The organism is Psychrobacter sp. 1Y4, assembly GCF_051847555.1.
The window spans coordinates 288,358-341,758 of sequence record NZ_JBPYDE010000001.1 but is presented as its reverse complement, the minus strand read 5'-3'; the positions used below and the strand labels follow the sequence as shown (position 1 = coordinate 341,758).

General features: G+C 42.4%; 47 protein-coding genes and 4 tRNA genes (1 of these 51 cut by a window edge). 24 read left to right on the top strand and 27 right to left on the bottom strand.

The genetic code is table 11. The features are described 5' to 3' along the window. The 9 genes from ACS8FC_RS01455 to ACS8FC_RS01415 form a co-directional block, all read right to left on the bottom strand. The coding region (locus ACS8FC_RS01455; protein WP_439295652.1) for a GTP-binding protein at window positions 1-335 on the bottom strand (335 nt) is incomplete at its 3' end. Window positions 336-741: 406 nt separating this feature from the next. Further along, window positions 742-816: transfer RNA gene (locus ACS8FC_RS01450), tRNA-Thr, on the bottom strand. A 106-nt stretch (window positions 817-922) separates the two neighbouring features. Beyond that, window positions 923-996: transfer RNA gene (locus ACS8FC_RS01445), tRNA-Gly, on the bottom strand. Between the two features lie 113 nt (window positions 997-1,109). After that, window positions 1,110-1,193 (bottom strand) — tRNA-Tyr (locus ACS8FC_RS01440). Window positions 1,194-1,259: 66 nt separating this feature from the next. Next, a tRNA-Thr gene (locus ACS8FC_RS01435) sits at window positions 1,260-1,335 on the bottom strand. A 256-nt stretch (window positions 1,336-1,591) separates the two neighbouring features. Further along, complete coding sequence (locus tag ACS8FC_RS01430) at window positions 1,592-3,088, bottom strand: anthranilate synthase component I family protein (protein ID WP_439262631.1); 1,497 nt, start codon at window positions 3,086-3,088, stop codon at window positions 1,592-1,594. 278 nt (window positions 3,089-3,366) lie between these two features. Then, window positions 3,367-4,365 carry an FHA domain-containing protein gene (locus tag ACS8FC_RS01425; RefSeq protein WP_439262632.1) on the bottom strand — a complete coding sequence of 333 codons (999 nt, stop codon included), beginning with the start codon at window positions 4,363-4,365 and terminating at the stop codon, window positions 3,367-3,369. Window positions 4,366-4,448: 83 nt separating this feature from the next. After that, a complete protein-coding gene (locus ACS8FC_RS01420) occupies window positions 4,449-5,303 on the bottom strand; it encodes an RsiV family protein (protein ID WP_439262634.1) in 855 nt (284 codons plus the stop codon). A gap of 203 nt (window positions 5,304-5,506) precedes the next feature. Beyond that, window positions 5,507-7,129: a peptide chain release factor 3 gene (locus ACS8FC_RS01415; protein ID WP_439295651.1), complete on the bottom strand. Its 1,623-nt coding sequence runs from the start codon at window positions 7,127-7,129 to the stop codon at window positions 5,507-5,509. A 318-nt stretch (window positions 7,130-7,447) separates the two neighbouring features. Between ACS8FC_RS01415 and ACS8FC_RS01410 the strand changes: the two genes are divergently transcribed. Further along, a complete protein-coding gene (locus ACS8FC_RS01410; protein WP_439295650.1) occupies window positions 7,448-8,800 on the top strand; it encodes an MBL fold metallo-hydrolase in 1,353 nt (450 codons plus the stop codon). Window positions 8,801-8,852: 52 nt separating this feature from the next. On the opposite strand, the gene ACS8FC_RS01405 is transcribed toward ACS8FC_RS01410, so the two are convergent. Further along, complete coding sequence (locus ACS8FC_RS01405) at window positions 8,853-9,773, bottom strand: hypothetical protein (RefSeq protein WP_439295649.1); 921 nt, start codon at window positions 9,771-9,773, stop codon at window positions 8,853-8,855. A 299-nt stretch (window positions 9,774-10,072) separates the two neighbouring features. Here ACS8FC_RS01405 and ACS8FC_RS01400 point away from each other — a divergent pair, with 299 nt between their 5' ends. Together ACS8FC_RS01400 and polA are read left to right on the top strand one after the other, a co-directional pair. Next, window positions 10,073-10,489, top strand: a complete 417-nt coding sequence (locus ACS8FC_RS01400) for an organic hydroperoxide resistance protein (RefSeq protein ID WP_439262639.1) — start codon at window positions 10,073-10,075, stop codon at window positions 10,487-10,489. A 198-nt stretch (window positions 10,490-10,687) separates the two neighbouring features. After that, window positions 10,688-13,642 (top strand): DNA polymerase I, encoded by a 2,955-nt coding sequence (gene polA / locus ACS8FC_RS01395; protein WP_439295648.1) that lies wholly within the window; start codon window positions 10,688-10,690, stop codon window positions 13,640-13,642. Window positions 13,643-13,784: 142 nt separating this feature from the next. Here polA and ACS8FC_RS01390 read toward each other — a convergent pair whose 3' ends face one another. Then, entirely contained in the window at window positions 13,785-14,237 is a 453-nt protein-coding gene (locus tag ACS8FC_RS01390; protein WP_439295647.1) for a hypothetical protein, read from the bottom strand. A gap of 224 nt (window positions 14,238-14,461) precedes the next feature. On the opposite strand from ACS8FC_RS01390, the gene ACS8FC_RS01385 reads away from it, so the two are divergent. The 3 genes from ACS8FC_RS01385 to ACS8FC_RS01375 all read left to right on the top strand — a co-directional run bounded on the left by ACS8FC_RS01385 (window position 14,462) and on the right by ACS8FC_RS01375 (window position 16,706). Next, window positions 14,462-14,899, top strand: a complete 438-nt coding sequence (locus ACS8FC_RS01385; protein WP_439295646.1) for a MarR family winged helix-turn-helix transcriptional regulator — start codon at window positions 14,462-14,464, stop codon at window positions 14,897-14,899. 285 nt (window positions 14,900-15,184) lie between these two features. Continuing rightward, window positions 15,185-15,715 (top strand): hypothetical protein, encoded by a 531-nt coding sequence (locus ACS8FC_RS01380; RefSeq protein WP_439295645.1) that lies wholly within the window; start codon window positions 15,185-15,187, stop codon window positions 15,713-15,715. Between the two features lie 202 nt (window positions 15,716-15,917). After that, window positions 15,918-16,706: an SDR family NAD(P)-dependent oxidoreductase gene (locus ACS8FC_RS01375; RefSeq protein WP_439295644.1), complete on the top strand. Its 789-nt coding sequence runs from the start codon at window positions 15,918-15,920 to the stop codon at window positions 16,704-16,706. Window positions 16,707-16,749: 43 nt separating this feature from the next. Here ACS8FC_RS01375 and ACS8FC_RS01370 read toward each other — a convergent pair whose 3' ends face one another. Continuing rightward, window positions 16,750-18,042 (bottom strand): right-handed parallel beta-helix repeat-containing protein, encoded by a 1,293-nt coding sequence (locus tag ACS8FC_RS01370; RefSeq protein WP_439295643.1) that lies wholly within the window; start codon window positions 18,040-18,042, stop codon window positions 16,750-16,752. A 131-nt stretch (window positions 18,043-18,173) separates the two neighbouring features. Here ACS8FC_RS01370 and ACS8FC_RS01365 point away from each other — a divergent pair, with 131 nt between their 5' ends. Next, window positions 18,174-18,491 carry a hypothetical protein gene (locus tag ACS8FC_RS01365; RefSeq protein WP_439262653.1) on the top strand — a complete coding sequence of 106 codons (318 nt, stop codon included), beginning with the start codon at window positions 18,174-18,176 and terminating at the stop codon, window positions 18,489-18,491. 77 nt (window positions 18,492-18,568) lie between these two features. On the opposite strand, the gene hemH is transcribed toward ACS8FC_RS01365, so the two are convergent. Further along, the gene (hemH, locus tag ACS8FC_RS01360; protein ID WP_439262655.1) at window positions 18,569-19,588 is read right to left on the bottom strand and encodes a ferrochelatase; all 1,020 of its coding nucleotides are present in this window, start codon (window positions 19,586-19,588) and stop codon (window positions 18,569-18,571) included. 344 nt (window positions 19,589-19,932) lie between these two features. Between hemH and metX the strand changes: the two genes are divergently transcribed. From metX to ACS8FC_RS01345, 3 genes are all read left to right on the top strand, one after another. After that, on the top strand, window positions 19,933-21,249 hold the full coding sequence (gene metX / locus ACS8FC_RS01355; RefSeq protein ID WP_439295661.1) for a homoserine O-acetyltransferase MetX: 1,317 nt from the start codon (window positions 19,933-19,935) through the stop codon (window positions 21,247-21,249). Then, window positions 21,246-21,863, top strand: a complete 618-nt coding sequence (gene metW, locus ACS8FC_RS01350) for a methionine biosynthesis protein MetW (RefSeq protein WP_439295642.1) — start codon at window positions 21,246-21,248, stop codon at window positions 21,861-21,863. Before metX ends, metW begins: the two co-directional genes overlap by 4 nt. A gap of 386 nt (window positions 21,864-22,249) precedes the next feature. Next, window positions 22,250-22,831, top strand: a complete 582-nt coding sequence (locus tag ACS8FC_RS01345) for a tetratricopeptide repeat protein (RefSeq protein ID WP_299185536.1) — start codon at window positions 22,250-22,252, stop codon at window positions 22,829-22,831. 99 nt (window positions 22,832-22,930) lie between these two features. On the opposite strand, the gene ACS8FC_RS01340 is transcribed toward ACS8FC_RS01345, so the two are convergent. Continuing rightward, window positions 22,931-23,551, bottom strand: a complete 621-nt coding sequence (locus ACS8FC_RS01340; protein ID WP_439295641.1) for a peroxidase-related enzyme — start codon at window positions 23,549-23,551, stop codon at window positions 22,931-22,933. Window positions 23,552-23,810: 259 nt separating this feature from the next. Here ACS8FC_RS01340 and trhO point away from each other — a divergent pair, with 259 nt between their 5' ends. Further along, window positions 23,811-24,899 (top strand): oxygen-dependent tRNA uridine(34) hydroxylase TrhO, encoded by a 1,089-nt coding sequence (trhO, locus tag ACS8FC_RS01335; RefSeq protein WP_439295640.1) that lies wholly within the window; start codon window positions 23,811-23,813, stop codon window positions 24,897-24,899. Window positions 24,900-24,972: 73 nt separating this feature from the next. Here trhO and uraH read toward each other — a convergent pair whose 3' ends face one another. Together uraH and serA are read right to left on the bottom strand one after the other, a co-directional pair. Next, window positions 24,973-25,398, bottom strand: a complete 426-nt coding sequence (gene uraH / locus ACS8FC_RS01330; protein WP_439262661.1) for a hydroxyisourate hydrolase — start codon at window positions 25,396-25,398, stop codon at window positions 24,973-24,975. Between the two features lie 295 nt (window positions 25,399-25,693). Beyond that, window positions 25,694-26,920, bottom strand: coding sequence for a phosphoglycerate dehydrogenase (gene serA / locus ACS8FC_RS01325; protein ID WP_439295639.1), 1,227 nt, complete (start codon window positions 26,918-26,920; stop codon window positions 25,694-25,696). Between the two features lie 342 nt (window positions 26,921-27,262). Between serA and ACS8FC_RS01320 the strand changes: the two genes are divergently transcribed. Continuing rightward, entirely contained in the window at window positions 27,263-28,705 is a 1,443-nt protein-coding gene (locus tag ACS8FC_RS01320; protein ID WP_439262665.1) for an FAD-binding oxidoreductase, read from the top strand. 134 nt (window positions 28,706-28,839) lie between these two features. On the opposite strand, the gene ACS8FC_RS01315 is transcribed toward ACS8FC_RS01320, so the two are convergent. Then, window positions 28,840-29,469 (bottom strand): BLUF domain-containing protein, encoded by a 630-nt coding sequence (locus ACS8FC_RS01315; RefSeq protein WP_439262667.1) that lies wholly within the window; start codon window positions 29,467-29,469, stop codon window positions 28,840-28,842. A gap of 370 nt (window positions 29,470-29,839) precedes the next feature. Here ACS8FC_RS01315 and ACS8FC_RS01310 point away from each other — a divergent pair, with 370 nt between their 5' ends. Together ACS8FC_RS01310 and ACS8FC_RS01305 are read left to right on the top strand one after the other, a co-directional pair. Continuing rightward, a complete protein-coding gene (locus tag ACS8FC_RS01310; RefSeq protein WP_439262668.1) occupies window positions 29,840-31,480 on the top strand; it encodes a carbon-nitrogen hydrolase family protein in 1,641 nt (546 codons plus the stop codon). A 171-nt stretch (window positions 31,481-31,651) separates the two neighbouring features. After that, complete coding sequence (locus ACS8FC_RS01305; protein WP_439295638.1) at window positions 31,652-32,203, top strand: protein disulfide oxidoreductase; 552 nt, start codon at window positions 31,652-31,654, stop codon at window positions 32,201-32,203. A gap of 89 nt (window positions 32,204-32,292) precedes the next feature. On the opposite strand, the gene ACS8FC_RS01300 is transcribed toward ACS8FC_RS01305, so the two are convergent. From ACS8FC_RS01300 to ACS8FC_RS01285, 4 genes are all read right to left on the bottom strand, one after another. Next, complete coding sequence (locus ACS8FC_RS01300) at window positions 32,293-32,886, bottom strand: glutathione S-transferase family protein (RefSeq protein ID WP_439262672.1); 594 nt, start codon at window positions 32,884-32,886, stop codon at window positions 32,293-32,295. 169 nt (window positions 32,887-33,055) lie between these two features. Next, window positions 33,056-34,171, bottom strand: a complete 1,116-nt coding sequence (gene ald, locus ACS8FC_RS01295) for an alanine dehydrogenase (protein WP_439295637.1) — start codon at window positions 34,169-34,171, stop codon at window positions 33,056-33,058. 214 nt (window positions 34,172-34,385) lie between these two features. After that, the gene (locus tag ACS8FC_RS01290) at window positions 34,386-35,744 is read right to left on the bottom strand and encodes an NCS1 family transporter (RefSeq protein ID WP_439295636.1); all 1,359 of its coding nucleotides are present in this window, start codon (window positions 35,742-35,744) and stop codon (window positions 34,386-34,388) included. 61 nt (window positions 35,745-35,805) lie between these two features. Continuing rightward, window positions 35,806-36,504 (bottom strand): aspartate/glutamate racemase family protein, encoded by a 699-nt coding sequence (locus ACS8FC_RS01285; RefSeq protein WP_439295635.1) that lies wholly within the window; start codon window positions 36,502-36,504, stop codon window positions 35,806-35,808. A 185-nt stretch (window positions 36,505-36,689) separates the two neighbouring features. Between ACS8FC_RS01285 and ACS8FC_RS01280 the strand changes: the two genes are divergently transcribed. From ACS8FC_RS01280 to lspA, 3 genes are all read left to right on the top strand, one after another. Then, complete coding sequence (locus ACS8FC_RS01280) at window positions 36,690-37,406, top strand: GntR family transcriptional regulator (RefSeq protein WP_439295634.1); 717 nt, start codon at window positions 36,690-36,692, stop codon at window positions 37,404-37,406. A 399-nt stretch (window positions 37,407-37,805) separates the two neighbouring features. Further along, window positions 37,806-40,625, top strand: a complete 2,820-nt coding sequence (ileS, locus tag ACS8FC_RS01275) for an isoleucine--tRNA ligase (protein WP_439295633.1) — start codon at window positions 37,806-37,808, stop codon at window positions 40,623-40,625. Then, a complete protein-coding gene (lspA, locus tag ACS8FC_RS01270; RefSeq protein WP_439262683.1) occupies window positions 40,618-41,244 on the top strand; it encodes a signal peptidase II in 627 nt (208 codons plus the stop codon). The genes ileS and lspA overlap by 8 nt, the downstream gene beginning before the upstream one ends. A gap of 127 nt (window positions 41,245-41,371) precedes the next feature. Here lspA and ACS8FC_RS01265 read toward each other — a convergent pair whose 3' ends face one another. Continuing rightward, entirely contained in the window at window positions 41,372-41,983 is a 612-nt protein-coding gene (locus ACS8FC_RS01265; protein ID WP_439295632.1) for a glutathione S-transferase family protein, read from the bottom strand. A gap of 177 nt (window positions 41,984-42,160) precedes the next feature. Between ACS8FC_RS01265 and ACS8FC_RS01260 the strand changes: the two genes are divergently transcribed. After that, window positions 42,161-42,766, top strand: a complete 606-nt coding sequence (locus tag ACS8FC_RS01260) for an O-acetyl-ADP-ribose deacetylase (protein WP_439295631.1) — start codon at window positions 42,161-42,163, stop codon at window positions 42,764-42,766. Between the two features lie 9 nt (window positions 42,767-42,775). On the opposite strand, the gene ACS8FC_RS01255 is transcribed toward ACS8FC_RS01260, so the two are convergent. Next, window positions 42,776-43,435, bottom strand: a complete 660-nt coding sequence (locus ACS8FC_RS01255) for a DUF1294 domain-containing protein (protein ID WP_439295630.1) — start codon at window positions 43,433-43,435, stop codon at window positions 42,776-42,778. A 151-nt stretch (window positions 43,436-43,586) separates the two neighbouring features. Between ACS8FC_RS01255 and fkpB the strand changes: the two genes are divergently transcribed. Together fkpB and ACS8FC_RS01245 are read left to right on the top strand one after the other, a co-directional pair. After that, entirely contained in the window at window positions 43,587-44,084 is a 498-nt protein-coding gene (gene fkpB, locus ACS8FC_RS01250; protein WP_439262691.1) for an FKBP-type peptidyl-prolyl cis-trans isomerase, read from the top strand. Window positions 44,085-44,134: 50 nt separating this feature from the next. Further along, on the top strand, window positions 44,135-45,175 hold the full coding sequence (locus ACS8FC_RS01245; RefSeq protein ID WP_439295629.1) for an aldo/keto reductase: 1,041 nt from the start codon (window positions 44,135-44,137) through the stop codon (window positions 45,173-45,175). A gap of 135 nt (window positions 45,176-45,310) precedes the next feature. Here ACS8FC_RS01245 and ACS8FC_RS01240 read toward each other — a convergent pair whose 3' ends face one another. Next, on the bottom strand, window positions 45,311-46,111 hold the full coding sequence (locus ACS8FC_RS01240) for a lysophospholipid acyltransferase family protein (RefSeq protein ID WP_439262694.1): 801 nt from the start codon (window positions 46,109-46,111) through the stop codon (window positions 45,311-45,313). A 461-nt stretch (window positions 46,112-46,572) separates the two neighbouring features. Between ACS8FC_RS01240 and hflX the strand changes: the two genes are divergently transcribed. From hflX to ACS8FC_RS01220, 4 genes are all read left to right on the top strand, one after another. Further along, the gene (gene hflX, locus ACS8FC_RS01235; protein WP_439295628.1) at window positions 46,573-48,021 is read left to right on the top strand and encodes a ribosome rescue GTPase HflX; all 1,449 of its coding nucleotides are present in this window, start codon (window positions 46,573-46,575) and stop codon (window positions 48,019-48,021) included. A gap of 332 nt (window positions 48,022-48,353) precedes the next feature. Further along, complete coding sequence (locus ACS8FC_RS01230) at window positions 48,354-48,785, top strand: CidA/LrgA family protein (protein ID WP_439295627.1); 432 nt, start codon at window positions 48,354-48,356, stop codon at window positions 48,783-48,785. 19 nt (window positions 48,786-48,804) lie between these two features. Then, a complete protein-coding gene (locus ACS8FC_RS01225; protein WP_439295626.1) occupies window positions 48,805-49,494 on the top strand; it encodes an LrgB family protein in 690 nt (229 codons plus the stop codon). Between the two features lie 490 nt (window positions 49,495-49,984). Continuing rightward, window positions 49,985-50,800 (top strand): lytic transglycosylase domain-containing protein, encoded by an 816-nt coding sequence (locus ACS8FC_RS01220; RefSeq protein ID WP_439262700.1) that lies wholly within the window; start codon window positions 49,985-49,987, stop codon window positions 50,798-50,800. Between the two features lie 169 nt (window positions 50,801-50,969). Here the strand turns inward: ACS8FC_RS01220 and tsf are convergent, their stop codons facing one another. From tsf to ACS8FC_RS01205, 3 genes are all read right to left on the bottom strand, one after another. Further along, complete coding sequence (gene tsf, locus ACS8FC_RS01215) at window positions 50,970-51,851, bottom strand: translation elongation factor Ts (RefSeq protein ID WP_299218101.1); 882 nt, start codon at window positions 51,849-51,851, stop codon at window positions 50,970-50,972. A gap of 255 nt (window positions 51,852-52,106) precedes the next feature. Further along, window positions 52,107-52,916: a 30S ribosomal protein S2 gene (gene rpsB, locus ACS8FC_RS01210; protein ID WP_439262702.1), complete on the bottom strand. Its 810-nt coding sequence runs from the start codon at window positions 52,914-52,916 to the stop codon at window positions 52,107-52,109. A gap of 392 nt (window positions 52,917-53,308) precedes the next feature. Beyond that, window positions 53,309-53,401, bottom strand: partial view of a chemotaxis protein CheX gene (locus ACS8FC_RS01205; RefSeq protein ID WP_439295625.1) — the 3' portion only. 357 nt of this gene lie beyond the right edge of the window; the window shows 93 of its 450 coding nt (coding positions 358-450); its start codon lies off the right edge, out of view; its stop codon occupies window positions 53,309-53,311.

The following is a 53,401-nucleotide window of genomic DNA, read 5'->3' as shown; positions in this document are numbered from 1 at the left end:
GGGCCATCAGTTGCTGATACGACTAGGATTGCGCCGTCCATTTGAGCGGCACCAGTGATCATGTTTTTAACATAGTCGGCGTGACCTGGGCAATCAACGTGCGCGTAGTGACGAGTGTCGGTGTCATATTCTACGTGTGAGGTGTTGATGGTGATGCCACGTGCTTTTTCTTCTGGTGCGCTATCGATAGACGCGTAGTCTTTGGCTTCGCCGCCAGAGGTGATTGCTGCTACGGTTGCGATTGCGGCAGTCAATGTGGTTTTGCCATGGTCAACGTGTCCGATGGTGCCGACGTTGACGTGGGGCTTGTTGCGTTCAAACTTGGCCTTTGCCATGGGTAGTTCCTCTTTATTGATGAATCTTTATGCTTAAAAAATATTAAACAGTAAGATCGGTAAATAGCTATTTGACGGTTTATGACAGAGTTAAAACCATCAAACCGTTGACGCTAGGATAAATCTAACAAACTTTTACTATCAGTATAGAGATACGATTCGAACACTATACTAACATTTTCAGTCTACTCAGTACATATGATCGGTTTATGTTGAATAACTGATGTATTCACAATGTACTGACAGCACTAAAAGGCAACACCTCAGTGTCACCTTTAAATCTTAATCCGCCACACTAACTTTAGAATTTTCGACAGTCTATTAATTTTCAACATTCTGTATGGTTGATATCGACGTAACATTATTTAAAAGTAGCGAAGCAAACACAAAAAGCATAATCAATAAATGGAGCTCATATCGAGAATTGAACTCGAGACCTCTCCCTTACCAAGGGAGTGCTCTACCGCTGAGCTATATGAGCATATCTTAGCCAGCCTATAAGCTGTACTAAAAAAAATATCACGATACAGTAATAATATACTGATTGTCGTGATGATTTATTGGTAATTTTTGCGTTGGTGTATATATGGAGCGGGTGGCGGGAATCGAACCCGCGTCATTAGCTTGGAAGGCTAAGGTGTTACCATTATACCACACCCGCAATGACTCTTATGCAAAGTGACTCTTATAGTATGAATACAAAACAGTATTATAAATATAAAGAGTAATTATGTATAACGAGTATGCTTGGCGTTATGACAAACTACAGAAATATGGTGGTGGGAGAAGGATTCGAACCTTCGAAGCTTTCGCGACAGATTTACAGTCTGTTGGGTTTGACCGCTCCCCAATCCCACCTTAGGTTGCTTTGAATAAACAGACTTTAATATAAAGCAAATTTATAAAAAGCTACTTTGAAAGAGATGGTGCCGACTGCCGGGATCGAACTGGCGACCTACTGATTACAAGTCAGTTGCTCTACCAACTGAGCTAAGTCGGCTTGTTCTCTCAAAGTGGTGGCTATTCTATCAAATATTTTGACAGACGCAAGCCCTTTTTTATTTTTTTTACACTTATTTTAATAAAAATTTTCAAGCACTTGATTGCATTGGATTTTTTTATAAAAATACTGGTTACGATTTATGCCGCACTTTCATTGTAGCCACAACACATCACGTCTTTTTTCATTAAGCTAAGTATGAATCAAATAACATAGGTTTAATAATACCAGACCGCTAGTCTTTAACCAAGTCGTACTAATGAATACGTAACCCATCACAAGCCATCTTTACCGCCTTGACCAATGCTAGTGCTTTTTTATTGGTTTCGTCCCACTCTGCTTCTGGCACTGAATCAGCAACTACCCCTGCCCCCGCTTGAATATGTATCTTACCGCGGCGCATCACCGCCGTACGTATGGCAATCGCAGTATCCATATTGCCATGCCAACCCAGATAACCTACTGAGCCGCCAAACACAGTTCGACGTACTGGTTCGACCTCGTCAATCACTTGCATGGCACGAATTTTGGGTGCACCTGATAGTGTACCTGCTGGAAAAGTCGCACAGAATACATCCAGCGCGTCTTTGTCAGCTAGTATTCTACCTTCGACGTTAGAGGCAATGTGCATCACTTGCGAATAGCGCTCTACAAACATCTTCTCGGTAACTTTGACACTGCCATACTCGCAGACACGGCCGATATCATTACGACCAAGATCAATTAGCATCAAGTGCTCAGCGATTTCTTTTTTATCAGCCAGTAGCTCTATTTCAAGTGCTAGATCTTCTGCTTCATCTTGACCGCGTTTACGTGTGCCTGCCAGTGGACGCACTGTCACTGTCCCATCTTCGATACGTGATAGAATCTCAGGAGAGGCACCAATAATGTCAAAACGTTTGTGGTCATCAAGCGTATAGCCATGTACTAAAAACAGATAAGGTGACGGATTTAAAAATCTTAACGCTCGATACACTGCCAGCGAGTCTCCTTTATAGTCCGCAGTTAAACGCTGAGCGGGAACGACCTGCATAACGTCCCCTTCTAATATATAATTTTTTATCTTATTGACATCATTGCAATACTTCTCTTGTCCAGTTTGCGATTCAAATTTTGGTGTGGGCATGATGGGCGTACTCAAGTCTGGCATCTCAGCCAGCTTATCTTCGATTTTCTCAAGCTCTCGAATCGCTGCACCATAGCCATCCTTATCATTACAATCTGCATAAACGATGATGGACAAAGTGTTTTCTAAATTATCAAAGACGATGACACTCATCGAGAGCATTAACCACATATCAGGTAGCGACATGGGGTTTGGCGCATCAGACAATCCAACGCTTGGTTCAATAACGCGTATCATGTCATAACCGAAGTAGCCCACCAGCCCGCCACTAAAGCTTGGTAGTGCTTCGATCTCATTTGGTGTGGGCATTTTATACTGCGCCATAAGCTTTCTAATATAATCAAATGGATCATCGACTGCGTCACTATCAATCTGATCGTCTCTTTTGATGGTCATATAACCGTCTGTGTACTGTAAGATTAAATCGCTACCCAGACCAATCATAGAATAACGCGCCCAGCGCTCACCGCCTACGACTGACTCAAACAAATAAGCTGAACCGCTTAAATCACGTACTCTAGAAAACACAGAAACTGGTGTTTGAGCATCCATTAAGCGTTTTTTGACAAGGGGGGCGTGACTATAACCTTGTGTTTTAAATGCGTTATATTCTTCAAAGGTCATCATAGTAAAAAGTCTCTTAACACCAAATAGGCAAAAGATAAAAATAGCAGTAGCAAAAAGACAGTACATGCTCGGCGTTGAAATAAATAGAGCATAAACCTGTCAAGAAATGAGGATGGACCAAATTTAGCTACAGTATAGCCAGCCAGTATAACAAAACTGGCCAGCGTTAGTATTATTTAGCACTACTGTACTGTTCGGCTCATCTCTTTAGTTATAAGGCATCTTCTATAACTGATTGGTGCCAGCTAGCAAACTGTATAAACGATCAAAATAAGCGATTAAACGCCGCCCATGTTAAATAACCATAGAGCAATTCCGATGATAATAATGACGATAAATACCCATATGAACCAACTACCGCTTGGTTTTTTCTCTGGATGTCCTGTATTAGCAGGATTGTTGACAGCTTGATCCATTGCATTATTGCCTTCAGTTCCTAGATCGCGACCTTGACCTAGATTGGCAGTACCAGAAAACTGCGCTGAGGCAGCTTGTTTGGCGCGTAGTACATCTGGATCTGACTCTTCTTGTAAAGTGGTTTTAGTCGTCTTATCGTGCTCTGGAGCATCATCTGGCTCTTGATGCGCAGTTGGCTGTTTTGCTATTGGCTCGTTAACTGTTGGCTCATGGTTTAGCGTCTCTTTAGACTTATCATTAGACATCACTGTCTCCTTAGCTGTGGCCGTACTCGGTGCTGAAGTAGATTGAGAAGTAGTTTCTGTTGCCGTATTAGTTAGTGTTTCTACGGATTCACTAGTGGTAGATGAGAGGACTTCTGTGACTATGGTATCTTTGACCACTGGCTCATTGACAGCTGTCTCATCTACTACGCTTTCAGTCAGCACGCTATCTTTGTCTGTCGCCGTGCTTTGCTTGGTCGCAGGTTCAACTGGCGCGGCTGCTACTGGTGTGACCGGATCAGTATCTACCTGCGGGGCAGCAACCTTAAAGACAAAACTTGCAAAACCAACCGTATCATTTGTATTAAGATGAGTAGACTTATTGCCCTCAATGCGCTCATCATTGATAAATGTCCCGTTTGATGAGTCCAAATCTTTAATATATAAATCTCCGTTTAAGACACTAAGTAACGCATGATTGCGTGATACTGCCTTACTACCAAGTACGACATCGTTGTCGTTACCGCGTCCGATGGACAAACTGTCATCAACCGTCAGTGTTAAATCACCCAACGCTTCAGTCATTGCGTTAAGCTGCCAAGTCGTTGTCTCTTCTTTAGTCTTTAGCAGGTTGTTGTCATCTAAGTTATTCGTCATCTTGCGACTCCTTATTATAAATTTTTGAAAATATGACCAAATACCATCTTTGGTCATACCGGAAGTTGTTGTTTGTCTTTATTTTACTGTGGCATGAAATAAGGCTTGATAATGGTGTTTAGCTTATCATACGGGATACTTAGCACTGGCATACCGTAGGCATAAGGACCGATAGAGTAATGCTGGTAACGAATATCGATGCCTTTATCCGTTAAAGTTATGTTGTCACTGAACACGAAAGGCCAGCTTTGCTCATAATCATGAGTGTCGCTGGCAACTGTACCGACCCACTTCTTATAAGCATCGTACGCCAATGCCTCAAAGTCTGACTTTTTGCCCTTTTGCAACATGTCTACCAGCTGCACCTGTTGCTTCGTTGTGGAATCAAATACGAGATATTCGCTATACGGCATTCCATGGGCACCGCCTGTAAATATATAGGAATGTATCTCAAATAACTCAAAGTTATCTACATGTCCTAGATATTTAGGCTCTATCGTTAAACGATAAGTAAAAACGCTATCTGCAGGCAAATCAGAAAATTGTGAGGCTGCAAAGTCATCAATAGCTGCTCTAACATCGGCGTGACTATTTTTATTGTTGATAGGTGCCGACTCAGACATTTTACTGTTTACAACTAGATCGTTAATACGTCCATTAACAACCCCGTTTAGCCAGTCATGATTGGTTTTAAGATATTTGATGTCAATTTTTGGACAGTTTTCACGTTTAATACAGCGTTCTTGTAAATGTTTTGGTAAATTATAATCAAGATAGTCTGTTGCACTGATCAAAGTAGTCGCATTGGTAGATAAACTAAAAGCACTCAATAAGATGGCAACGCCAAAAGTAGCAATCGGCTTTATACCTTTGATTGTATTTATATTTTTATTAAATTGTGAATGCTTTATCACATGATAATAAGTAGCTATTGACATATATCCTCTTTAATTAATAGACGACATTTATAGATATTCTACCGTAATCAAAATCTATTATTGTAGGAACACTGTTTTAGCGATCAGTTTTTAATAACATGGCCTAATACTTTCAATGAATCATACAAACAAAAAAGACACGGCCAGCGTGTCTTTTAAGAATATATTATAGGACTAAATAATAACCTCTAGCATCATTGATTTTAGTGCTCGCGAGTATTGCTAAAAGTCACTTCTGGATAGCGATCTTGCATCAGTTGCAAGTTAACACGCGATGGCGCCAAATATGTTAAGTAGCCACCGCCATCTATCGACAACTGATCATGCGCTTTTTTCTTAAATTTTGCCAGCGCTACTTCATCGTCACAATGAATCCAGCGTACTGTAGCGATGGAGACGGGTTCAAAAGTACACTGCACCTTATATTCTTCTTTTAGTCGATGCGCGACCACTTCAAACTGGAGCACACCCACTGCGCCTAGAATTAAATCGTTATTAATCTGCGGCATAAAGACCTGAGTAGCTCCTTCCTCACTAAGCTGCTGTAAACCTTTTTGCAATGCTTTAGATTTTAATGGGTCTTTTAGTACTACACGGCGAAACAGTTCGGGCGCAAAATGTGGAATACCGGTAAAGTTCAACTCCTCGCCTTCGGTAAAGCTGTCGCCGATAGAGATCGTACCGTGATTGTGTAAGCCAATAATATCACCTGGATAGGCTTCTTCTAATGCTTCACGGTCACCTGCAAGAAAAGTCAGGGCATCAGCAATCCGTACGTCTTTGCCCAGACGCACATGCTTCATTTTCATACCTTTCTCGTACTTGCCTGAGCAAACCCTTAAAAACGCAATGCGGTCACGGTGACGCGGATCCATATTGGCCTGAATTTTAAAAACAAAGCCGCTGAATTCAGTTTCAGTCGCTGCCACTTCGCGCTCATGAGTCGGATGCGCTTTGGGCGATGGGGCATATTTGACTAGAGTATCCAGCACCATATTGACCCCAAAATTACCTAGCGCTGTACCGAACAGTACTGGTGTCATCTCGCCTGTTAAAAACTCCTCAACACTAAAGTCTTCTAGCGCCATTTGTACCAGCTCAAGCGACTCTTCAAAAGCATTAAACATCAGCTCACCCAGACGCTCGCGTATATCAGGATAGTCATAACCGTCCCGCGTTTCAGCGACGCTCATATCACCACCATGACCTTTTTCATAAAGATAGGTCTTGTTTTCGGTTAAGTGATATACCCCAACGAAATCTTGACCCATACCAATAGGCCACGTCATAGGCACGCATTTGATTTTTAGTACACTCTCAATTTCACTAAGCAGCTCAAGCGGTTCGCGAATCTGACGATCCAGCTTATTGACGAACGAGATGATTGGTGTATCACGCATCCGGCAAACTTCCATCAGTTTGATGGTACGCTCCTCCACCCCTTTTGCGCCATCGACCATCATCAGTGCGCTATCAACGGCGGTCAAGGTACGATAAGTATCTTCACTAAAATCAGCGTGACCGGGGGTATCTAGTAGATTGACCATATGATCTTTATAAGGGAACTGCATGACTGAGGTCGTAATAGAGATACCGCGCTCTTGTTCCATACTCATCCAATCAGAGGTTGCATGACGATCGGTTTTGCGGCCTTTGACTTCACCAACCACTTGGATCGCTTGACCCCATAACAGTAGCTTTTCGGTCATAGTAGTCTTACCCGCATCAGGATGCGAAATAATGGCAAAGGTGCGGCGTTTGGCGACTTCGCGAGCAAGCTTGGCAGGAGGTAACTTAGTGGCTGAAGGTTTAGAATCTGCGCTCATAATGAATAACTTATCGTTAAATTTTGGAAAGGAAAAACAGAAGGTAATACAGATAGAGGTGAAAATTTAGTGCGCTTATTGTAGCCGATTTATGGTTTGGATGCTATTTTTGCTTAAGGTACTGATACGCTGAAACAATACACCTACTTATAATATATAGCTTGATACTGTGCCAGTACTATTTATTTGCTACTCTTTTAAAAAGACGAAATTTAATATAGATGTTAAATCTAGATATTGAATACAATTATTAAACACAGCTATTGAATACAGTTACTTCAATGATATTTAGCCACCAATATTTATAAGGGAATAATTATGCTACTTGAGAAAATAAAGACACCCGGACTCGCTCACTTGTCCTATCTGGTAGGCTCAGGTGGAAAAGCAGCAGTCATTGACCCACGCCGCGACTGTAACATTTATGTCGAAAAAGCACGTGCTGCTGGGCTGAAAATTACCCATATCTTCGAAACTCACCGTAATGAAGACTTGGTTTCTGGTGCGCCAATTCTAGCAGAATTGACTGGTGCAGTAGTACTACATGGGCCAAATCCTGAAAAGCCTATCACTTATGCTCAAACAACTCATGAGAATGACTGCTTTGCCATCGGTCAGCTTGAGATTCGCGTACTAGAGACACCTGGTCACACTGATGATCATATTAGCTTTGTGTTATTTGATAGCGCCTATCCAGAACAAGCTGTCGGGGTTTTCACAGGGGATGCGCTATTCGTGGGCGATGTTGGGCGTACGGACTTTTATCCCAATCGACGTAAGGAAGTGGCAGGTCTGCTCTATGACTCATTACAAAAAATTTTAGCGCTTGGCGATCAAGCCCTTATTTATCCTGCCCATGGGGCTGGGTCAGTGTGCGGCTCAGGTATGGCTGCGCGTGAGTTTTCAAGTGTCGGCCATGAAAGACTGAATAATCCGCGCCTGCAGATTGAGAGTCGTGACGTATTTATCGATGTCAAAATCAACGAAAACCATTATCAACCCCCTTATTTTCGCTTGATGGAGCGCCTCAATATGGAAGGCGGTGACGCCGCGCCGCGCATTATGCGTCCGCGTCATCTATCGCTTGATGAGCTTAAAACCTGTGACGCGGATCATCTCATCGATATTCGAGAACCGATGGCTTATGCTGCCGGTCATCTGCCTGGTGCTATGAGCCTGCCGGTGGGGATGATCTCCGCTTTTGCTGGTTGGTTTATCTCTGATGGCGAAAGCATAGCACTGATTGCCGCCAATGAAGAGCAGCTTGCTACCGCCATGGAGCATTTGGTACGCATCGCCCTTGATAATATCGTCGGTGGCTATGTCGGTGTGGTGCCTGCTGCCGCGCAAGGTCAAAAGATACAATCAACACCTATGATCGATACTGCTGAGGTTGAAGAAAGGCTCAACGTTAATAAAGACGACTGGACCCTGCTTGACGTCCGCGACGCTGATGAAAGAGCTTCTGCTGCAATTAAAGGATCTGAACATATCTATGTCGGTCATCTTAACGAACGTTGGCATAAACTTGATAAAAACCAGCACTATACGTTGATGTGTGGTAGTGGCGCACGGGCGACAGTTGCAGCAGGATGGCTTGCAAGCCAAGGGTTTAAAAATCTCGATATCTATCTTGGCTCAATGAGTGCATGGCAGGCTGCACATAACTGATGTCATCGTCGATAGTACATAATCAACGTTTGTGCAAATGCCAAAACAGCTATTAATAGTAGCGTCTAATTTGGTCTTCTAAGAAGTCAGCCGCTACCTCATTAACTAAAGTGCAATCAACCACCCCGCGTCTACTGTTTTCGTTGGGGCGCGGTGCATTACTGTCAATGTAATCGGCTTCATAGATACGGTCGTCATAATCAACGGCTCTGAATATATATTCTGGTTCATTGTCAAAAGCAAAATACCTGATCTGCGCAGTTTTTAGTTGATTGTTGATACCGGTATTTGAGCGAGTGGTACTGAAATTTCGATTATCGCTAAAACGATTTTCAGTCATATCGACCCAATCATCAAGATCGTCGTAACGGGTTCTGTCCTTATCATTGAAAACAAAAAACGAGCGGTCACTGGTCGTCACAGGGATATAACAAACAGAACCTGTTGGAAACTCTATATTTGGCGGAATGTTTGGATAATTATTCAAATCAGTGAGAATCCCTCGGCTACTAGTCAGACTATTGCCAAGACTATAACTACCAGCGCTGACTCCAGACAGATCTAGTTTTCTATAGCTCGTTTCGTAATTAAATTTATTACTACTATTTGTCTCATAAATTGGCTGTCTGACGTTTCGCCCATTGACTTCGATATAGCGATCTTCAAGTGTGCCCTCAAAATTGTCTGATAGCACAATTGATCGTTCTAAATCATTAATGTTTTGCGCATTAAAGCTTCCTATAATGTTGGTTACATCAATATCACGCTCACCATCGCTATATTCGGTATCAATACGCGCCACAGCTTCCCTTCCAGTCTGGCGATCGATACCTTTATCAAAACTTGCCAGCGTCAGCTCATTGTTACTGCTTGAACCAAAAATGCCATTGTCTTCCTCGTCACACCCAACAAGCCCAATCGCTAATAAAGAAATAGCAAGCGGTGCAAGAAGTTGTTTATGCGCTTTTTTCATCGCCAGATATCCTTATTTGTCGATAATGGAGCGTTATTAAATACTCTTTCACTAAATATATAGTGAGTGGCTATCGCCTAATCTCTTCTCATTTGACGGCTACTATTAGCTTACACTAATCGTTAAGCTACCTCCACATGTGGCCAGTATTTCATTTACTAAACCAAAAGACTTGCTTACAAATTCATAGTATAGGGTTACCACTGTTATATAGAGTCGCACCAAAGATTTGCTATGCTAAATGAGTTGTATGGCTAATACGATGCATCTACCATAAAAACCAAGGAAAAAGGACAATTATGAAAACTCTATATTCTACCAAAGCAACTACTACTGGCGGCCGTGCAGGTTCAGCCAGCTTAGCTGATAGTGATCTCAGCATCAATATGGTAGCGCCAGGTTCTGGAAAAGAAGGTAATAACCCAGAGCAGCTATTCGCCATGGGCTATAGCGCCTGTTTCGATAGCGCACTTGGTGCAGTCAAACAAATGGAAAAAGCCAAATTTGATTCGACTACTCAAATAGAAGTAGATTTGCTACAAGGTGAAGGGCATGACTACAAGTTAGCAGCAAAAATTCATGTGACTGGCGAAAATACCGACCTGTCTGCTGATGAGTTCCAAAAACTCGTTGAAAAGGCTCATCAAGTCTGCCCGTACTCAAAGGCGACACGTGGTAATATTGATGTTGAAGTGACTTCAGAAGTAAAAAGCTAAGCTGTATCATGAGTTGATAAACAGAACTGTTGTTAGCAAAGCCCAGCAAGTCTGGGCTTTGTTGTTTTTAACCTTTATAGTTAAATAACGCTTATAGTCATATACATTTTAACTTTTGAGCCATTCGGCACGCGCTGATTTTATCGTTATAATGGTTGATATTTTTTGATTTTATCCAATAGCTGATAAGTGACCTCTATGACCGATAATGACCACAATTCGCACTCACCTATTAATCCTAATACGCTACCAAATTTCGACAATATGCCCAATGTGGCGACCATGGATACTAGCCATGTAGATAAAGACCAGCCGCCATTTATCTTAGTAGATGGCTCGTACTATCTGTTTCGTACCTATCACGCACTGCCAAAGACCATGCAAAACTCGCAAGGCCTGATAACCAATGCCATACGCGGCACACTAAACGCTTTGTTGAAGCTTATGCGACGCTATCATCCAACGCATATGGCCGTTTGCTTTGATACCAAATCTCCGACCTTTCGCCATGCTATGTCTGCTGAATATAAGGCGGCACGCCCGCCCATTGATATTGAGTTGGTTGAGCAAATTCCTTATATTCATCATCTGGTAGCGGCGCTTGGGATTCCTTTATTGCGTATAGAAGGCGCAGAAGCCGATGATATTATTGGCACCCTTGCCTATCGCGCGGTTGAGCAAGGCCATCACGTGGTCATCTCGACTGGTGACAAGGATATGATGCAGTTGATCAATGATTGTGTGATATTGGAAGATAGCTTTACAGGCAAAATCACTGATAGTGCAGGCGTGATAGAGAAGTTCGGGATTGAGCCTCATCAGATGATTGACTTTTTGACCTTGATGGGCGACTCATCAGACGGCATCAAAGGCGTGCCTGGTATCGGTAAAAAAACGGCCAAAGACTTGCTTAATAAATACGGCAATATCGATACAATGCTCAAAAACGTTGCTGAAATTAAAGGTCGCGCTGGTAAAAATTTGGTCGAATATGCCGATGATATTCCGTTCAATGCAAAGCTTGCGACCATTGTGACCGACTTGGCCATCGGACAAGATTGGACAGACCTTATAATAAATACTGACCCCTGCGCCCATATTGATGAGCTACGCAAGCTGTATAGTGAGCTTGAATTTAAAAATGAGTTGGCCTCTCTTGATCACCCAAACCATCCTGCCAATGGTAGCGCAAGCATCGCTGACAGTCAGGCCGATGCTGAGTCGCAAGCGCAAGTCGCTAAATCCTTGCAATCTAATATGATTGATAATATTAAAGACAGTAAAAGCCATGAAAAAGCGTGGCATACCGTGCTTGATATGCCCGCTTTTGAGAGCCTACTTGAGCAGCTTACAAACGCAGCGCATTTCGTTATCGATACCGAGACGACTAGTATTTATTGGCGACAAGCCGAAATTGTCGGCTTATCTTTTGCCGTGCAGGCCCATGAGGCTTATTATGTACCGCTCACGCATCGCTTAGAAGGTGATGAGCTGATCGAAAAGCAGCTTGATCGCGATACAGTGCTGTCGCGACTTAAACCCATTTTAGAAAATCCAAACATTGGCAAGATTGGTCAACATCTAAAATACGACGCGCATATCATGAGTCATTACGATATTGATCTGGTCGGTGCGTTACATGAGTCACCCAATAATTGGGCGATGGATACTATGCTCGCAAGCTACGTTATCAATGCTGCGGTTACTCGTCATGGTATGGATGATCTTGCACGTCACTATTTGCAAACACAAACCATCAGTTATGAATATGTCGCTGGCAAAGGCGCTAAGCAAGTTAGCTTTGATCAAGTGGCTATCGATATTGCCAGCGATTATGCTTGTGAAGATGCCGACATTACTTATCAGCTCTTTGATCTATTTCATAAGCAACTTGCTGAGGATGACAACAACGCCAAACTACTGCACGAGCTAGAGATTCCAACAGCCCAAATTCTTTGTCAAATGGAAGCGCATGGTATTTTGATTAAGCGCTCTTTCCTCAATGAGCTGTCTAAACGCTTTGATGAAGAGATCATAGCACTTGAAAAACGTGCCTATGAAATCGCTGGCGAAGAATTTAACTTAGGCTCACCAAAGCAGCTCGGTGAGATGCTATTTGATAAGCTTGGCGTCCCTGGTGGTAAAAAAACCAAGTCAGGACAGTACTCTACTGGTGAAGCTATATTGTCCAAGATTGATCACCCATTAGTAGAAATCGTACTAGAATACCGCGGCTTATCTAAGCTTAAAAGCACCTATACCGATGCACTTGATGCCGTAGCCGATAACGAGACTGATCGTGTGCATACTAGCTACCATCAAGCATTGACCAGTACCGGACGTCTATCGTCAACTGATCCTAATTTACAAAACATACCAATTCGTACAGTGACAGGTCGCTTGATTCGCCAGGCTTTTATTGCCCCAAAAGGACGCGTTATTTTGGCAGCGGATTACTCACAGGTTGAGCTGCGCCTCATGGCACACTTCTCAGAAGACGCCAACTTAACTCACGCTTTTAAAGAAGGGCTGGATATTCACGCCGCGACTGCTGCGGAGGTACTTGGCAAAGATGTTGAAGCAGTCACTGCCACTGAGCGCCGCAATGCCAAAGCCATTAACTTTGGTCTACTCTATGGTATGAGCGCCTTTGGGCTGGCAAAACAACTCCAAATGAGCCGCGGTGAGGCACAAGATTATATCGATATGTACTTTGATCGCTATCCGGGGGTTAAGCAATATATGGTTGATACACGTGCCAGTGCTGTCAATCGTGGTTATGTCGAGACTATACTGGGTCGTAAGCTCTATACGCCTGATATCAATCATAGCAACCGCATGGTCAAACAAGGCGCCGAACGTGCTGCGATTAACGCACCACTCCAAGGCTCAGCTGCTGATTTGATTAAACTTGCCATGATTGCTGTCGATAAAGTACTGCCTAAAGAGCAGGCGAAAATGTTACTACAAGTCCACGATGAACTGGTGTTTGAAGTAGATAGCGATAAGGTAGAAGAGATTAGCCAACTCATTACTGATGCCATGCAAGATGTCTTAACGGCCACTGCGGTTGAAAAGGGTTGGCATGTAGACTTTGCTGTGCCGTTATTAGTTGAGACTGATAGTGGTCAGAATTGGGATGAGGCGCATTAGAGTTTAATGTTGGTAGAGGATCAGTTGGTTTGTTCAGTGCTCGTAGAAAAAGCTGAACAAACCACTCCATTTACTCTACTCGTAGATACATTTAAAACTTTAGAATGTATATTCTAAAGGCCACTTCACTAAATAGACAGACTTACATCGCTCCTTTTCTTCTACGAATACCAAGCCCGTCACGGATATTAAGCCCCATAAGCGTCAAGTTTGCGGCTCCTACTATCAGCTCGACACCCTGTACGATATAAAACGTGCTACCAAAGCGGCCCAAGCTTGCCAAATAGCTTAAATAAAATGCCGACGGTAATAGTATAATCAGTCCATTCATAACAATAAATGGCATGCGTTTTTTCTTAGCCAATACATTGGGGTGTTTCACTTTGACGCTAAGCTTGCTACCCGACATGCCTGCAATTATCATAGTTGGAATAAAAAAGATGAAAGCGTAGAGAATGCTTTGCTTCACCATAGCAATGGTTTCATAAGACATAAATAGCTCACTGATAAGCGTACTTAACCAAAAGCTTAGAATAAAGAAAAACCCTAAAAAACCAGTGGTAGCATGAATTTTGACTAAATATCGACGATCCATTGTTATTCTCCAGCAGTGCTTTTAGTAGCATGGCGTTAGCGATAAACTATTTACCAAATAGCGTTAACAACACTTTAAAAGCTCTAAACTTTTAGACGCAAACTTAATCTAATCGCTTCATACTTGAATATTAACATAGCATGCTATATAAATACATAGCAAGCTATATTTATATCATATTAGAAAATATCTTGTTCAAAATATACTTATATAGAGAATAGATCATGACCTTTAAAACTGAATCTACAGGGTATCTTGCTAATCATCTTGCTAGGTTGTACGCCATTTTGCTCAATGAACAGATAAAACCGTTAGGCATTAGTACAGCTCACTTCCCCATTCTGCTTGAGCTATGGCAACAAGATGGTATAACGCAAAATGACTTGGTACAGCTAGGTAATTTATCACAGGCGACAATTGCCAATACTCTCAATAGAATGGAACGCGATGGATTGATCACGCGTGTAGCGGATAAAAAAGATGCACGGGTCAAACACATCTTGCTGACGAAAAAAGCTAGAACGCTTGAAACCAAAGCCATTAATTGCGCCAGACAGGTCAACCAACAGTCGCTGTCAGTCTTGACTGAGGAAGAACAAAAACAGTTTAATATGTTGATGCAACGGGTAATTATTAGACAGCGGGAACTGGTAGCAGAATAACACTTTACGCGAAAGTACCAGCTTACATCGAAACTAACATCACTACCTGTAGATAAAGGCCATTATTTTTCTACTCTTTTAAGCATCAAGCTTTTGCTCTAGTGAAAGTCGATTTTTAATAAGATGAGTCCTAAAATGACTGGTGACCAGTTAGTTATATTTTGAAATGCTGTTTTGTATTAGCTGGACGTATAATATACTTCACCTACGTTTTTATAACTGATGATCTAAAGTGAGCCCTTGGGTTCACTTTTTTATTTTTTGCAAAACCAGGAGCCCTTTATTTTGGCTACAGATGGCATCATCGAAATACCCGGTCTTATACTTATTATTGTCTGCTTGCTACGCTGTGCCCAGTATGTAGTACAAAGTCATAGCAAGCAAAGTCGTTATTTTTGGCTCGCATCAGTGCTCGTATTTTTTGCTGTGCTTCGCCGAGAGTTAAACTACTTACCAGAACTGCTTATTTCAAGCGAATTTTCGCTACTTGGTCGTTCTTATGACTGGTGGGAAGATGGTGTGCTGACCGTTGTCTATATTGTCATCATTGGATTGCTCGTTTATTCATGGCGTTATCTTGAAGCCGTCTTAAAAGGTGTCGATGTAGCATTATATGTCCTCGTAGTCATACTGGCGATAATACAGTATATGGGCGAGAATGCGATTGTGTTCCCTTATGCCGTTGGCGGCATCATTGAAGAGTTAGCAGAAACTGCTATTTATGGTACTGCTTTGTTTTATGTATGGAAATTTAAGTTAGCTGATTTTGAAACTCAGACAGTAGAAAACCTAAATTTAAAAACCGCAAGACGATAGCAAGTAGAGTTGACTATGATATGTACCTTAGCGATTAACTTTGCTTATTAATTTGCTATACTCAATATAAGCTCGAGGGACAATAGCAGTGTTTATAACAGTGCCGACTTTATTGATACCTATACTAAGGGTGTTGCTAAATATCGTGACTTAGCGTTGTACCTTGATTTACTCATTATTGCTCATTATTAAGTTACTCATTATGAATATATTAATCACTGGTGCATCGCGTGGTATTGGTTTGGCCACTGCCAAAAAGCTGGCGGCAAAGGGTCATAGCGTTGGTCTATTTGCAACCAATACTGATACGCTTGAAGACGCAACTAAAGATAAAGCTTTTAAAAAAGCGATCAAACAAAAACGTATCATAACTGGTCAGCTTGACGTAACCCAGCCTGACTCATGGGAAGACGCTATCAGTCAAATGATTGATAATTTTGGCAGTATTGACGCGTTAATCAACAATGCAGGTGTGCTAGTCAGTGGTGCTTTGCCCGCGACTGATTTACAGCAGCAGCTGTCTTTAATCGATGTCAATTGCAAAGGCGTACTCATTGGCTGTCATAAGCTTGCGCCTTATTTGGCTGATAGCAATAATGGTAAAATCGTTAATGTGTCCTCAGCGTCTGCTATTTATGGTCAGCCTGAAGTTGCCAATTATGCAGCCAGTAAGTTTTTTGTCCGCGGTCTCACCGAAGGCCTTAATATTGAATATCAAAAGCTCGGTATCAAAGTCATAGACGTCATGCCGCTTTGGGTTAAGTCTGATATGACAAAAGATATTGAGGTGACAAGCATTGATCGCTTGGGTATCAATCTAAACGTCAATGACGTGGCAAAAACGTTGTGCAAATTGTCCACCAGTCCTAATCGTAAAATAAAAGGTACGCATTATGCTGTTGGCTTGCCAGCCAAAGTCTTTCAGACGCTCTCACAAGTCACGCCCGACCCAATCATACGTTGGGTAAATACCAAAGTGGGTGCCAAATAAAGCGCAGACCATTTACCAACAGCTTATCGTATTATCTTGACGGCTACTCAATCTGAGCGGCCGTTTTACTTGCCGCTCGAATATCAATCGCTTGCTCGATGGTTTTGTCGGTGAAGGTATTGTTTTTAATAAGCGTGTTTTTGATTGGCCCTGCTGCGCTGTCTTCGCGAACTTTTGAGCCAATATTAATAGGCAAAGTAACGTCAGCGGCGAATTGATTACTACTAATAAGCGTGCCATCATCCTCCACAACAACGCCCTGCTCGACTTGTTCAAAACGATTATTGATAATCTGATTGTTTTTAGCACTGTCTAAGTGATAGCTGGCAAAAGGCGTCTCTTTAATCAAATATGCACCGCACGCAAAACCTTTTAAATTGCGTGACTGTCTTGATGCCACCCATACGCCCACTGGCTCATCTTGAAAAACATTACCGCGAATAATATTGTCACGGCTCGATTCTGTACGTTTAAAATGATTACCCCGCGTTGGATCATCAGTATGCTCAAAGCAATTGCGATACAGCAATATACTGCCTGCGCCATTATGGATAAATCGATTATTCTCGATGCGATTACTGCTTGAAGAATCCACCGCTATCGCCTCTCGATTGGGCTTAAACGTGCGAAAACCATTACCGATAAACACAGAATTTTTAATCACATTATCGCGGCTACCAAATTCTAAATATAACCCCACGGTGCCTGCATTTTGAATATGTATTTTATTAAAAGTGACATCATGCACATGATCGCCGACGAACATACCACTGTTAATACTGTTGCGACTAGTAACGTTGATTACGCGAATATTTCTTGGAGCAAGCCTCCGATTGGCAGCAGAATCGATAAAGCCGCGAATGTAGCGCTGATTTGGTTGGCTATATTGACGAATATGTAGCGCATGACCATAGCCATCTACATGACAATTGGCAACGGCAATATCTTCGATAGCATTATCCGTCTTAGGTTTAATCGTAATTGCACTGGCCGTTGATTGATCATCGGCCATTGTACTAAGCGCAGCTCCCTGACAGTCAAGTGAGCTGTCTGATTGACTAAGGACGAAACGTACTGATTTTTCTGTTAGATCACAGCTTTGGTTTAAAGCACTATGGTCTTTTACATGGACGGTTTGCTTGGGTGTCAATTGCGCGCAATCTATAATAGTGGTCGCGGCAGGTAGCTTGGTATCAATCACGATTGACTGCTTTGCAAACTCGTCAGTATCGTCTACAGCTGCTATATTGCTAGTAGGCAGGCTATCGCAAGCGGCCAAACTGACGCTGGCACTTATCAACGCTACTATTATTGGTCGCTTATTGTTTTTCATCATGACGATCTCATCAGTCGGCTTATCTTACATTTTTTGAACATGCTGTGACACCTTACTACTGGCAGTAAACCTCTTAAAGCTGCACAATATTGACAACATCCAACCTATCATAAAAAATTAAGGAATGACTTATGGATAATTCAAAAACCCCACTTCCAGACGCACAAGATCGCATTGATGGTGACAGTAATCAGCAAGTAGATATGGACAATCCCATGCTGCATACCTTTGACGACGACGATGTGATTGATAACGATGCAGGCTTTAGTAATACTGAAGTAGGCAGCGCGGCAACTGAAGGACTTACTCCGATACATCGTCAAAACGTTGATGAAGCCACTATTGATAATGTCCTTGTACAAGACAATCTAGATGATGGTGACTATCCGGATATTGTCGATATCGCTGATAAAGATGCTGCTGAGCACAGCAATAGTGATGATCTATAACGAGCAAACCCCAGTTAAAAAATACCGAACAGTATCAATGTCCGGTATTTTTTTGTCTTTGTATTGGGATATTTAGGTTATACCCAGCCATCAAGCGTACCCGCCCAGCCTTTAACTAGAGGTGCGCTCATGGCTTCTAATAAGTCGATGTGCGCCTCATCTATGTTTAGCGCTGGAATATAATGGTACTCTTGTCCGCCTGCATTAAGAAAGTTATCACGGTTTTCAATCGCCAACTCCTCTAAGGTTTCAAGGCAATCAGCTGAAAATGCGGGACTTAAAATCTGTACCGATTTGACCCCTGACTTCGCCCACTCATCAAGTACCACATCGGTATACGGCTTCACCCATTCCTGCTTACCAAAACGTGATTGAAAGCTTATAATCCATTCATCATCGGCAAGACCCAACGCCTGCACCACCTGCGCGGCGGTGCATTTACATCGGCTTGGATAGGGATCGCCTTTATCAGCATAAGGCTGCGGAATACCATGAAAGCTAAACATCAGTTTTTCGGGTTTGCCATGTGTCGCCTGAAAACGACGAATGCTATCGGCTAAGGCTTTAATATATAAAGGATGAGCAAAGTAGTCTTTGACAATCGTGATATTGGGCAAATTGCGCTGCTTTTGTGTCCATTTTGTGATGGCATCATAGACTGCACCTGTTGAAGTTGCTGAATACTGTGGAAATAGCGGCAACATCACAAAATGGTCGACACCATCAGCGCGCAATTTGTCCATGACATCAGGCAGTCCTGGATTGCCGTAGCTCATCGCTGGATGCACAGATACGCGATACGGCGCCGCGTCTTTCGCCAAGCGCGGCTCAAGCTTAGCGACTTGTTCATTTAAGATGTTGCGCATAGGCGAGTCGCCATCCCAAATACTGGCATAAGCTTCTGCCACGCGCTTAGGACGACTGGGCAAGACAAACAAGTTGAGAATGATAACCCACAAAAACTTAGGAATCTCAATGACGCGAGGGTCAGATAAAAACTGTTTGAGGTAACGACGGACAGCAGGCGCTGTCGGCTCATCAGGTGTCCCAAGGTTGACTAATAAGACGGCGATACGTGGCGGCAGTTTAGGTTTCATAAAGGCTGTATGTTATTCATAAGTAATAAAGGAGGATTGTTAAGACGATATTTATTTAATATCTGATTAGTGTAGCATTTTATCGTAAAAAAACGCATAGCAAAGGCGGCCTTTATACAATTTGCTACGCGCGTCAAATAAAGACGGCGCATGGAGGTTGTACTCCTACGCGCATCGCCATACAATAGGCAAGCTCATTTTAAAAACAGTATAGAAAAATAGTCTTCATCTTGTCTTTTTTTTATTGATGATCGTTGTCTTGCGAGGTAGCTTTGAACGCACGCCCTGATAGTACCAGTGACCAACTTCCAAAAGATACATTCGATTCGAATCGCTCAGTCGACATGGTTGGCTCAGTAGGAATCGTCACACCCGAAAAATTCCATTTTGCCGAACCGCTTACTTTAGAATGCAATCGTACCCTGCCGTCTTTTGACTTAATGGTCGAGACCTATGGCACACTTAATAAGGATAAATCAAATGCCATTTTGATTTGTCATGCCCTATCAGGCAGTCACCATGCAGCGGGCTATTATAGTGTTGACGACAAAAAATCGGGCTGGTGGGACAATATGATTGGCCCTAATAAAGCCATTGATACCAACCAGTTTTTTGTGGTGTGTGTCAATAACATCGGTAGCTGTTTTGGCTCCACGGGCCCAACGACCATCAACCCTGATACCCTTGATCAAGCCGATGGCAGTGAGCCACAAGTCTATGGCCCTGACTTTCCACTAATCACTATCAAAGACTGGGTAAAAACTCAAGCAATGCTCTCTGACCGCTTAGGCATCAATGTTTGGCACGCTATCGTCGGTGGTTCTATGGGCGGGATGCAGGCGCTACAATGGTCAGTTGATTATCCAGACAGACTAAAACGCTGCGTCGTTATTGCTAGTACACCAAAGCTATCTGCGCAAAATATTGCTTTTAATGAAGTCGCTCGTCAGTCCATCCTCTCTGACCCTGATTTTAACGACGGCCGTTATATACAAGCAGGCACCTATCCTCGTCGCGGGCTTATCCTTGCGCGAATGGTGGGTCATATTACTTATCTGACTGAAGATGCAATGAAAGCCAAGTTTGGCCGCGACCTAAAATCAGGCAAATTTATGTACGGCTATGATGTCGAGTTTCAAGTCGAGAGCTATCTGCGTTATCAAGGTGAACGCTTTAGCAAAAACTTCGATGCCAATACCTATTTGCTGATGACCAAAGCCTTAGATTATTTTGATCCAACGCGCGACTATCCATCAACACAAACGCTAGATTCGGCAGCATCAGTGCAGCTTGAAGACTCGATTGCTGCATCAATCAACGCCCCTGAGAGCACACTTGAAGACAACCTTGTGACTCAAGATGATAGCGAGAACGACAATCATCAAGAACTGACCGCGCTCAAAGCAGCATTTGCTCATACCAAATGTCAGTACTTAGTCGTATCATTTACTACCGATTGGCGCTTTGCTCCCGAGCGCTCGCAAGAAATCGTAGATGCACTCATGGCCACGGGCAAACCAGTCAGTTATATCGATGTTGATGCGCCGCACGGTCATGATTCGTTTTTATTTAATATTCCACGTTACATGGGCGCGGTCAAAGGCTTTTTAACGGCACCCTTTATGACGAGCAACTCAATAACCCAAGGAGAGCGCTCATGAGAATGGATCATCAGCTGGCCGAGCGCTGGATTGCGCCGCAATCGCACGTATTGGATTTGGGTTGTGGTAATGGCGATCTGCTCGCACATTTACAGCAAAAACTGGACGTAACAGGTTATGGGCTTGAAATCGATGAAGACAAAATCAACGAAGCCATCGGTAAAGGTTTATCTATCGTCGAGCAAGACCTCAATGATGGGCTGGCACGTTTCGCTGACAACAGCTTTGACACCGTCGTCATGGCGCGCGCCCTACAGGCGGTCAAAGCCCCTGACTTACTGCTACTTGATATGCTGCGTGTTGCTCGCGAAGCCGTCATCACCTTTCCGAACTTTGCCCATTGGCAAAACCGTATTCATCTAGGGTTTAAAGGTCTGATGCCAGTATCAGAAGCCCTACCTTATGAATGGTACGATACACCAAACATTCATCTATGCACGTTCAAAGATTTTGAGCAGTTATGTGCCAAACACGATATTCATATTCTTAGTCGTTTTGCTGTCAGTGACTCTGATAAAGGGCCCTCTCCTTTACTATCAACTTTAATAAGACAAGCACCCAACTTATTAGCGGACGTTGCTATCTATAGAGTAACCAAACAAAAATCCATTTGAGTTCATTATATTCAGTAGCTGTCTAAGTATTGTGTTTTGTATATTCATTCTTACGGTTTAATAACTGTATGATTTTGTTACATACTACGATGTTTAAAACGACGTTAAAACGAGTAATTAGTATTTGAGTTTCGTAACTTTGGGTGGTAAGCTAGCAAAATAGTGTCGATGACACCCTCATTACAATTACTTATCTGTTGAGTTAGCGTAAACGAAGAGACTTATGTTCATAAGTTTGCTATTCATTCATAGTTAATATGATGTTGCTAATAACTAGGTAAGTTCATACTGCAAAGTGTAATGTCTGCGATAGTGTCGCTTGATGATATAAATTTTGGCGGCAAACTTTATCCATTGCTTATCAACTGCCTAATTTTGGAGCTGCTATGAAACTACTAAAAGCCGCCTTGTTTACTGCTTTATTCTCCTGTGCTGGACTGGCTAACGCTGAGTTAATCTCAAACGTACCACTTGATACGTCGCGTTTTGAGCTGATGCCTGTTAGCGAGCTGTCTAATCGTGCCGCCCAAGGTAACGATCATGCTCAGTTTTACCTAGCCAAGCGCTTGCAAAAAGGGGAAGGCGTTGCTCAAAACACCCAGCAAGCTATCCAGTGGTACACTAGAGCGGCTCAGCAAGGCGTTGCCCCTGCTCAGTTGAACTTAGCTATCATGTATTTGCGCGGTGAAGGCGTGAAGCCTAACCTCCAACAAGCTCGCGTTTGGTTAGAAAAAGCGGCGATGCGTGGTGATAATCGTGCCAGTTATACGCTTGCATTGTTAGATGAGAAGCAAAAAAACCTGGTTGATGCTTATAAATGGTATGACTTAGCTGCTCGTGATGGCATGCTGGATGAAAAAGTACGTAATAAAGCACGTGGTAAAATCGGCCAATTAGCATTGAACTTATCAAGCTCAGATATCGCAAGCGCTCGTAACCAAGCGGATCGTTGGTTCCAGAGTAAGTAAGATTTAAGCTTTTAGTCCATAAAAAATCCAGCTTATAGGCTGGATTTTTTGTGTCTGTATTCTGTATAACGATAAATGATTAAATAAATTAGATAGCTGCTACTCTTTTGGCTCGCGTGCCATCGTATAGAACTCCGTATTTGACTGCATGTTCATTACAATTGCCATTCTATTCGACAAGCCAAAAAACGCGGTAATACCTGTGATATCTAAAATATCCTCGTCATCATAGCCATGCTCTTTAAGTGCTGCATAATCCGAATCTTGGATGAGCTCTGGTGTACAACAGAGCTTGACTGAAAACGCCAGCATGGCTTTTTGTTTAGGGCTGATGGGTGCATGTAAATAGTTGATTGCTATTTGATCTGCCAGTAGTGGTTCTTTAGAAAACACACGCAGTAACGCACCGTGAGCGATGACACAATATTGGCAGCCATTGGCGGCACTCGTCGCAACCACGATCATCTCTTTTTCAGCTGGGCTTAGCGTACTACCTTCTCGCTCCATAATCGCATCGTAATAGGCAAAAAAAGCTCTGAACTCTGCTGGGCGGTACGCTAACACTAAAAACACATTAGGAATGAATTTGGCCTTTTCTTGTACCGCAAGAATACGTTTTAGAATATCATCAGGCAAGCTATCTAAAGATGGTACAGGGTATCGGCTAATAGGCGCGCTCGTGGAAGGATTGTTAGCAGAATTAATAGACAGATTACTCATGTGTCATCTCCATTGACATTAATTGATGGTTATACCTAATTAGTCTACCTTTATAAATGAGTAATAAGTAGTTAAAAAGGTGCTTAATTTATATCGTTTGCCTTTATAAAACGTTCAAAATACGCACCAAATTTGCTACACTACGCGCGCACTAGTCAATTCCACAATCATGTTAGTGTGATTAGCTTTACTTATTAGATCTACCAAACACCTCAAACCCAATGCACTAGGTTTGCGACCTAGCCAGCAGGAGAAAACCATGAGTACCACTCAAGATAGCAATACCAAACACAGTACTATCCAAGACACTACTACAGACAACAATAAGTCAGCGCCCGCCTACGATAGCGTGACTAACAATATCGTCGTAGCTGCTCTTTATAAGTTCACACGCTTTGATGACTTTGAGCAACACCGTGAGCCAATTCTAAATACCATGCTTAACAACGACGTCAAAGGCACACTATTGCTCGCAAGTGAAGGCATTAACGGTACGATTTCTGGCAGCCGCCAAGGTATTGATACTGTCCTAGACTATCTGCGTAGTATCGAAGCAATCGGCACTTTTACTTTTAAAGAGTCTTATACCAATACGCAGCCTTTTTACCGCACCAAGGTCAAGCTAAAAAAAGAGATCGTTACGATGGGCGTAGAAAATATCGATCCATTACAGTCAGTTGGACGCTATGTAAAACCAAGTGAATGGAATGAGTTAATCTCGGACCCTGATGTCATCCTTATCGATACCCGTAACGACTATGAAGTACAAATCGGTACTTTTCAAAATGCAATCAATCCAAACACCGAGACTTTCCGAGAGTTTCCGGAATACGTAGCAAAAGAGCTCGACCCAGCCAAACACAAAAAAGTGGCGATGTTTTGTACTGGCGGTATTCGCTGCGAAAAATCCACCGCTTATATGCGTGAGCAAGGGTTTGAAGAGGTCTATCATCTAGAAGGTGGTATTTTGAAATATCTTGAAGAAGTACCCGCCAGCGATTCTATGTGGAAGGGTGACTGCTTTGTCTTTGACAACCGCGTCTCAGTCAATCATAACCTAGAAAAAGGCGAATATGAGCAATGCTTTGCTTGCCGTATGCCTATTACTCAAGATGATATGCAAAGCATCGCCTATATCAAAGGTGAATCATGTCCGCACTGTATTGAGAAAGCGACCGATGAGCAAAGAGCACGTTTTCGTGAGCGTGAGCATCAGATGCAGTTAGCGAAACAACGCGGTGAAGCTCATATTGGTAGTGATGTCATTGAGGTGATTGAAAAACGTAAAGTGGCTAAGACTGAAGCGCGTCATTCACCAGACTCTACTGATTCAGACAAGTTAGGTTAAATGCTCTGTCAGTAAAGCTCATAACAAAAAAAAGAGGCTCAATTGGCCTCTTTTTTTATTGTCAGTATTTTTATTAGCTACCACGATAAGTGCTGTAACCATAGGCCGATAGCGTGATTGGCACATGGTAATGGTTATTGTCTTCAATATTAAAATTGACTTCAACATAAGGATAGAAAGTCTCTAAACCTTGGTTCATAAAGTAAGGTTTAGTTTCAAAAAGCAGTTTATACGTCCCTTTATGATCAGCATTACCTGCGTTAGGCAAGAAATTACCAATACGACCATTATTATCCGTTTTTTGCTCACTGAGCACTTTCCACTTACCATCATTTTGCGTCATCAATTTTACATTAACGTTTGGCGCAGGCTTGCCAGTGCTGATATCAAGTATGTGACTTGATAATTGGTAATCATCTTGACTAGCTGCTTGTCCAGCAGTTGCTGTCATGGCTAATACGCCACCTAGTGCAGCTGCTTTTATTATGTTCATTTTCATAAAAACCCTTGCTGTTATTGTTTAAGATTAAACAATGAGCTGTACTAACTCAAAATTGAGTTCAATTGCTAACTCTGTTATACAGTATAAATTATCAGTCAATCCCTACAACAAAGAAAAGGTTAACTTATACGCTAGTATGTATGGCGGATGTAGTTTCACCAACATTAAACCCACCAAAAAGACAAAAAAAATAGCAAACAACTCCAAGAGAATTATCTGCTATTTATTATAAGGTTAGATAAGAGATTAGCTTTTTCAAGAGGCAAAGTCTTGTATCTAAAAGATGCCAATATTAAAATAAGATCCGAATACGAATAGTCTCTTCTACATCCTTTAATTGATCAAGAGCAGCATCAGAATCAGTGTAATCAACATCCATCACTAAGTAGCCTACATCACCTTCAGTCATCAGGCTTTGCGCCAAGATGTTGATGTGTGCCTCTGCAAATAGACGGTTAATTTGCGATAGGACACCTGGCACGTTTTTGTGAATATGTAGCAAACGATGCGTGCCTTCTTTAAAGGGAATAGAAACCTCTGGGAAGTTTACAGCCGTGATGGTATCGCCTTGATCAGAATATCGTACAAACTTTTCTGCCACTTCTAGACCAATATTGGCTTGTGCTTCTTGCGTTGATCCGCCGATATGCGGTGTCAAAATGACATTATCGAATTTACGCAGTGGTGACTCGAATTCTTGATCGGCAGACTTTGGCTCTTTCGGAAATACGTCGATGGCAGCGCCCAAGACTCTACCCGACTCAAGTGCCGCAGCAAGATCGTCAATCTCAACGCAGGTACCACGTGCCGCATTGATAAAGTAACTGCCTTCTTTCATCTGTGCAAACTGCTCAGCTTTCATCATATAGCGTGTGCTTGGCTCATCAGGCACATGCAACGTCACGATATCAGCAGTAGATAGTAGCTCATTTAGGCTACCTACTTGATGGGCGTTGCCCAGCGGTAATTTGGTCACCACGTCATGATAGATAACTTTCATACCGAAGCTTTCAGCCAGTACAGATAGCTGTGAGCCGATAGAGCCATAACCGACGATACCGATAGTCTTCCCACGTACTTCATGTGAGTTGGTAGCAGACTTGCCCCAGCCGCCGCGATGGACAGTGGCGTTTTTTTCGGGGATGCCGCGATATAGCATGATGGCTTCTGCCAATACCAATTCAGCTACTGAGCGAGTATTCGAGTATGGCGCATTAAATACTGGAATACCAAACTCACGAGCCGCATCAAGATCGACTTGATTGGTACCGATACAAAAGCAACCAATACCGATAAGCTTATCCGCGTGCTCAAGGACTTCACGAGTCAGCTGCGTGCGCGAACGAATACCAATGAAGTGCGCGTCTTTGATTTTCTCAATCAGCTCATCTTGATCTAGGGCGTGACTAAGATAGTCAATATTTTTATAACCAGCGTTGTCTAAAACCTTTAAGGCGTTCTCGTGTACACCTTCGAGTAATAAAAACCGGATTTTGTCTTTTTGTAATGATAATGCCATATGAGGACTGTCCTATGGTTGTCTTATTAAAAATAATCTATGCTAGGGTAAACGAAAACAGTCCGGTTATCTTACACAAAATTTAACGGTGATGTTAGCAGATTAGATGAATTATTGCTTATCAAGCCTGAAAACTTTTTATGCTATAGTGAGCTTTGTTATCTAAACATTGTTTAAACTGCTTTATTCACTATTTACAGCCTTTAAGCGTTCATAATATTACCTATCTCGTCCTAACTGATTTATCTAAAGCAGCTACTCGCTAGCCCTAACTTTAGTTAAAATTTTTTGGTTAAGAGAAGCCGTTAGGTGTAGCGCTAATGTTTATACAGAGACTCAATCATGACGCCATTTGCACCTCAGACTACAACTGTTACCGATACTAATAAGCTCGAGATCATCTTTGATACCTTGGTAAATGAGCACAATTTCGATAATACACAAATTAAAACCGATAGCGAAAGCTTAGAGCATTGGGGCAAAGACTGGACCAAGCATTTTGCGCCCGCGCCCACGGCTATTGTCTTTCCAAAAACGACGGAACAAGTACAAGCTATAGTGCTACTTGCTAATGAGTACAACATAGTGCTAACACCTAGTGGCGGTCGTACGGGTTTATCGGCTGGCGCGGTCGCTGCCAATGGCGAGATTGTCGTTAGTATGGATAAAATGAATCATATCGGACAATTCTACCCTGCTGATCGTTTGGTCGAAATCGAAGCAGGCGTGATAACTCAGCAGCTACAGCAATTCGCGGAGTCCAAAGATTTGTACTATCCCGTTGACTTTGCTTCAGCAGGCTCTAGTCAAATGGGTGGTAATATCGGCACCAATGCTGGCGGTATCAAGGTTATTCGTTACGGTATGACCCGTCAATGGATTATGGGTTTGACCGTGGTCACAGGTAAAGGCGATATCTTACAATTGAACCGTGGTATGGTCAAAAACGCCACTGGCTATGATTTGCGCCAGCTGTTTATCGGTAGTGAAGGTACGCTAGGCTTAGTCACTCATGCACAGATCAAACTTGAGCGTCTGCCACAAGAGTTGAACGTCATGGTACTTGGCATGGACAGCTTTAACGATGTGATGAATGTGTTGTCTGCTTTTCAAGCGAAGATTGATCTAACTGCCTTTGAGTTTTTTGATGATGTGGCAGTCGATAAATTAATGGCGCATGGTCAGGTCCAAGAGCCGTTTGAGTCGCGCACCAAGTTTTATACGCTGCTTGAGTTTGAAGCGCCTTATGAGCCTATTATGGATAAAGCCATGGCAATATTTGAGCATTGCATGGAACAGGGCTGGGTCGTTGATGGCGTCATGAGTCAGAGTCTAGCGCAAGCCGAGGAGCTCTGGAAACTACGTGAGTATATCTCTGAGACCATTTCCGTATTCACACCATATAAAAATGATGTATCGGTATTAATCAGTCATGTACCTGATTTTATCGCTGAGATTGATCATATTGTCAGCAGCAATTATCCTGACTTTGAAGTGTGTTGGTTCGGTCATATTGGCGATGGCAATTTGCATCTCAATATCCTCAAACCTGAGAATATGACCAAAGATGACTTCTTTAATGAATGTCAGATTGTTAATAAATATGTGTTTGAGACCGTACAAAAATATGGTGGTTCGGTATCTGCTGAACATGGGGTCGGCATGACCAAAAAACCTTATCTTCACTATAGTCGCAGCGAGATTGAGATTGACTACTTAAGACAGATCAAAAAAGTGTTCGATCCAAACAATATTATGAATCGGGGTAAGATTTTCGATATGTAGCGACACGTTTTTTAGTTGGTATGACAAGACAGTGACGCTAGGTACCATTCGTCACTGCTCCATCACTATTTTTTTAATCGCTACGAATAACTAATAAGCTGGACTTTAGCCGGGCTGTCTATAAATATGGCAGTCTACAAATACAAGAGTAATAACGCTGCAACGACCAATATGCATAAGAAGCTTTGGACAACTAAAAACGCTTGATGAGGTGCTGCAATATGCTGAACCATATTGCCCAATGCATTGTAAGTAATACCCGCCGCTTTGATATGAGGCGGGGTAACAAAGTTTCTGATAATTTGTAAGAATTGCTCTGTGCGCTTGGGAGACCAACCATGCGGACTAAAAGGCAGATATGGTGCTAACAGCGCAGCTTGTTGTTTGGTTGCGGGCGACCATAGCCAGCGCTCCAAAAACAATAAGCGCATACGCCAATCCATAAAGCTACGTTTATCAATAGCTTGAACTAAGAGGACTTTAACGTTTTTATGCCGCAAGTCTGCAAAAATACGGGCTTGTAAACTGAGTACTTCTTTTTTGCTACCTTCAATACATTGTAAAAACTGACCATTGCCATAACATAAGATACCAGTGATGCCATGGTCTTCATTGTGATCGCGTGCGTGCTTTTCTACTTCATCAAATATGAGAGTATTTATGCGACTTTTAAAAGTGATGCTACTCACATACACCAGCTGAATAAGTGCTGACTCTTCTATATTCTCTAATAAATCAGTTGTATCACCCTGTTGCAAAGACATGCAAAATCCTAAAAATAGCGCTTTTGTATGGATAGTAAAATATTCAAAACTCACATTTAAATGAGCCGAATCATACAATTCACAAAAACGTAGTAAATATTTACCATGCCAGACTGTCATTAGTTATCTTAGTTGATAAAATGACACCCCTTAGGGAACATGCTACCGCAAAAAAGCATACCAAATAATCACTGTGGCTATAACAACTCGTTGTAAATACGACAATTAAATATTGTAACGATTAAACGAAGCAATAGGTATATTTTTATGAGTTTTGTTACACAAAAATTCAGTATTATCAATACTCTAAAGCCTTATTCATCTATAAAAATTATTATCTGACATCCCAAATATCCAAAACAGGAATATTATGAGCAAAATTGAAAAATTAGACGACTTTCATTTAACGATTGCCGAAATTAAGAAAAAAGATTACGCCCAATTAAAAGCGTTAATGGATCGCGTCTATGCAAATTTAGGCGGCGCATGGTCAAAAACCACGATACATACCTTGATTGATGCTTTTCCAGAAGGGCAGATTGCGTTATTTGATCATGATCAGTTGATCGGTATCGTACTATCTATGCGTGTTGATTATGCCAAATTTTCTAACCCGCATACTTATGATGATTTGATCGGACAAAAAGAAATCATCAAAGACAATCCTGAAGGCGACGCTATCTATGGTTTAGATGCATTAATCGATCCTGAGTATCGCGGTTATCGTTTGGGTCGTCGGTTATATGATGCTCGTAAAGAGCTGTGCCGTCAGCTCAACTTTCGTGCCATTTTGGCGGGTGGTCGTATTCCAAAATACCACGACCATCAAGACCTCACCCCTGGCGAATATATTGATGCTGTTGAATCACGTGAGATTCATGATCCAGCGTTATCGTTTCAGCTGTCTAACGGCTTTATCGTCAAGCGTATTTTGACTGCTTATCTACCAGATGATAAGCAATCTAAAGGTTTTGCAACCTTACTTGAGTGGGCCAATATTTATTATGAGCCCAAAGACTACAAGCCCAATACGCGCAAATCTGAAGTGCGTATTGGCGGTATTCAGTGGCAGATGCGTGAAGTTGAGTCACCAGAAGAGCTGTTACAACAAGTTGAGTTCTTCGTCGATATAATGGCAGATTACAACTCTGATTTTGCTTGCTTGCCTGAGTTTTTTAATGCGCCATTGATGGGATTATGCGAATCAACAGATCAAAACATCGCTATCCGGTTTTTGGCCGGTTACACCGAATGGTTTAGAAACGAGATCTCGCACTTAGCCGTCAGTTATAACGTCAATGTCATTAGTGGGTCGATGCCATTGCTCGATGAAAATGACACTTTATATAATGTCAGCTATTTATGTCGCCGTGATGGCACTGTTGAAGAACAGCGCAAAATCCATATCACGCCACATGAGCGCAGTGCTTGGGTTATTGAAGGTGGCGATGAGGTCAAAGTATTTGACACCGACGCTGGCCGTATCGGTATCCTAGTCTGTTACGATATTGAATTTCCTGAACTTGCCCGCTTGATGGCGCTTGATGATATGGATATCTTGTTCGTACCGTTTTGGACAGATACCCAAAACGGATACCTAAGGGTACGTCATTGCGCTCAAGCGCGTGCAATCGAAAACGAATGTTACGTTATGATTTGCGGCTCAGTTGGTAATTTGCCACAAGTTGAAAGTCTAGATATACAGTATGCTCAGTCGTCCATCTTTTCGCCTTCAGATTTTGCGTTCCCTCACGATGCGATTATGGCAGAGACCACTCCAAATACAGAGATGGTGTTCTTTTCTGATTTGAACTTGGATAAGCTTACTTACGTGCGTAATGAAGGTTCAGTACACAACTTAATCGATCGCCGTGATGATTTATTTAGCTTAAAATGGAAGAGAAAATCGAAAGTTTCTGCCAGTAAACTGAGCGACGACGAACGTCATGAAAATTCTGGTAGCGTATTATTGGGCGATGCATTGCAAGGACGTGCGAAAAAGTCTCACTAATGCCATTCAGTAGCGTCAACAAACCACTGTATATATTGATAAATTGCTACTTTAAACATCATTATTTAAATAATACGGCTGACTATACAGCCGTTTATTTTTGTCTAAAAATTTTTTAAAAGCCTGTTGTTCAAGCCCTCTATTTAAGTAAATATGCAATAAGCAGACACTATGATTACAGATGTTGAAAAGACCAAAATAAAACCTAAAAAGACCCCAAAACAGAGGTTATTATCCGTACTCAAAACCGTACTATTATATGGTTTTGTCTTTTTGGTCATCTATACTGCGATTAACTGGTGGCGACAGCCCGTCATGCCAGCCAACCCACAGCTACAATTGACGGACTATCAAGGCCAACCCGTTGATTTGGCTGCTATGAGTGCAGATAAGCCAACGCTGGTATATTTCTGGGGTACATGGTGTCCGATTTGTAGTGTGACTTCGCCAACGATAGACAAACTTGCAGCGTCTAATGACTATCCGGTAGTCACTGTCGCAATTAAGTCAGGTTCTGATCAAGAACTTGACAGCTACCTTAATGAGCATGATTATAGTTTTACAACAGTTAATGACCAAGACGGCAATATTTTTGCCGAGTGGCAAGGACAAGTAACGCCCTCTTATGTGGTCTTAAAAGATGGCGAGATGACGCAAGGGTTGACAGGCATTCAGCCGCTTTGGTCCCTTAAATTAAGGTTGTGGCTTAGCGCCAACTTTTGACCAAAGCTGCCTGTATTTGTTTATGAGGACTTAACTTATTTATACCCGTAGCCCTACGTAAATAGTTTGTTCTTATAAAAAGTGCTGCCTTATATTCCAGGCATGCTGACAAAATCTGGTAACGCTTTTATACGCTCTATCCAGTCTGTTATTGCTGGATAAGGCTTCAATGATACGCCGCCTTCCTCGCTAAGTGCCACATAAGGAAAGCACGCTAAATCTGCTAATGTTGGCCGGTCAAGCTCTAACCAATCACGGTCTGATAGATGTTTGTTTAAAATATCTAGAACACGAGCTGACTTATTCCGAGCTATATCAATATCAAGCTCGTAACCAAACTTATCATGCAGCCGTGCATCGTTAGGGCCTCTTGCAATCTCACTCTCAGCGACCATTAACCACTGAACAACTTTGGCCTCCTCAGCAGGCGTTGTTGGATACCAGTCTGTTCTATCGAACTTTCTAGCAAGATAAACCAAAATGGCTTGCGAATCTCTGAGAGTCAAATCGCCATCGATCAATACTGGCACTTCACCAAACGCATTTCGTTCAATAGACGTCTCGTTCTTGTGCTCACCCCCCAAAAAATCTACTGAATGCAGCGTATAAGGTTGTTTTATCAATGCTAAGAACAGCCGAATCTTGTAGCAATTCCCTGATACCTCTAAATCGTAAAGCTCCATGTCTATTATCCTTTTACTGGTTGGTGTCATTGATTAGCTTTATCATCCACCATATAATAACGAATATTTGACGTCAATTTAAATCACTGAAAACATTATCAAAATCACTGATTTTTTATATTGCAGTGCGGCTCATAATGAGTACAACAGTCACCATGTTCTTAAAAAATTAACCAATCAGCTCATCCAGCGCTTTGTACTCATAGTCTAGTGCCTTAGCAACAGCTTCATAAGTCATATAGCCTTGCATGGTATTGACGCCTTTTGCCAATGCTGCATCATCAAGACAGGCCTTCTGATAGCCTTTGTTAGCAAGTGCTTGTATGTATGTTAAGGTGACGTTAGACAATGCCATGGTAGAAGTACGTGGAACAGCGCCAGGAATGTTTGCCACCGCATAGTGGACGATACCGTGCTTTATGTATGTGGGACTATCATGAGTGGTGATACGATCTGTGGTTTCAAAGACCCCGCCTTGATCAACTGCAATATCGATGATGACACCGCCATCGTCCATAGATTCGATCATCTCCTTAGTCACCAGTTTGGGTGTCGCTGCGCCTGGAATCAATACGGCACCAATAACCAAATCACTGTTTTTGACACTCTTTGCGATATTGAGCTTATTAGATACTAAAGTTTGTACGTTATTACCGAACATCTCGGACAGCTCTTTTAACCGCTGAGGGTCTAAGTCTAAAATAGTAACATCAGCACGTAGCCCAACGGCAATTTTGGCAGCTTCCGTACCAGATACTCCGCCACCGATAATAGTCACTCTGCCCTTTTGAATGCCAGGGACTCCGCCAAGTAACACCCCTTTACCACCATAAAAAGTTTGCAAAAACTGCGCACCAATTTGTGTACTCATGCGTCCAGCAATCTCACTCATCGGTGTGAGCAGTGGCAATGAATTATCCATTAGCTGTACCGTCTCGTAAGCAATCGCGGTCACTTTGTTGTCGATTAATACTTTGGCAAGCTCAGGCTCATTTGCTAAATGCAGGTAGGTAAATAGGATTAAGTCTTGGGTGAGATATCGATGTTCAACTGTTTGCGGCTCTTTTACTTTAATGACCAGTTCTACCTCCCACGCGCTAGACGCATCATCAGCGATGGTCGCGCCCGCTTCTTTATAATCATCGTCAGTAAACTGTGAGCCTATGCCAGCATCCTTTTCAACGAGCACATCGTGACCATCATCGACTAGGACACTGACTCCATTTGGCGTTAAGCCAACCCGATTTTCGTTGTTTTTTATCTCTTTTGGAATTCCTATTTTCATAATTTCATCTTCCTTGATGAGAGTAGAGTGGTGTATTTAACTATAGAAAATAAGTGGTACAGGGTCAGTGTTATAAATACAGCCCAACAATGAACCATAAAGGTTATCATGCAGGAACTCACTGCCCAACGCAACAGCCCCTATAGTAGAGCTCTCTACTATAGGGGCTGTTTAACGATTTATGCAAAAAGACTGAGTACATCAATCGCATTGACTACGACATAAAGCGCTGTGCAGCTGGCATCTTAAGCATCAATATCCAATAGATAGCTCCTGCTGGAATCAAGCTTGCATACCAAGAGATGCTCGAAAACATCAACGCGACTACGATACCGATGACCATAGCGATGACTGCGGCCATATTCACACCTTTATAAGGCCCATCTTTATCATATAGCTTGTCAAGGTTGAGTTTTTGTTTACGCAAGAAATAGAAATCTACTACCAAGATTGCAAATATCGGGCCTAAGAAGGCTGAATAAGTTTGGATAAATAGATTCAAACCTGCAGCAGATTCGTCTTTTACCAGCTCCCAAGGGAAGGTACAGAACGCTAGCAAACCTACAATAACAGCCGCGGTTTTATACTTAATGTTGAATATGTCCATTAATGCATAAGCAGGTGGAATGACGTTGTTTAAAATATTGGTCGTGACTTGCGCAAAAGCGATGAAAAGCATGGTGATAATCAATAAAGGCTTGTTATCGACAGCGCTAGAAAATACCTGAATAGGATCAACTTCACCCGTCGCACTGGTAACCATGACACCAATTAACCCCATAAATAACGTTGCAGGCAAAATTGAGTTAGCATAGATGACAACTTGACGAAATAGCCCAACATTTTCGCGTAGCTCGCGCGAGTAATCAGATACGTTGAGCATCATTGTGCTATAGACCCCTAAAAACAACATCGTGGCACCCCAAAATGGTGTACCCCATGTGCCCTCGACATTGACAAGGTTAGTCGAAATCGTATCACCGTACTTGTTAATAACACTAAAAAACATATAAGCGAGTGAACCGATAATAAAAATCGAACCGATGTTTTCAAGCCATTTAATACCATGAAACCCAAGAACGGATAAACCAATTTGTAAAAATTGAAAGCCTACGAAGAATACGACAATGTTGCTATAGCCAAACAAAGTGTCGGATACTAAGTTTAGGGCACCAGCGCCGATCCAGCTTTGAAAACCAAACCAGACAATCGCTGGCACCGAACGTACCAGTGCCGGAATACGGCTACCTGAAAAGCCAAAGGCAGAGCGGGTTTGTACCATGAACGGTATGCCGTATTTGTGGCCTGCTCGACCATTAATCATGAGCGCAGCACCAATAACGGTACAACCAATTGCGATAGCCAATACTACCTGTAGCAGGTTTAACGTACCCACAAGTCCTGAACCAACGGTGAATGTGCCAATTGATACACATCCCCCCAACCATGCAAATAAATAAGACCATGAGCCCATAATACGCGTGGTTTGCGGTGCCAGACTCTCCTCCCCGATTGCCTTATTATCGAGGGTTTGTACTCCTGCCGCAGCGACGGCAACTTTCGCATTTTCCATTACGTTCCCCTTCCTTGAGAAAGTTTGTTGGTTAATCGTGGATTAATTCATCTTGGTTAATTTAATTCTCAATCGGTGCAGCATAAGCACCAACCTTACTGGTTTTAAGACCGCAGCCAATCAAAGCCTCAACCATGCGCGTAGCAACAGTGACACCATCAATAACAGGAACGCCAGTCTCTTTTGTCAGCCATTCTGTCAGATCTGCCATACCAGCACATCCCAAAACTACGGCCTCACAATTGTCTTCACGCACTGCACGTAAGATCTCATCACGAACCTTTTCACGTGCGCCAGAGCCTGGCTCTTCAAGAGCAAGTACTGGTATGGCAGCTGAGCGTACACGGCGGCAGCGATGTGATAAGCCATAACCATGGATAAGATCTTCGATGACAGGTACAGAACGAGGTAGCGTTGTGACCACACTAAAAGATGTCGAAATCATACTTGCGGCCTTGACTGCGGCTTCACAGATTCCGAGAACTGGCCCTGAAAAGACTTCGCGGCAAGCACCGATTCCTGGATCGTCGAAACAGGCAACCACTACCCCATCAACACCCTCTGCTTCGGCTTGTTTTAAACGCTTTATTAAACCAGGAACAGACATCGCTTCATCGTGATGCCCTTGAATAGAGGCAGGTGCATCCGTGCCAGAAGCACCAATAATGGTAGTGCCTGCGCTGACCTTTTGACGCGCGCTTTCTACGATTTTGTCTGTCATAGAGGTTGTAGAGTTTGGATTCATGACTAAAATTTTCATAGCGTCTCTCTATTTATAAATTTTGCTATTGGTTTCGTTTTCTATCATCGGCTTTTGTCTTTGACTATTCATTAATATAAAATAATCGTTGTTAACAAACATTGTTAACTATTATTGTTAACAAAACAATCAAAAATTTATAATATTTGTTGTAGAGGTCACAGTGGCACACTATAATTGCGCCTATGAATGATATAAAAACTGAAAATACAGCCTCTAGGGTCGATGCGATGCCAGAGCAAACGATTATTAACTCAATCACTGCAGCTGTGTCAGAGCAGCGGTTGCCAGCTGGAACTAAACTAGGTGAGCAGGTACTAAGTGATCTATTTAACTGTAATAGGGCCAATGTTAGGCGGGCGCTCTCTACGCTTGCCACGATGCATGTGGTGCAATTGCAGCCCAACCGAGGAGCATTTGTCTCAACGCCATCTCCTAAAGAAGCCGGTGATGTCTTTGAAGCGCGTCGAACGATTGAGCGTATGCTGGCACGTAAAGTCATTGAAAACTTCACGTCACAGGATATCGTTGACATACGTGCTACGATATCCGCTGAGGCCAAAGCACGTAGTAAGGGGGACAAACCTGCTGAGCTTCGTCTATCGCGTACGTTTCACATGCGTTTGGCGACAATCGCTGACAATCAGGTCTTAGAGCGGTTTTTGAGTGAGCTGACGTTACGTACTACTTTAATCATCGGATTGTATAATACAGCTGGCTCATCTCACTGTGCCGAAGATGAGCACCTCGAAATAGTACAAGCTATCGAAAATAAGGATGAAGAACGCCTTTTGCTACTCATTGATCAGCACTTAAATCATTTGGAAGCTGGCCTTGATTTTGAAGCCTCGACCAAACCTTTTTTCAATTTGGCAGAGCATCTAACCATCGTACCTGTTTGAAGGAATAGAAAAGCCTGTAATACAGCCAAATGATAATATTGCAGGTATTCTCCATCTCTTGTGCCAAACCTTTTCCTTTATCCATACAATAGTTTGCTGACTGCGCGGTCTATACTGGCATACTGTTGTAAGCTAAATCAAACCTTAACCTTCTAGACTATTTTCATCGCAAGTCACTTAACCGTAACTTAATCATCTGGACTGCTTTTGTCCTAATAATTGCTTGATTTTGTCGGTCAGCTCCATGCATGATAGCCCCTGTTTTTAGTCCCTTTTTTATCCTATAATGAGTAGCTTTGATTTTGCTAAATATGTCTGCTGGTTTATGAGTCATCACATAATATATCGCATCCCAACCCTTATCTTTCCACTGTATAAATAGAGACAAAGACGAAGACTATGACCGAATCTATCGACTATAAAGACACACTAAATCTTGCTGACACACCTTTTGCCATGCGTGCAAATCTTGCCAAACGTGAGCCTGACTGGCTTGCAGCATGGGAGTCTGACGATGTATACGGCAAAATCCGTCAAGCGCGTGTAGGCGCAACCAAATATATTTTGCATGATGGCCCTCCATATGCCAACGGTCAGATCCATTTAGGTCACGCAGTCAATAAAGTACTTAAAGACATCATCGTCAAGTCAAAAACCTTATCAGGATTTGATGCGCCTTATGTGCCCGGTTGGGACTGTCATGGTCTGCCTATCGAGCAAAAGGTTGAAGCCAAAGTCGGTAAAGTCGGACAAAAAGTCACTGCGACTGAATTCCGTGGTCTTTGTCGTGAGTATGCGAGCACGCAGATTGAGCTGCAAAAAGCAGACTTTAAGCGTCTAGGTGTGTTTGGTGATTGGGACAACCCTTATTTGACCATGAACTTCCATCAAGAAGCCAACATCGTACGCGCGCTTGCCAAAATCTATGACAACGGTCATGTTACTCGCGGTATGAAGCCTGTTAACTGGTGCTTAGACTGTAGCTCTGCCCTAGCTGAAGCAGAAGTTGAATACCAAGATAAAGTCTCTGATGCTATCTACGTGAGCTTTGATGTGCTTGATACCGAAAAGGTTGCGGCGCTAAGTGAAATTGATGGCAACATTGCCGCTGTCATTTGGACAACCACGCCTTGGACGCTACCTGCTAACCAAGCGATTGCTGTACATCCTGAGCATGACTATAGTGTAGTCGCGACTGACAAAGGCAACTTCCTATTAGCGACTGACCTTGTCGAAACAGCCTTAACCGAGCTTAAGCTTAGCAATGAAGGCATATTGGCAACCGTATCAGGACGCGAGCTTGAAGGTCTGCGTGCTCAGCATCCATTGATTGCAGATCGTCAAGTACCGTTTATCTTGGGCGATCACGTGACTACCGATAGCGGTACGGGTCTAGTACATACTGCCCCCGGTCATGGTCTTGACGATTATATCGTGGGTCTTAAGTATAACTTGCCAGTTGAAAATCCAGTGGGCGGTACGGGTGTCTATCTAGATAGCGCAGCGGTATTTGCCGGTGAGCACATTTATAAAGCCAATCCAAAGATCATTGCTACTTTGCATGAAAATGGCCACCTCGTTAGCCATACCAAGATTGAACACAGTTACCCGCATTGCTGGCGCCACAAGTCGCCCATTATTTTCCGTGCAACACCGCAGTGGTTTATCAATATGGAAACCAAAGGTCTGCGCGAACGTGCTCTAAAAGACATACCAACCGTTAAGTGGACACCAGCTTGGGGTCAAAATCGCATTGAATCTATGATGACAGGTCGTCCTGACTGGTGCATCTCACGTCAGCGTACTTGGGGTGTACCGATTGTCTTTTTCACTCATAAAGAAACAGGCGAGCTGCATCCAAAGACGCTTGAGCTGATGGAGATGGCCGCACAAAACATCGCCAAAGGTGGCGTTGAAGCATGGTTTGATGCCAGCTGTGAAGACTATATAGGTGATGAAGCTGCTGATTACGACAAATCTACTGATACCTTAGACGTTTGGTTTGATTCAGGGACGACGCATTTTGCCGTTCTTGAGCAGCGTGATGAATTAACCAATCCCGCTGATATGTATCTAGAAGGCTCTGACCAACATCGCGGTTGGTTCCAGACTTCACTATTAACGTCTGAAGCGATGTACGAGCGCCCACCGTTTAAGCAAGTATTGACCCACGGCTTTGTCGTTGATGAAAACGGCCGCAAGATGAGCAAGTCACTTGGCAATATCATCACGCCGCAAGATGAGATTAATAAAACGGGCGCGGATATGCTGCGTTTGTGGATTGCCTCTAGCGACTATCGTTATGAGATGAGCGCAGGTAAGACGGTGTTTAAAGGCGCAATCGATATGTATCGCCGCATCCGTAACACCTTGCGTTTTTTGCTTGCCAATACTGATGATTTTAATCCTCAGACCAATAGCATCGCGATGGATGAGCTGGTCAGCCTTGATAAATTTATTATTAAACGTACGCAAGCGGTACAAGCACAAATTGTCAGTGCTTATGATGCCATGGACTTTCACCAAGTCACCCAGCATATTGCCGCGTTTTGTTCGCAAGACTTGGGCAGCTTCTATTTAGATATTATTAAAGACCGTCAGTACACCACTCAAACTGACGGACAGCCGCGCCGCTCTGCGCAAACGGCTATTTATCATATTGCTCATGCACTCATTCGCTGGATTACACCGATTTTGTCGTTTACTGCACAGGAGGCTTGGGAAGTATTGCAAGGTAAAAACGGACAAGACGCCGGCTATGTGTTTACCCAAGAATGGTATAAGTTCCCAGAATTTGAACTCAGTGCCATCAGTAGTGAGGACTGGCAACGTATCATGCAAGCCAAAGATATGGTTAATAAAAACATCGAGACTGCACGCGGCGATAAGATTATTAATGCTAATTTGTCCGCTGATGTCACTCTGTATGCCGATGGCGAGATGCATGAGAGCCTAGCAAAACTTGGTGAAGAATTACGGTTTGTCTTGATTACCAGTAAAGCGACTTTGGCTCCAATAGCTAAAGCTCCCAATGATGCTAAGCAAACAGAAGACAGCTCAGCAGACTTGACTGTCAATGTGAGCGCGGCCACTGGCACAAAATGTATACGCTGTTGGCATATCCGTGATGACATCGGTACAGATCCAGCACACCCTGAATTATGTGCGCGCTGCGTAACCAACGTCGCTGGCAATGGCGAGGTGCGTCACTATGCCTAATCCAACGGAATCATCCGACAATCAACGGCCGCAGGTTGAGGCCGACGGCTCGCCCAAACCTGCCCATGCAACCACGGGTAGTTCATCGACGCCCAAAGGACGTTTGACTAAAACACCAAAAGTTATCGCAAATGGCAGTCGTGCCTTTATGTGGTATTTGCTGTCGCTTGCCGTGCTTATCATCGATCAATGGACAAAATGGCTAGCTGAAACCAAGCTGACTTTTCATGAGCCCGTACCCGTTATCGAGCCGTTTCTTAATTGGACCTTAGCGTACAATTATGGCGCTGCTTTTAGCTTTTTGGCCGATGCAGGCGGTTGGCAAAAGTGGTTTTTTGCAGGTCTTGCTCTAATCATGTCGCTGTTCTTGATAGGCTATCTGATAAAAGCCCCGCGCCAAGCCAAGCTACTATCTACAGGTCTAGCATTGGTACTTGGCGGTGCAGTTGGTAATCTGATAGATCGCTTGCTACATGGTCACGTCATCGATTTTATCCATGTGCATAATGCGGATGTCTGGCATTATCCGATATTTAACATTGCCGATATGGGTATCAGTATCGGTGTGGCGATGATTGTCATTGATATGCTATTTTTAGAAAAGAAGCGTGAAATTTAGCAATGATAATCGTAGATAGTTTTTAGATTGGGAAGGTGGGTTTACGAATACGTAACCCGCCTTTTGTTTTGCCTGTTGTTTTTGATAAATTAACGTGTTGGAGCGGCTCTTGCTACACGCTATTATCCTACCTCCCATGAAACTTCTCACGCTTTGATAACTTCTTAAGATAAGCCTTAATATGCTCAGGCAATTCAACTCCTAACATTCTTACCCACGAAAACAGCTGCTGATAATAAATATCTGCTAATGTAAAGCTGTCCCCTACTATATAGTCCTGCTCATCTAACCAAACGTAGGCAATGGGTAGCGCATTTTGGATACACTTCATGCAGTTATCAGCCGTACCCTCGGGCCAGCTCTCAAAGTTTTGTAAAACTTTAATTTTGGTCAATATCCATAGATAACTTTCCAGCTCAATCATGCCAAAGGAGATGACTTGACGCAGTTTGTAGTTTTTCTCTGCGTAGTTTTCATCGTCTCTGTTAGGCGTAAGTGGTTTATCAGGATGCAAGTCATTAAGGTATTCAATGATAGCCAAAGATTCTGTAAATACTTTGTCATTATGAGTTAATGCTGGGATTTTACCAAAAGGATTAATTGCTAGAAACTCAGGACTTCTTTGCTCACCTTTTTTGGCATCTATCTCTTTAACTTCATAATCTAGGTCAAGCTCGCTTAGTGCCCAAATCACAGTCTCCGCTCGACTTGGCTGGGTATATTTGTACAGAGTAATCATTATAATTTACCTTGTTATGATTAAAGTCCATTTACCTGTTTGGTTGTTTATAGATCTATAGAATTGAGCTGATAAAATACAACTTATTATAACCATATAACATACAAGCCAATGATGGAAAATAATTTAGAATAAGTTATAAAATAATATTATTGAACTAATAAAAAGGTTTTTTCTATGTCAAACACTCAATCAAGACCTATTTATCAAAAGAAAATTTCTGCTTCTAAAAATCCTAATATTGAGCCCTCTAATGTTGTGACTTTGTCAGTATTACAGGCAGACATCACCACCTTAAACGTCGATGCCATTGTTAATGCTGCCAACTCAAGTTTGCTTGGTGGCGGCGGTGTCGATGGTGCAATTCATCGGGCAGCGGGACCTAAGCTACTTGAGTATTGCCGTACATTAAATGGCTGCCAGACTGGCGATGCTAAAATCAGTCCAGCATTTGACTTACCCTCCCAGTATGTGATTCATACTGTAGGCCCTGTTTGGCATGGCGGTCATAGTAGCGAACAAGCACTACTTGCCCGTTGTTATCGAAAATCTTTAGAACTGGCAACTCAAAAAGGTCTCACCAGTATTGCCTTTCCATCTATTAGTACAGGCGTCTACGGTTACCCCATTGATAAGGCAGCTAAAGTTGCAATCGATACAGTCAGAGAGTATGTGCAAAACGGTTTAGAACAAATGGATGATTTTTCAATTTGTGAAGTGATCTTTTGCTGTTTTTCAGCCTCAGATACAGCCGTTTATCAGCGAATACTGGCGCAAATTTAAACCAACGCTCTACAATAACTCGGTTAAAAAATCTAAGCTGCCGCCCATTATGACAAAGAGCAGCCCTGCTAAATTGATAATGACCGTCAGATAGTAGGTCATGCGAAATTCAGGCTTTTGTGATTTGTGTCGCAAATACGTCTGTGCGACCATCGCTCCGACCCAGCCACCAAGCATGCTAAGCAGGTGTAGTGTTAATTCAGGCGTACGCCAATCGCCACTTTGGGCTGCGGCTTTATCTTTGGCATACATCATATAAGTGATAAATCCTAGTGCTATATACCATGCAACCACCAGCCAATTTATCTCACTGGTCAATGCAAGTAGTATAAGCACGCCATAAAAACCGGCACCAAGGAGCAAACGTTTTTTTTGCCCATTCTCAAACTCAGCTTGTGCCGTGCGTTGTTGATTACGTTTACGGATTTGACTGTTTTTCTTCGCCATTTGTTGTTGTACATATTCAAGCTCTTGTACTTGTCTTGCTTGCATACGACCTTTGTTGTCTTGCCCCAGCGTAAAGATGACAGACTCACCAATCTTAGGACGACGCTGTGCTTTAAATTCACTGATATGAAAAAATACGGACTCATCATTTTCAGTATTAATAAAGCCAAAACCTTTATCATCTTGCCATTTTTTAATCGTGCCCTGTTGCCTATCTGCCATCTGTTTTTGCCTCTGTATTAAACAGTCAAATATTGTAAACTATTTAGGTTACATTATTAACGCTTACATTAATGGTTAATTGTCTTATCATTTCTTACACTATACACATCAAATAATTCCTCATTACTTTTATGACTAATGGCGCTTGATTATGACTGACTCCCAATTTATCAATCCAAATGAAGACACACGTATTACTCACGGTAGCCTTGTTAAGCTTCATTTTGAAGTGTCTCTAGAGAACGGTACCATCGTTGACTCAACCTTCCACCGTGATTCACCTGTCAAGCTTACCATCGGCGATGAGAGTTTATTGCCAGGTTTTGAGCAGGTACTGATGAATCTACGTGCGGGTGACACGCGCTCAGCCCATCTTGAGCCTGAGCAGGCTTTTGGTGAATGGAATCCTGAAAACATCCAGCACTTTAGTCGCACTCAGTTCGCTTTAGTCACCGATAATCCAGAAGTTGGCATGTTGGTCGAATTTGAAGACAAAGGTAAAAACACTTTGCCAGGTACGATCAGTACTATCAATGACGATGAGATAGAGGTGGACTTTAATCATCCTCTTGCTGGTCAATCCGTGCTATTTAAAGTCAAAGTCTTTAAAGTTACCCCACCTGGGGTGACTGGCGTCCAACTAATGTAATAATGAAACGTACTCTAGAGAACAACAACCCTTTTAAAAAGGACATTTATATGCAATATCAGGCGCTTCCACAAATCGATGAACAAGTCTCTAAAATCTGTCTAGGTACGATGACTTGGGGCCAACAGAACACCGAAACTGAAGCACACGCGCAAATGGACATGGCGCTCAGCGAAGGGGTAAACTTTTGGGATACAGCTGAGATGTACCCTTCACCGCCAGACAAAGACAAGCAAGGTGATACAGAGCGTTACGTAGGCACATGGTTTAACCAGACCAAACAGCGTGACAAGGTCATACTTGCCAGCAAAATGTCACCAATGAGCTTTTTGCGTGACGGTCAAACGCGTTTTAACGCTGAGCAAATCAGTAGCGCGATTGATAGTAATCTTGAGCGTCTACAAACAGATTATATCGACATCTACCAGTTGCACTGGCCTGAACGCCAATCCAACTACTTTGGACAGCGCGGTTATACTGAAGATATGGCCGCGCAGCCACTAGAAGACCTCACGCCGTTTTTGGAAACCATCAGTGCTTTAAATGATGAAATTAAAAAAGGTCGTATTCGTGCTTATGGGCTATCGAATGATACTGCTTGGGGTCTGATGCGCTATTTATGGGAAGCGGATAAAAATGGACTAAAAGCGCCGATTACGGTACAAAACCCTTACAGCCTACTTAACCGCTTATATGAAGTAGGCATGGCGGAGATTGCACACCGCTCAAACGTTGGTCTACTCGCCTACTCTCCGCTTGGCTTTGGTGTACTATCAGGTAAGTATTTGGATGGCAAACGTCCAGAAGGAGCACGCCTGACGAAATATGATCGTTTTGAGCGCTATGTCAACGAGCAAGCACAAGAAGCAACCGCCCAGTACGCTAAGATAGCCGCAGATGCAGGCTTAGATATGGCACAGATGGCACTGGCTTTTGTTAACTCACGCTCATTTGTCACTAGTAATATCATTGGGGCCACCAACCTTAAGCAGCTAAAGTCAAATATTGACAGTATTCATCTGACTTTAACCACTGATGTATTAGATGCCATAGAAGCGGTACATACGCGCCAACCCAACCCATCTCCATAGACTGGACAGCCTCGTATTTATACGGTCAACATAAGGTTGTTCATTGTTGATATCAAAAAGGCGCAAATCGCTCTAGTAACAATAGCGATTTGCGCCTTTTCTTATGCTATCCCTATCAAGATTAGACATGAATTCTTAAGCGTTAGGTGACGTGCTAAGTACTCTTGAATGTAGTTCAGTTAAACCCTCTTGCATACGCTTTTGTAGCTCGTTGGTCAACTCACTCTTACTGCGGCCGTTTGGATCTAATGGTTCAAGTGGTAGTACATAAGCGGTCACGTTTTTACTATCAAGGACCCGTTTAATGCTGTCTTTCATCGTAAGCTTGCCATAATAAGGCAGTGCTTCACTTAAGGTACCATCTTTATTAACATAGCATAGTACAAGCGGTTGAATCGGTACATCCGCGTCGATTGCTGCTTGTAATAAAGTACCGTGAATACGCTTCACTTTTTTGCCATCAGTGGTGGTCGCTTCAGGAAAGAATATAACTGAAAAACCTTCATTTAAAAAACTGGCAATTTGCGTTGTCACTGAGCCTACGTCGCCAGAGCCACGTTTGATAAACACTGTGCCTGCTGCATGGACAAGCTTACCAAAGATAGGCCAATCGCCAATTTCTGCCTTTGACAAAAAGAAAGCAGGGCTGACAGTACCAACTACAGGGATATCCATCCACGAAACATGGTTAGATACCCATAGGCCGTGATACTGCGGCACAGGCTCAACCTGGACAATCTTGACACCGAAAGAGCCTGCCATCTTGCGACAAAAAGTCTGAATATAGCGTGGTAACGTCTCACGTGGTGGTTCACGAAAAGCACCAATACGCTGTGCTGTGCGCATACCACCTGCGATAGTCGTCGTCATGCCAGCTATTTTTTTGCCGCGGCCCACCTGCTTTCTGAGCGAAAACTTTGATTTAGATTGGCTCATCTGTGCCCCTCATGATTAGATAACGGTTTAAACAATTACCTGAACAAATTAATACTTAGATAAATGAAAATGTTGATTCAGCCTAAAAATTAATACCCTTATATGAAGGACAAAATTAAGCCAAAAAACGAGGTAAGTATAACAAAGTTTTGTGAGTCAGTGACGATTTGTTCACTCAGTCTTCTTATGCTACTGTGGGACCAGCACGTTCTTCGTTTTCTCAAGGTTTAATACTATTTTATCAGCCGTTTTTATATTTATTGATAAAAAAGTTAAGATAACAATATCATCGATAGCGAGTTACCCTAAAAGCGCTGTAACATAAAATCATCGCTAATTATTTTTATACGCTTTAATATCAAGACATCAGACCATATATAGACCTTAACTGAACGCTGCTGACATGCTATATTTTTATACAATAGTAGCGATTTATTTACTCTATTCAGAGGTGAGAATTTTTGGAATATTTTGAAAGACACTCAGGTGGCGAACGTGCCATTATCGTACATTTAGACATTCGTCAAATCCAAGATCCTGATGATCTAAGCGAATTTGAGTTGTTGGCAGATTCGGCAGGGGCTGATCGTCTGGCACTAGTCACCGGATCACGTTCAAGACCCGATGCCAAATACTTCGTCGGCAGTGGTAAAGCTGAAGAAATCGCTGAGCTGGTTCGTGAACATGACGCTGATATTGTTCTGTTTAACCACAACTTATCGCCCTCACAAGAGCGTAATATTGAGACCCTAGTAAAATGCCGCGTACTTGATCGCACCGGTTTAATTTTAGACATTTTCGCTCAGCGTGCGCGTACTTATGAAGGTAAGCTGCAAGTGGAGCTTGCGCAGTTAAACCATCTGTCTACCCGCTTGGTACGCGGTTGGACGCATTTGGAGCGTCAAAAAGGTGGTATTGGTCTGCGCGGGCCAGGTGAGACTCAGCTTGAGACCGATCGCCGTTTGTTACAGACGCGCGTCAATCAGCTGAAAAATAAGCTCGATAAAGTAAAGCAAACTCGTGCTCAAGGTCGAGCCAAACGTCAAAAGTCAGATGTACCTACTATATCTTTGGTCGGCTACACTAACGCTGGTAAATCAACTTTGTTTAACCGTCTAGTTGATGAAAACATCTATGCCGCAGATCAGCTATTTGCAACCCTAGACCCTACGCTGCGCCGCCTAGACTGGCAAGGCGTTGGTCGAGTTGTGCTTGTTGATACTGTAGGTTTCGTTCGTCATCTGCCCCATGAGTTGGTAGAGTCTTTTCATGCGACTTTAGAAGAGACACTAGAGGCCGATTTGTTGTTACATGTTATTGATTCATCTAGTGAAGATATGCATGAGCAAATCCAAGCGGTCAAAGATGTCTTGGCTGAGATCGATAATGATGTTCCTGTACTCAACGTTTATAACAAAATCGATTTAACCGATGAGCCTGCACATATAGGCTATGCAACTGAAGGTAAACCCAATCGCGTTTATGTGTCTTCAAAAGATAACTTAGGCATGGAAGAGTTGTCACTTGCTGTACAGCAGTTATTAACAGGTACATTGACAACGTTTGACTTGACGCTTCCTTATGATGCCGGTCAGCTCAAAAATACGCTTTATGAGTTAGGGGTTATTCAAGCAGAAAGCTACGATGACACAGGACACGAATGCTTAACCATTCGTCTACCAAGTGATAGACTCAAGCAAATACTAGGGCAAGCAAACTTATCGCCGATTGATGTCTTACCATTAGCGCAAGCAACCCTATTGATGCCTATACTTGAACCATTTGAACAGGATATTAATACTGAGCAAGCGACGACTGATGGTGATGATGGTTTTGGAAATACGGATGGCCAAGATATCAATGAGCCTGTTGATATTGATGACTCCTCAACGACTGATTCATCATCTTAGCCAGTTAAACAAGGTATGTAGGCTTGGTCCAACAAAGGCCTGTACTTGCAACGTTTGCATGTACAGGCCTTTTTTAAGTCACTTTTATTGTTTGACGAACAAGTATTTTTACCTTATTAACGTGCTCAAACCTTACTAGTTAAATCTGTGTATTCAGCGAGGTTTATTAGTTTATTCAATATGTATATAATCAATCGCAAAGTCAATAAAGCGTCTGGTTATCTTTATATAATACTTACCACTCTATGCTATAGCGCTTTTTTCTGTGCCAACAATGCAACTTCTACCTTATTGCCAACACTGACTGATTGCTATTTTGGCAAGGATTGTTTATGAAAGCTACCCACTCCTCGTCTATGCCGCCATGGATTGCATTAATAATTACACTATCCATGGTCGTTATTGTCCGTGAAACAGCCGTTGTTGTTTGTCAGTGGGCGGGTATTGAAAAAGCAGCCAATGTAGTCGGCTTGGTAGCGATGTTTTTTATTCTTGTAGCATGGCGGATACTCAAAGGTTTACCTAACTGGCTGACCAAAGCCAGTAATACGCTACTGGTTGATAGTGGCTTTGCATTTTTGCCAATATCAGCTGGCGCAGGTTTACTGCTTTTTGCGTTAGGCGATGAGCTATGGGGAGTCATGCTAACCATGTTGATTAGTACGCTGATACCTCTTTGGGGGCTTGGCCTACTTGCCAATCGTTGGTTAAGTCGTGATGTCAGTATCAATGACGACACTATTACTGAGCACAAAAAGCCATAATAGGCTTAGGAGAGACAGCATGAGCTTTGATAGTGTATTTATAGCTACCTTGGCAGCGATATTACTCACCTTAGCCGCACACGTTATTGCTCGCGTATTAGCAAGGAAGATATCTTGGTTACCAATGGTCATTACTGCACTCGTCTTAGTCATTGTATTTTTATTTATTTCACGGTGGGATTACAATGATTATTATAGTGTTGCCAAACCTGTCTTTGACCATTTATTAGGTTACGTCACCGTATTATTGGCTGTGCCACTAGCCGCTATGAGCTTCAAAGGGTTACCTGTCAAAAGCTTGACCATTATTGTAGTCATCGCTAGTGTGGTCGGCGCCCTCCTACCCATGTCATTGGCTTATCTATTTTCGTTAAGTCATGACACCTTATTAGCCTTCGCTACTCGTTCTGTAACGACCCCTATTGGCCTTAGTGTGGCAGATTTGATAAAAGCGCCTTTAGCAATGGCCAACTTAATTATCATTGTGTCAGGTTTAATAGGCGGCATGCTGGCTCGGTTCTTATTTCGCAGTATAGATGATGACCGCGCTAAAGGTTTGGCATTAGGATTGGCCGCTCATGCGTTTGGTACAGTAGAAGCTTGGCAAATCAGTCATACAGCTGGACGTTATGCTGCTTTTGGACTGGCAGTCAACGGTTTACTAACAGCAGTTTGGGTGCCTATCTTTATCAGTGCCTTAGGCATTTAAAGTTTGGTGCTTATAAAGCATATAAGATTAGTCAATCTTAAATTCAGTCACTTTTAAAACCAGTCACTCGCAAACCCGATATGTGTCTTATTTTAAAAACTTATGTCTATCAGAAATGTCTAAACCTATATAACTGTTTGTCTTTCGCTTGTCCTTATAACATTATAATCAGATTATAAGTAAACGTATTTATCAATCTTGTTCAAAATAAAAATAGCGTTAATATCTGATTTTTCTAAATATTTATTAAAAATATTTAGTGCTTATTCCAAACCAAGGTTATAGGGTTAAAAGTTATTTTATGATATAGTAAGCAACTATTATCTTTTGTATCTATTGCAAGTGATTTTGGTTAGACGTAATTTTGTTGGCTATTTATGGCAGTCATTGGTGTGACAACCTGCAGCTACTAATAATGGCTTTATTAAATAAAACATTACGCCTATAAGCAGAGTAATTTGCTGTTATTCGATAAAAAGTGATATTTTCTATGATAAAAATTGCCCCTCTATTTAACCGTTTTCTGTCTCCTTTTATGTTGACTGCTATCGCTCTATCTACCCTCTCGGTTACCGCTCAAGCTGGTAACATGTACATATATAAAGATAAGGGTGGCCAAGTTCTCTTAACGAACGTCAATCCGACTGGTAATTTTGATAAGTTTACTAAAAAAGTAAAAGTGACTTATTACAAAGACTCAAAGATGTATGACGGTGATAGTAGTAGTAACAGCTATAGCAGTAGCTCTGCTAGCAAAAGCGGTAGTCGCGATGCTTATGATAGCTATATTCGTGCCTCTGCTACTCGGCATGGCGTTGATCCAGGCCTAATGAAAGCGATGATGCACACTGAGTCAGCTTTTAACCCTAATGCTCGTTCTCCTGTGGGAGCGCAAGGTCTTATGCAATTGATGCCTGCTACTGCCAGTCGCTTCAAAGTCAGCAATCCTTGGAATCCTGCTGACAATATTGAAGGCTCAGCTAAATACATTGCTTGGCTTATGCGCCGTTTTAACAACAATATTGAGTTTGCGATAGCAGGTTACAATGCTGGAGAAGGTAATGTCGATAAATACAACGGTATACCACCTTTTAAAGAAACTCGTAACTACGTCAAAAAAGTGATGAGTCGTTACCATAGCTTATACAAGAACGACTCAGGTCTGTCTGATAATACTATGAGCGCTAATAATGCTACTGTTAATAGCAACAACAATAGTGGTGGGATACAAACTGTCAGTTACGGCACTAGCAACAACAGTGGCAGTGCCAGTTATGCCAATTCCGCCTACGCCGCTTTGCGCTAATATTGAAAGTAAGACATATATTTAAATATTAAAACCTGTACACAAAAAAGCCCGCTAATAGATGAGCGGGCTTTTTATTTTACGATCTAAATACAGTCAGTTGATGGATGCTAAATACAAACTTATTGCTTATTTAGCATCCACCTCGACCTGTAATATATTTTAAAGCTTACTTGTTAGCAGCTTGGGTAGCAGCAACTTCAGCAGCAAAGTCTTCTTGCTTTTTCTCGATGCCTTCGCCAACTTCTAGACGTTTAAAGCCAAGTACTTTTACACCTTCAGCTTTTAGTACATCGCCTACTTTTTTGTCATTGTCCATGACGTATGGTTGACGTAGTAAGGTTACTTCGTCTAGGTACTTACGTAGACCACCTTCGATCATTTTTTCAACGATGTTATCAGGCTTGCCAGATTCTTTAGCTTTTGCTTCGATAATGTCTTTTTCGCGTGCTAGTACGTCAGCTGAGACGTCTTCATCATTGACAGCAACAGGGTTGAACGCTGCGATGTGCATGGCAAGGTTTTTGCCAGTTTCTTCATTGCCGCCTTCATACGATACCACAACACCGATACGTAGACCGTGACGGTATGATGCGATATTGTCGCCTTCAATAGTTTCAACACGGCGAACCTGAATGTTTTCACCGATTTTCTGTACTAAAGACACACGTGCTTCTTCAACTGTTTGACCGTCACCATAAGGCAATTCAGAGATTTTAGCTACGTCAGTCACGTTGTTTTCTAGAGCAAGGTTTGCAACTTTTTCTGCAAACGCTGTGAAGCTATCATCTTTTGCTACAAAGTCAGTTTGGCAGTTCACTTCCAACAAAAATGCTTTTTTGTCACCTTGAGCGATGATAATAGCACCGTCAGCTGCGATGTTACCTGCTTTCTTAGCTGCTTTCGCTTGACCAGACTTACGCAAGTTATCGATAGCAACTTCGACATCACCATTTGCTTCTTGCAGGGCTTTTTTACATTCCATCATGCCAAGACCAGTACGGTCACGCAATTCTTTTACCATTTTGGCAGATACTTTTACTTCTGACATAAGAGTTACCTTAGTATTGTTATGTATGAGGGGCTTAACGTCGCTGATGTTTTACTATTTACGAGCTATGTATAACAAGGGAGACATAGACAGCTATACTTAGTTGTGAAAGAGCTATCCATCAACAACAAAGCATGACGAGTCAAACTGCATCATGCCTATTGTAAGCTTGTATGTTGTTAATAACCTAATATGGATATAGACAGATACACTATCAAAATATCCTTTCAACGTTAGACCTTAACGAGCAGTCATTTATTCTGCTGGCGTTGTAGCGTCTGCGTTATCTTCAGCTGGTGCTTCTTCAGTTGTAGAAGCTTGCTGTGCAGTTTGCTCTTGGTCAGATTTGCCACCAGCTTGAGTCTGTGCATACTCTTTACCAGCGATGATCGCATCAGCAATAGAAGATACATACAAAGTCACAGCGCGAATAGCATCGTCGTTTGCTGGAATAATATAATCAACGTTGTCTGGATTAGAGTTTGTATCAACAATACCGATAACTGGAATACCTAAGTTCTTAGCTTCTTTGATCGCGATCGCTTCATGATCGACGTCAACAACGAAGATTGCATCAGGTAGGCCACCCATATCTTTGATACCACCTAATGAACGCTCAAGTTTTTCCATATCGCGAGTACGCTCTAACGCTTCACGCTTAGTAAGCTTAGCAAACGTACCGTCTTCGCTTTGCTTCTCAAGCTCTTTTAGGCGAGTGATTGACTGACGTAGTGTTTTCCAGTTAGTCAACATACCACCTAACCAGCGGTGATCAACATATGGCATACCAGCGCGTCTAGCTTGCTCACGAATGATACCGCTAGCAGCGCGTTTAGTACCAACAAACAATACTTTGTTTTTCTTAGCAGCTAAGCCGTTTACATAAGTCAATGCTTCATTAAATGCTTTGACAGTATGCTCTAAGTTGATGATGTGAATTTTGTTGCGTGCACCAAAGATGTAAGGACCCATTTTTGGATTCCAAAAACGTGTTTGGTGACCGAAGTGAGCGCCAGCTTGTAATAAGTCGCGCATCTCAATTTTGGTTGGATTGTTTGTAGCCATGTTAAATATCCTGTTGGTTGGGTTATGCCTCCACATCACAAAAACTACCTATTTAGCGACACGCATTTGCTTACGTTACACACTATATCAATGCAACGTCGTAATACTCTACTATATGCAAATTAATCAAGTCACCAAACACCCAGTAATTTTTTACCATGATGTGTGTGTCATTGGTTGATTTAAAAATTAAGCTATTACTTAAAAAAAGTATATTCTAAAAATAGCTGCGCTGTATTTTATCATAACTGCCTATCAATTATAAACAATTACTTTGACGATATGTGTTACATACTTAAATAACAGACAATAAAACCAATGACTTATTAAGCAAACACAAAAAAACGACGCCTATACGTCGTTTTTTAATGATGGCCAATTTATTGATTAGCTTAAGCGATACAAATACCTATGACTGCTTCATAACCACGCCATGTAAAATTGGTAATATAACTATGACGTTCTTTTGGCAAGTAAGACACACT

Excerpts from the sequence above, each read along its gene's own strand:
- ACS8FC_RS01375 (WP_439295644.1), top strand. The coding sequence starts at position 15,918 with ATGAATATATTAATCACTGGTGCATCGCGTGGTATTGGTTTGGCCACT.
- ACS8FC_RS01425 (WP_439262632.1), bottom strand. The coding sequence starts at position 4,365 with ATGACGAATAACTTAGATGACAACAACCTGCTAAAGACTAAAGAAGAG.
- ACS8FC_RS01345 (WP_299185536.1), top strand. The coding sequence starts at position 22,250 with ATGAAACTACTAAAAGCCGCCTTGTTTACTGCTTTATTCTCCTGTGCT.
- ACS8FC_RS01260 (WP_439295631.1), top strand. The coding sequence starts at position 42,161 with ATGTCAAACACTCAATCAAGACCTATTTATCAAAAGAAAATTTCTGCT.
- ileS (WP_439295633.1), top strand. The coding sequence starts at position 37,806 with ATGACCGAATCTATCGACTATAAAGACACACTAAATCTTGCTGACACA.
- ACS8FC_RS01415 (WP_439295651.1), bottom strand. The coding sequence starts at position 7,129 with ATGAGCGCAGATTCTAAACCTTCAGCCACTAAGTTACCTCCTGCCAAG.
- ACS8FC_RS01430 (WP_439262631.1), bottom strand. The coding sequence starts at position 3,088 with ATGATGACCTTTGAAGAATATAACGCATTTAAAACACAAGGTTATAGT.
- ACS8FC_RS01400 (WP_439262639.1), top strand. The coding sequence starts at position 10,073 with ATGAAAACTCTATATTCTACCAAAGCAACTACTACTGGCGGCCGTGCA.
- ACS8FC_RS01410 (WP_439295650.1), top strand. The coding sequence starts at position 7,448 with ATGCTACTTGAGAAAATAAAGACACCCGGACTCGCTCACTTGTCCTAT.
- metW (WP_439295642.1), top strand. The coding sequence starts at position 21,246 with ATGAGAATGGATCATCAGCTGGCCGAGCGCTGGATTGCGCCGCAATCG.
- ACS8FC_RS01290 (WP_439295636.1), bottom strand. The coding sequence starts at position 35,744 with ATGGAAAATGCGAAAGTTGCCGTCGCTGCGGCAGGAGTACAAACCCTC.
- lspA (WP_439262683.1), top strand. The coding sequence starts at position 40,618 with ATGCCTAATCCAACGGAATCATCCGACAATCAACGGCCGCAGGTTGAG.
- hemH (WP_439262655.1), bottom strand. The coding sequence starts at position 19,588 with ATGAAACCTAAACTGCCGCCACGTATCGCCGTCTTATTAGTCAACCTT.
- ACS8FC_RS01365 (WP_439262653.1), top strand. The coding sequence starts at position 18,174 with ATGGATAATTCAAAAACCCCACTTCCAGACGCACAAGATCGCATTGAT.
- ACS8FC_RS01265 (WP_439295632.1), bottom strand. The coding sequence starts at position 41,983 with ATGATTACTCTGTACAAATATACCCAGCCAAGTCGAGCGGAGACTGTG.
- ACS8FC_RS01240 (WP_439262694.1), bottom strand. The coding sequence starts at position 46,111 with ATGAGCCAATCTAAATCAAAGTTTTCGCTCAGAAAGCAGGTGGGCCGC.
- ACS8FC_RS01420 (WP_439262634.1), bottom strand. The coding sequence starts at position 5,303 with ATGTCAATAGCTACTTATTATCATGTGATAAAGCATTCACAATTTAAT.
- ACS8FC_RS01305 (WP_439295638.1), top strand. The coding sequence starts at position 31,652 with ATGATTACAGATGTTGAAAAGACCAAAATAAAACCTAAAAAGACCCCA.
- ACS8FC_RS01315 (WP_439262667.1), bottom strand. The coding sequence starts at position 29,469 with ATGTCTTTGCAACAGGGTGATACAACTGATTTATTAGAGAATATAGAA.
- ACS8FC_RS01245 (WP_439295629.1), top strand. The coding sequence starts at position 44,135 with ATGCAATATCAGGCGCTTCCACAAATCGATGAACAAGTCTCTAAAATC.
- ACS8FC_RS01390 (WP_439295647.1), bottom strand. The coding sequence starts at position 14,237 with ATGGATCGTCGATATTTAGTCAAAATTCATGCTACCACTGGTTTTTTA.
- polA (WP_439295648.1), top strand. The coding sequence starts at position 10,688 with ATGACCGATAATGACCACAATTCGCACTCACCTATTAATCCTAATACG.
- uraH (WP_439262661.1), bottom strand. The coding sequence starts at position 25,398 with ATGAAAATGAACATAATAAAAGCAGCTGCACTAGGTGGCGTATTAGCC.
- trhO (WP_439295640.1), top strand. The coding sequence starts at position 23,811 with ATGAGTACCACTCAAGATAGCAATACCAAACACAGTACTATCCAAGAC.
- ACS8FC_RS01300 (WP_439262672.1), bottom strand. The coding sequence starts at position 32,886 with ATGGAGCTTTACGATTTAGAGGTATCAGGGAATTGCTACAAGATTCGG.
- ACS8FC_RS01280 (WP_439295634.1), top strand. The coding sequence starts at position 36,690 with ATGAATGATATAAAAACTGAAAATACAGCCTCTAGGGTCGATGCGATG.
- ACS8FC_RS01385 (WP_439295646.1), top strand. The coding sequence starts at position 14,462 with ATGACCTTTAAAACTGAATCTACAGGGTATCTTGCTAATCATCTTGCT.
- ACS8FC_RS01255 (WP_439295630.1), bottom strand. The coding sequence starts at position 43,435 with ATGGCAGATAGGCAACAGGGCACGATTAAAAAATGGCAAGATGATAAA.
- tsf (WP_299218101.1), bottom strand. The coding sequence starts at position 51,851 with ATGTCAGAAGTAAAAGTATCTGCCAAAATGGTAAAAGAATTGCGTGAC.
- ald (WP_439295637.1), bottom strand. The coding sequence starts at position 34,171 with ATGAAAATAGGAATTCCAAAAGAGATAAAAAACAACGAAAATCGGGTT.
- ACS8FC_RS01285 (WP_439295635.1), bottom strand. The coding sequence starts at position 36,504 with ATGAAAATTTTAGTCATGAATCCAAACTCTACAACCTCTATGACAGAC.
- ACS8FC_RS01370 (WP_439295643.1), bottom strand. The coding sequence starts at position 18,042 with ATGATGAAAAACAATAAGCGACCAATAATAGTAGCGTTGATAAGTGCC.
- ACS8FC_RS01225 (WP_439295626.1), top strand. The coding sequence starts at position 48,805 with ATGAGCTTTGATAGTGTATTTATAGCTACCTTGGCAGCGATATTACTC.
- fkpB (WP_439262691.1), top strand. The coding sequence starts at position 43,587 with ATGACTGACTCCCAATTTATCAATCCAAATGAAGACACACGTATTACT.
- rpsB (WP_439262702.1), bottom strand. The coding sequence starts at position 52,916 with ATGGCTACAAACAATCCAACCAAAATTGAGATGCGCGACTTATTACAA.
- ACS8FC_RS01220 (WP_439262700.1), top strand. The coding sequence starts at position 49,985 with ATGATAAAAATTGCCCCTCTATTTAACCGTTTTCTGTCTCCTTTTATG.
- ACS8FC_RS01320 (WP_439262665.1), top strand. The coding sequence starts at position 27,263 with ATGACGCCATTTGCACCTCAGACTACAACTGTTACCGATACTAATAAG.
- ACS8FC_RS01310 (WP_439262668.1), top strand. The coding sequence starts at position 29,840 with ATGAGCAAAATTGAAAAATTAGACGACTTTCATTTAACGATTGCCGAA.
- ACS8FC_RS01405 (WP_439295649.1), bottom strand. The coding sequence starts at position 9,773 with ATGAAAAAAGCGCATAAACAACTTCTTGCACCGCTTGCTATTTCTTTA.
- serA (WP_439295639.1), bottom strand. The coding sequence starts at position 26,920 with ATGGCATTATCATTACAAAAAGACAAAATCCGGTTTTTATTACTCGAA.
- ACS8FC_RS01340 (WP_439295641.1), bottom strand. The coding sequence starts at position 23,551 with ATGAGTAATCTGTCTATTAATTCTGCTAACAATCCTTCCACGAGCGCG.
- ACS8FC_RS01230 (WP_439295627.1), top strand. The coding sequence starts at position 48,354 with ATGAAAGCTACCCACTCCTCGTCTATGCCGCCATGGATTGCATTAATA.
- metX (WP_439295661.1), top strand. The coding sequence starts at position 19,933 with ATGGTTGGCTCAGTAGGAATCGTCACACCCGAAAAATTCCATTTTGCC.